At 66.8% G+C, this 57,337-nt stretch carries 51 protein-coding genes and 1 tRNA gene (1 of these 52 cut by a window edge); 23 read left to right on the plus strand and 29 right to left on the minus strand.

Annotated elements, in window-relative coordinates; translation table 11 throughout:
* Positions 1–109: 109 nt before the first annotated feature.
* The 5 genes from dnaA to MU856_RS00025 all read left to right on the plus strand — a co-directional run bounded on the left by dnaA (position 110) and on the right by MU856_RS00025 (position 5,301).
* Positions 110–1,480 carry a chromosomal replication initiator protein DnaA gene (gene dnaA, locus MU856_RS00005; RefSeq protein ID WP_412072835.1) on the plus strand — a complete coding sequence of 457 codons (1,371 nt, stop codon included), beginning with the start codon at positions 110–112 and terminating at the stop codon, positions 1,478–1,480.
* A gap of 194 nt (positions 1,481–1,674) precedes the next feature.
* On the plus strand, positions 1,675–3,198 hold the full coding sequence (locus MU856_RS00010; protein WP_186401258.1) for an acyl-CoA synthetase: 1,524 nt from the start codon (positions 1,675–1,677) through the stop codon (positions 3,196–3,198).
* Positions 3,195–3,845 (plus strand): TetR/AcrR family transcriptional regulator, encoded by a 651-nt coding sequence (locus MU856_RS00015; RefSeq protein ID WP_263588160.1) that lies wholly within the window; start codon positions 3,195–3,197, stop codon positions 3,843–3,845. Before MU856_RS00010 ends, MU856_RS00015 begins: the two co-directional genes overlap by 4 nt.
* A gap of 29 nt (positions 3,846–3,874) precedes the next feature.
* Positions 3,875–4,486, plus strand: a complete 612-nt coding sequence (locus MU856_RS00020) for a 2-hydroxychromene-2-carboxylate isomerase (protein WP_062901153.1) — start codon at positions 3,875–3,877, stop codon at positions 4,484–4,486.
* Positions 4,487–4,497: 11 nt separating this feature from the next.
* Positions 4,498–5,301 carry a crotonase/enoyl-CoA hydratase family protein gene (locus MU856_RS00025; RefSeq protein ID WP_186401256.1) on the plus strand — a complete coding sequence of 268 codons (804 nt, stop codon included), beginning with the start codon at positions 4,498–4,500 and terminating at the stop codon, positions 5,299–5,301.
* Between the two features lie 26 nt (positions 5,302–5,327).
* On the opposite strand, the gene MU856_RS00030 is transcribed toward MU856_RS00025, so the two are convergent.
* The 8 genes from MU856_RS00030 to MU856_RS00065 all read right to left on the minus strand — a co-directional run bounded on the left by MU856_RS00030 (position 5,328) and on the right by MU856_RS00065 (position 11,646).
* On the minus strand, positions 5,328–6,017 hold the full coding sequence (locus MU856_RS00030; protein WP_062901151.1) for an ATP12 family chaperone protein: 690 nt from the start codon (positions 6,015–6,017) through the stop codon (positions 5,328–5,330).
* A complete protein-coding gene (locus MU856_RS00035; protein WP_003048754.1) occupies positions 6,014–6,250 on the minus strand; it encodes a hypothetical protein in 237 nt (78 codons plus the stop codon). Before MU856_RS00035 ends, MU856_RS00030 begins: the two co-directional genes overlap by 4 nt.
* Complete coding sequence (locus tag MU856_RS00040) at positions 6,247–6,870, minus strand: FMN-binding negative transcriptional regulator (protein ID WP_062901150.1); 624 nt, start codon at positions 6,868–6,870, stop codon at positions 6,247–6,249. Before MU856_RS00040 ends, MU856_RS00035 begins: the two co-directional genes overlap by 4 nt.
* Entirely contained in the window at positions 6,870–8,108 is a 1,239-nt protein-coding gene (locus MU856_RS00045; RefSeq protein WP_234179240.1) for an RluA family pseudouridine synthase, read from the minus strand. The genes MU856_RS00040 and MU856_RS00045 overlap by 1 nt, the downstream gene beginning before the upstream one ends.
* Positions 8,105–8,482, minus strand: a complete 378-nt coding sequence (crcB, locus tag MU856_RS00050; protein WP_062901148.1) for a fluoride efflux transporter CrcB — start codon at positions 8,480–8,482, stop codon at positions 8,105–8,107. The genes MU856_RS00045 and crcB overlap by 4 nt, the downstream gene beginning before the upstream one ends.
* A gap of 276 nt (positions 8,483–8,758) precedes the next feature.
* Positions 8,759–10,162, minus strand: coding sequence for an SPOR domain-containing protein (locus MU856_RS00055; protein ID WP_234179239.1), 1,404 nt, complete (start codon positions 10,160–10,162; stop codon positions 8,759–8,761).
* A 27-nt stretch (positions 10,163–10,189) separates the two neighbouring features.
* Entirely contained in the window at positions 10,190–10,906 is a 717-nt protein-coding gene (locus MU856_RS00060) for a hypothetical protein (protein ID WP_062901146.1), read from the minus strand.
* A gap of 17 nt (positions 10,907–10,923) precedes the next feature.
* The gene (locus MU856_RS00065; protein WP_003048766.1) at positions 10,924–11,646 is read right to left on the minus strand and encodes a ParA family protein; all 723 of its coding nucleotides are present in this window, start codon (positions 11,644–11,646) and stop codon (positions 10,924–10,926) included.
* Between the two features lie 258 nt (positions 11,647–11,904).
* Here MU856_RS00065 and MU856_RS00070 point away from each other — a divergent pair, with 258 nt between their 5' ends.
* Positions 11,905–13,089, plus strand: a complete 1,185-nt coding sequence (locus tag MU856_RS00070) for an SPOR domain-containing protein (protein ID WP_234179237.1) — start codon at positions 11,905–11,907, stop codon at positions 13,087–13,089.
* 42 nt (positions 13,090–13,131) lie between these two features.
* Here MU856_RS00070 and MU856_RS00075 read toward each other — a convergent pair whose 3' ends face one another.
* Complete coding sequence (locus MU856_RS00075; protein ID WP_062901144.1) at positions 13,132–14,523, minus strand: DUF1254 domain-containing protein; 1,392 nt, start codon at positions 14,521–14,523, stop codon at positions 13,132–13,134.
* A gap of 132 nt (positions 14,524–14,655) precedes the next feature.
* Here MU856_RS00075 and MU856_RS00080 point away from each other — a divergent pair, with 132 nt between their 5' ends.
* Complete coding sequence (locus tag MU856_RS00080; protein ID WP_263588161.1) at positions 14,656–15,396, plus strand: Crp/Fnr family transcriptional regulator; 741 nt, start codon at positions 14,656–14,658, stop codon at positions 15,394–15,396.
* A 75-nt stretch (positions 15,397–15,471) separates the two neighbouring features.
* On the opposite strand, the gene MU856_RS00085 is transcribed toward MU856_RS00080, so the two are convergent.
* The 5 genes from MU856_RS00085 to MU856_RS00105 are packed head-to-tail and all read right to left on the minus strand — an operon-like array spanning position 15,472 to position 20,407.
* Positions 15,472–15,729: an ATP synthase F1 subunit epsilon gene (locus MU856_RS00085; RefSeq protein ID WP_003043394.1), complete on the minus strand. Its 258-nt coding sequence runs from the start codon at positions 15,727–15,729 to the stop codon at positions 15,472–15,474.
* 47 nt (positions 15,730–15,776) lie between these two features.
* Positions 15,777–17,315: a F0F1 ATP synthase subunit beta gene (atpD, locus tag MU856_RS00090; RefSeq protein WP_082819839.1), complete on the minus strand. Its 1,539-nt coding sequence runs from the start codon at positions 17,313–17,315 to the stop codon at positions 15,777–15,779.
* Between the two features lie 24 nt (positions 17,316–17,339).
* A complete protein-coding gene (locus tag MU856_RS00095) occupies positions 17,340–18,215 on the minus strand; it encodes a F0F1 ATP synthase subunit gamma (protein WP_062901142.1) in 876 nt (291 codons plus the stop codon).
* Between the two features lie 57 nt (positions 18,216–18,272).
* A complete protein-coding gene (gene atpA / locus MU856_RS00100) occupies positions 18,273–19,802 on the minus strand; it encodes a F0F1 ATP synthase subunit alpha (RefSeq protein WP_003043389.1) in 1,530 nt (509 codons plus the stop codon).
* A 38-nt stretch (positions 19,803–19,840) separates the two neighbouring features.
* Entirely contained in the window at positions 19,841–20,407 is a 567-nt protein-coding gene (locus MU856_RS00105) for a F0F1 ATP synthase subunit delta (protein WP_058811089.1), read from the minus strand.
* A 269-nt stretch (positions 20,408–20,676) separates the two neighbouring features.
* Between MU856_RS00105 and MU856_RS00110 the strand changes: the two genes are divergently transcribed.
* Positions 20,677–21,345 (plus strand): dienelactone hydrolase family protein, encoded by a 669-nt coding sequence (locus tag MU856_RS00110; protein ID WP_409372280.1) that lies wholly within the window; start codon positions 20,677–20,679, stop codon positions 21,343–21,345.
* A 27-nt stretch (positions 21,346–21,372) separates the two neighbouring features.
* On the opposite strand, the gene MU856_RS00115 is transcribed toward MU856_RS00110, so the two are convergent.
* Complete coding sequence (locus tag MU856_RS00115) at positions 21,373–22,932, minus strand: S1C family serine protease (protein WP_062901139.1); 1,560 nt, start codon at positions 22,930–22,932, stop codon at positions 21,373–21,375.
* Positions 22,933–22,968: 36 nt separating this feature from the next.
* Positions 22,969–23,790: a DUF2306 domain-containing protein gene (locus MU856_RS00120; protein WP_263588162.1), complete on the minus strand. Its 822-nt coding sequence runs from the start codon at positions 23,788–23,790 to the stop codon at positions 22,969–22,971.
* Between the two features lie 159 nt (positions 23,791–23,949).
* Here MU856_RS00120 and MU856_RS00125 point away from each other — a divergent pair, with 159 nt between their 5' ends.
* From MU856_RS00125 to MU856_RS00135, 3 genes are read left to right on the plus strand one after another with little or no spacing between them, the layout of a single operon-like run.
* Positions 23,950–24,447, plus strand: coding sequence for a DUF1203 domain-containing protein (locus MU856_RS00125; protein ID WP_082819838.1), 498 nt, complete (start codon positions 23,950–23,952; stop codon positions 24,445–24,447).
* The gene (locus MU856_RS00130; protein ID WP_082819837.1) at positions 24,444–25,478 is read left to right on the plus strand and encodes a bifunctional transcriptional activator/DNA repair enzyme AdaA; all 1,035 of its coding nucleotides are present in this window, start codon (positions 24,444–24,446) and stop codon (positions 25,476–25,478) included. The genes MU856_RS00125 and MU856_RS00130 overlap by 4 nt, the downstream gene beginning before the upstream one ends.
* Positions 25,475–26,233: an isocitrate lyase/PEP mutase family protein gene (locus MU856_RS00135; protein WP_263588163.1), complete on the plus strand. Its 759-nt coding sequence runs from the start codon at positions 25,475–25,477 to the stop codon at positions 26,231–26,233. The genes MU856_RS00130 and MU856_RS00135 overlap by 4 nt, the downstream gene beginning before the upstream one ends.
* Here MU856_RS00135 and MU856_RS00140 read toward each other — a convergent pair.
* The 8 genes from MU856_RS00140 to MU856_RS00175 form a co-directional block, all read right to left on the minus strand.
* A complete protein-coding gene (locus MU856_RS00140; protein ID WP_263588164.1) occupies positions 26,227–27,807 on the minus strand; it encodes an alpha/beta hydrolase in 1,581 nt (526 codons plus the stop codon). The genes MU856_RS00135 and MU856_RS00140 overlap by 7 nt on opposite strands.
* Positions 27,808–27,853: 46 nt before the next feature.
* The gene (locus tag MU856_RS00145) at positions 27,854–30,022 is read right to left on the minus strand and encodes a primosomal protein N' (RefSeq protein WP_062901133.1); all 2,169 of its coding nucleotides are present in this window, start codon (positions 30,020–30,022) and stop codon (positions 27,854–27,856) included.
* 98 nt (positions 30,023–30,120) lie between these two features.
* Positions 30,121–30,600: an SRPBCC family protein gene (locus MU856_RS00150; RefSeq protein ID WP_062764366.1), complete on the minus strand. Its 480-nt coding sequence runs from the start codon at positions 30,598–30,600 to the stop codon at positions 30,121–30,123.
* Positions 30,597–30,971 carry an ArsR/SmtB family transcription factor gene (locus tag MU856_RS00155; protein WP_062901132.1) on the minus strand — a complete coding sequence of 125 codons (375 nt, stop codon included), beginning with the start codon at positions 30,969–30,971 and terminating at the stop codon, positions 30,597–30,599. The genes MU856_RS00150 and MU856_RS00155 overlap by 4 nt, the downstream gene beginning before the upstream one ends.
* A gap of 106 nt (positions 30,972–31,077) precedes the next feature.
* Positions 31,078–32,157, minus strand: a complete 1,080-nt coding sequence (locus MU856_RS00160; RefSeq protein WP_062901131.1) for a PepSY-associated TM helix domain-containing protein — start codon at positions 32,155–32,157, stop codon at positions 31,078–31,080.
* A complete protein-coding gene (locus MU856_RS00165) occupies positions 32,157–34,292 on the minus strand; it encodes a TonB-dependent receptor (RefSeq protein ID WP_186401247.1) in 2,136 nt (711 codons plus the stop codon). Before MU856_RS00165 ends, MU856_RS00160 begins: the two co-directional genes overlap by 1 nt.
* A gap of 170 nt (positions 34,293–34,462) precedes the next feature.
* Positions 34,463–35,104 (minus strand): energy transducer TonB, encoded by a 642-nt coding sequence (locus MU856_RS00170; RefSeq protein WP_062901129.1) that lies wholly within the window; start codon positions 35,102–35,104, stop codon positions 34,463–34,465.
* Positions 35,101–35,754 (minus strand): glutathione S-transferase family protein, encoded by a 654-nt coding sequence (locus tag MU856_RS00175; protein ID WP_409574522.1) that lies wholly within the window; start codon positions 35,752–35,754, stop codon positions 35,101–35,103. The genes MU856_RS00170 and MU856_RS00175 overlap by 4 nt, the downstream gene beginning before the upstream one ends.
* Before the next feature lie 168 nt (positions 35,755–35,922).
* Between MU856_RS00175 and MU856_RS00180 the strand changes: the two genes are divergently transcribed.
* From MU856_RS00180 to MU856_RS00215, 8 genes are all read left to right on the plus strand, one after another.
* Positions 35,923–37,548 carry a CHASE domain-containing protein gene (locus tag MU856_RS00180; protein WP_186401246.1) on the plus strand — a complete coding sequence of 542 codons (1,626 nt, stop codon included), beginning with the start codon at positions 35,923–35,925 and terminating at the stop codon, positions 37,546–37,548.
* On the plus strand, positions 37,532–41,161 hold the full coding sequence (locus MU856_RS00185) for a hydantoinase B/oxoprolinase family protein (protein WP_263588165.1): 3,630 nt from the start codon (positions 37,532–37,534) through the stop codon (positions 41,159–41,161). Before MU856_RS00180 ends, MU856_RS00185 begins: the two co-directional genes overlap by 17 nt.
* The gene (locus tag MU856_RS00190; protein ID WP_062901126.1) at positions 41,162–41,842 is read left to right on the plus strand and encodes a DUF969 domain-containing protein; all 681 of its coding nucleotides are present in this window, start codon (positions 41,162–41,164) and stop codon (positions 41,840–41,842) included. It abuts the gene before it with no gap.
* Complete coding sequence (locus MU856_RS00195; protein WP_062901125.1) at positions 41,839–42,777, plus strand: DUF979 domain-containing protein; 939 nt, start codon at positions 41,839–41,841, stop codon at positions 42,775–42,777. Before MU856_RS00190 ends, MU856_RS00195 begins: the two co-directional genes overlap by 4 nt.
* A 122-nt stretch (positions 42,778–42,899) precedes the next feature.
* On the plus strand, positions 42,900–43,898 hold the full coding sequence (locus tag MU856_RS00200; protein ID WP_186401244.1) for a DUF2891 domain-containing protein: 999 nt from the start codon (positions 42,900–42,902) through the stop codon (positions 43,896–43,898).
* A gap of 52 nt (positions 43,899–43,950) precedes the next feature.
* Entirely contained in the window at positions 43,951–44,961 is a 1,011-nt protein-coding gene (locus tag MU856_RS00205; RefSeq protein ID WP_062901123.1) for a LacI family DNA-binding transcriptional regulator, read from the plus strand.
* A 270-nt stretch (positions 44,962–45,231) separates the two neighbouring features.
* A complete protein-coding gene (gene acnA / locus MU856_RS00210) occupies positions 45,232–47,904 on the plus strand; it encodes an aconitate hydratase AcnA (RefSeq protein ID WP_263588166.1) in 2,673 nt (890 codons plus the stop codon).
* A gap of 71 nt (positions 47,905–47,975) precedes the next feature.
* The gene (locus tag MU856_RS00215) at positions 47,976–48,242 is read left to right on the plus strand and encodes a CBU_0592 family membrane protein (RefSeq protein ID WP_003043326.1); all 267 of its coding nucleotides are present in this window, start codon (positions 47,976–47,978) and stop codon (positions 48,240–48,242) included.
* On the opposite strand, the gene MU856_RS00220 is transcribed toward MU856_RS00215, so the two are convergent.
* The 5 genes from MU856_RS00220 to MU856_RS00240 form a co-directional block, all read right to left on the minus strand.
* A complete protein-coding gene (locus tag MU856_RS00220) occupies positions 48,220–48,411 on the minus strand; it encodes a DUF2892 domain-containing protein (RefSeq protein ID WP_062903031.1) in 192 nt (63 codons plus the stop codon). The genes MU856_RS00215 and MU856_RS00220 overlap by 23 nt on opposite strands.
* Before the next feature lie 111 nt (positions 48,412–48,522).
* Positions 48,523–48,598, minus strand: a tRNA-Val gene (locus tag MU856_RS00225).
* 59 nt (positions 48,599–48,657) lie between these two features.
* A complete protein-coding gene (locus tag MU856_RS00230; RefSeq protein WP_062901121.1) occupies positions 48,658–50,262 on the minus strand; it encodes an ABC-F family ATP-binding cassette domain-containing protein in 1,605 nt (534 codons plus the stop codon).
* Between the two features lie 130 nt (positions 50,263–50,392).
* Positions 50,393–51,364 (minus strand): magnesium and cobalt transport protein CorA, encoded by a 972-nt coding sequence (locus MU856_RS00235; protein ID WP_062901120.1) that lies wholly within the window; start codon positions 51,362–51,364, stop codon positions 50,393–50,395.
* Positions 51,365–51,423: 59 nt separating this feature from the next.
* Positions 51,424–53,238, minus strand: coding sequence for a DUF885 domain-containing protein (locus tag MU856_RS00240; RefSeq protein WP_062901119.1), 1,815 nt, complete (start codon positions 53,236–53,238; stop codon positions 51,424–51,426).
* 138 nt (positions 53,239–53,376) lie between these two features.
* On the opposite strand from MU856_RS00240, the gene MU856_RS00245 reads away from it, so the two are divergent.
* The 4 genes from MU856_RS00245 to MU856_RS00260 form a co-directional block, all read left to right on the plus strand.
* Positions 53,377–53,754 carry a BlaI/MecI/CopY family transcriptional regulator gene (locus tag MU856_RS00245; RefSeq protein ID WP_003043189.1) on the plus strand — a complete coding sequence of 126 codons (378 nt, stop codon included), beginning with the start codon at positions 53,377–53,379 and terminating at the stop codon, positions 53,752–53,754.
* The gene (locus tag MU856_RS00250; protein WP_062901118.1) at positions 53,751–55,451 is read left to right on the plus strand and encodes a M56 family metallopeptidase; all 1,701 of its coding nucleotides are present in this window, start codon (positions 53,751–53,753) and stop codon (positions 55,449–55,451) included. Before MU856_RS00245 ends, MU856_RS00250 begins: the two co-directional genes overlap by 4 nt.
* Positions 55,452–55,564: 113 nt before the next feature.
* A complete protein-coding gene (locus tag MU856_RS00255) occupies positions 55,565–56,320 on the plus strand; it encodes a hypothetical protein (protein WP_186401242.1) in 756 nt (251 codons plus the stop codon).
* Positions 56,320–57,337 carry the start of a TonB-dependent receptor plug domain-containing protein gene (locus MU856_RS00260; protein WP_263589004.1) on the plus strand. Its footprint extends 1,091 nt past the window's final position, so 1,018 of the gene's 2,109 nt are visible here — the first part of the coding sequence; the start codon lies at positions 56,320–56,322; its stop codon lies beyond the right edge, outside the window. The genes MU856_RS00255 and MU856_RS00260 overlap by 1 nt, the downstream gene beginning before the upstream one ends.

A 57,337-nucleotide genomic window follows, 5' to 3' on the forward strand; every position in this document is an offset into this window, starting at 1 on the left:
CGGCATGTGGTGGGCTGCGGGGCGATCGGGCCGCCGTGGGGGCATATTGGGGGCATGGATTGTGGTGCAAAGCGGGGACAGGCGTGACGACAAGGCAGGCATGGAAACGATGAACGCCGATGCCGCGACGCTTTGGCCGCGCGTGGCCGAAGGGCTGCGCCGCGATCTGGGTGCGCGCACCTTCGATCATTGGCTGAAGCCCGTCCGTTTCGCCGAATATTGCACCCTGTCGGGCGTCGTGACGCTGGAAACCGCGAGCCGCTTTTCGGCCAACTGGATCAACGAACGATTCGGCGAGCGCCTCGAACTGGCGTGGCGCCAGCTGCTGCCCGCGGTGCGCAGCGTGTCGGTGCGCGGCGGAGTTGCCGCTGCCGAGCGGGCGAGCGTGCTCGCCTCGGCGCCGCTTCCCAGCTTCGAAGTGCCGGTGCAAGTCGCCGCGCCCGCCGCCAATCCCGCGCTGCTCGGCTTCGATCCGCGGCTCTGTTTCGACCGCTTCGTCGTTGCGCGCTCGAACATTCTCGCTGCCAATGCGGCGCGCCGCATGGCGATGGTGGAAACGCCGCAGTTCAACCCGCTTTATCTCTGCTCGGGCACCGGGCAGGGCAAGACGCATCTCCTGCAGGCGATCGCGCAGGACTATGCTGCCGCGCACCCGACCGCGACCATCATCCTGATGTCGGCGGAAAAATTCATGCTCGAATTCGTCGGCGCGATGCGCGGCGGCGACATGATGGCGTTCAAGGCGCGGCTCCGCGCCGCCGACCTCCTGCTCCTCGACGATCTGCAGTTCGTGATCGGCAAGAATTCGACGCAGGAAGAGCTGCTCCATACGATCGACGACCTGATGACCGCGGGCAAGCGGCTCGTCGTCACCGCCGACCGGCCGCCCACGATGCTCGACGGGGTCGAGGCGCGGCTGCTGTCGCGCCTGTCGGGCGGGCTTGTCGCCGATATCGAGGCGCCCGAGGACGATCTGCGCGAACGCATCATCCGCCAGCGCCTTGCCGCCATGCCGATGGTCGACGTGCCCGACGACGTCGTCGCCTATCTCGTCCGCCATTTCACGCGCAACATCCGCGAACTCGAAGGCGCGCTCAACAAGCTGCTCGCCTATGCAGCGCTGACGGGCGCCAAGGTCGATCTGGCGCTCGCCGAAGATCGGCTTGCCGAAAATGTCCGCAGCGCGCGCCCGCGGATCACGATCGAGGAAATCCAGCGTGCGGTCTGTGCCCATTACCGGCTCGACAAGGCCGAAATGGCGTCGAAACGCCGCGTCCGCGCGGTTGCGCGCCCGCGCCAGGTCGCGATGTATCTCGCCAAGGAACTGACGCCGCGCTCCTATCCCGAGATCGGCCGCCGCTTTGGCGGGCGCGACCATTCGACGGTGATCCACGCGGTCCGCACGGTCGAGGCGCTGCGCGTGACCGACAGCGAACTCGACGGCGAAATCGCCGCGATCCGGCGCAGCCTCAACAACTGATCCACAGACTTATACCGGGCTTATCCCCGGACTTTTGCCGGGATCGGCGGGCGCTTCGGCCGTAGCGAAACTGCGCCCATTTTGACATCGGCATATCCTAGGGTCTTCACCCTACGGCGGCTTGACCGAAAGTTTCAGCTTGCTACTGATCGCGGGACATAAAGAAACCAAAAGTCTCTTGGAGAAGATGCCCGATGCACCCGTCTGTTCATGCTGCCAGCTCGCCCGACAAACCCGCAGTAATCGTCGCCGAAACCGGTGAGACGATCAGCTATGCCGAACTCGACGCAGCGTCGAACCGCGCCGCGCAGCTGTTTCGCAGCCACGGGCTGAAGCATGACGATGTCGTTGCTTTTATGCTGGAAAACACGCCGCATTATTATGGGCTGACCTGGGGGGCACAGCGCGCGGGGCTGCGCTATGTCTGCATTTCGTCGCGGCTGACGCAGGACGAGACCGACTATATCCTTGAAAATTCGGGCGCGAAGATGCTCGTCGTCTCGGCCAGCCTCGCATCCGCGGCACTCCAGCTCGAAACTCGGATCGAACGCTATTCGATGGGTGGCGCGATTGACGGATGGCCCCGAATCGAGGACGCGCTGGCCGCGATGCCCGCGACGCGTATCGCCGACGAACGCGCCGGGGTCGACATGCTCTATTCGTCGGGGACGACCGGCCGGCCCAAGGGGGTCAAGGTGCCGCTCCCCGAAGAGGAGGAGATCGACGCGCCGAACAGTCTGGTGATGCTCGCTTCGGCGGCGTTCGGCATCAACGCCGACAGCATCTATCTTTCGCCCGCGCCGCTCTATCACGCGGCGCCACTCCGCTGGTCGATGACGATCCACCGGCTTGGCGGCACCGTCGTACTGATGAAGAAATTCGACCCCGAAGCCGCGCTGGCGGCGATCCAGCATTATCGCTGCAATGCGGCGCAGTTCGTGCCCACCCATTTCGTCCGCATGCTCAAATTGCCCGCGGAGGTGCGCGCGCAATATGATGTGTCGTCGATGAAGAGCGCGATCCACGCTGCGGCGCCGTGCCCGGTTCCGGTCAAGCAGGCGATGATCGACTGGTGGGGGCCGGTGCTTCTCGAATATTATGCGGGGTCGGAGGGCAATGGCATGACCTTTGCGACCAGCCAGGACTGGCTGGCGCACAAGGGCACCGTCGGCCGCGCGATCCTGGGGACCGTCCACATCGTCGGCGAGGATAATGAAACCGAAGTGCCGGTCGGCGAGGAGGGCGCGGTCTTTTTCGAAAGCGACAATGTCTTCGAATATCACGACGACCCCGAAAAGACCGCGTCGAGCCGCAATTCGAAGGGCTGGTCGACACTCGGCGACGTCGGCAAGCTCGATGCCGACGGCTTCCTTTATCTCACCGACCGCAAGAGCTTCATGATCATTTCGGGCGGGGTAAACATCTATCCGCAGGAGATCGAAAACCATCTCGTCACCCATCCCAGGGTTGCCGATGTCGCGGTCGTCGGCGGCCCGCACGAGGAAATGGGCGAGGAGGTGATCGCGGTGATTCAGCCCGCCGACATGGCCGACGCGACCGATGAATTCCGCGACGAGCTCGGCGCCTATGCGCGCCAGAAACTGTCGGGCGTGAAGGTGCCGCGCCGGATCGATTTCATGGAGGCGCTGCCGCGCCACGATACGGGCAAACTCTACAAGCGGCTGCTGCGCGACCAATATTGGGAAAAAAAGGCGTGAGCGCACCCCGCGTCAAGACGCGCGACCGCATTCTCGCTGCCGCGCTGCGCCTGTTCAACGAACAGCGCTTCGGCAGCGTATCCACCGCGGCTATCGCCGCCGATGTCGGCATCGCCGAGGGCAATCTCTGGTATCATTTCCGCAGCAAGCGCGCACTCCTCGACGCGATCAGCGCCGATTTCGCCGAGGCGATCGAAGAGCGGCTACAACTGCAGCCGTCCGATGATGGCGATCTGATCGAAGAATATGTCGCACTGCTCGCCTGCATGCAGCGCGAACTCCATACCTTCCGCTTTCTCTATCGCGACCGCGCCGATTATGGCGAATCGAGCCCGATCATTCTCGACCACATCGACGGCTGGTACGAACGCGTGCACGGCCAGCTGATGCTCTATCTCGGCGCGATGATCGATCGCGGCCACCTCGACTGGTCGCGCGCGCGGCTCGGCGATCTTTGCACCAATGCGCTGGTGATCCTGCGCTTCGGTCTCGAATATCAGCGCGAGATGGATCCGGCGGCGGTCGGCGACCTCGATAGCGCGCGCTGGACCGTCGAACGGCATCTGACCTTGTTCGAGGACCGGCTCGATCCCGCTGCGGCGCGCCGCTTCCACCGCGCGATCGAACAGGCCGACCTGCAGGGCTGACGCGCCCCTCCATTTCCGAAGGATCGATCATGCCGCGCCAGCTGGAATTCTTTTTCGACCTATCGTCGCCCTGGACTTATCTGGCGTTCACCAACGTCCAGCCGCTGATCGCGCGCACCGGCGCCAGCGCGACCTTTCGGCCGATCCTGGTCGGCGGGGTGTTCAACGCTGTGAACCAATCGGTCTACGCGGCGCGCGAACAGAGCGGCAATCGCAAGCTGCAACATAGCTGGAAGGTGCTGGGGGACTGGGCGCGGCTTGCGGGGGTGGAGATGAATTTCCCCTCCCGCTGGCATCCGGCAAAGAGCGTCGCGGCGATGCGCTTCGCCACCGCGCTCGAGCCCGATCAGCCGGCGCTGATCGCCTTCGCCCGGGCGGCGTTCGAATCCTATTTCGGCGCGCAGGACAATCTCGACGACCCCGCGGTGCTCGAAGCGGCAGCAACGCGCGCGGGCCTCGACGGCGCGGCGATCCGCGACGCGGCGGCGAGCGATTCGGTCAAGGCGCGGCTGCGCGCCAATACCGACGAGGTGATCGCGCGCGGCGGCTATGGTTCGCCGTCGATGTTCGTCGACGGCGATGATATGTATTTCGGCAACGACCAACTGCCGCTCGTCGAAGCGGCGCTTTTGAAAGCCTGAGAGGATTCTCCATGCAGGACCGTATTTCGATCACCATGCTCGACGACGGCATCGCCGACGTCCGCCTGATCCGCACCGACAAGATGAACGCGCTCGACGGCGCGATGTGGGAGGCGCTTGCAGCGGCGGTCGACCAGCTCAAGGCGACCGCGGGGCTGCGCGTCGTCGTCCTGTCGGGCGAGGGGCGCGCCTTTTGCGCCGGGCTCGATCTCTCCAGCCTCGGCGGCGAGCGCGATCCGGGCGCGAGCAGCGCCGGCGGCGGGCTCGCCGAACGGACGCGCGGCCTTGCCAACAACGCGCAATATGCCGCCTGGGGCTGGCGCGAACTGCCGGTGCCGGTGATCGCGGCGGTGCACGGCGTCGCCTTTGGCGCGGGCAGCCAGATCATGGCCGCAGCCGATATCCGCATCGTTCATCCCGATACGCGGATCGCGATCATGGAAATGCGCTGGGGCCTTGTCCCCGATGTCGCCGGCATGGCGCTGTGGCGCACCCAGGTCGCCGACGACGTGCTGCGCGAGATGATCTACACCAACCGCGAATTCAACGGCGTCGAGGCAAAGGCGCTGGGCTTTGCGACGCATGTCGCCGAAGAACCGCTCGCCAAGGCGATGGAACTTGCGGGGGTGATCGCGGGCAAGAATCCACATGCGATCCGCGGCGCCAAGCGGCTGTGCAACATGCTCGCCGACGCGAGCGATGCCGAAATCCTGCAGGCCGAAAGCGACGAACAGATAAAGGTCATCCGCACCCCCAATCAGATGGAGGCGGTGATGGCCCATATGCAGAAGCGCAAGCCCGACTTCGCCGATTGAGCGGAGGCGTCAGAGCATCGGATTCGTCAGAGTAAGCGCAAGAACCGCGCCGCGTTGCCCCAGTCGGCGGCGCGGCGGTCGCGCGCCTTTTGCGCTTCACTGTCGGCGCCCCAGCGGCGTTCCTGATACAGTTCGTCGAGGCTGACCGCCTCCCACAGCATGTCGGCGGCGAAGGCATCCTCGACGAGCGCGAGCCCGGCGACGAGCGACCCGCCGATGGTGACGAGAGGCGACAGCGGCGCGAGGCGAAAGGGATCGAGCGCGTGCACCGCCTCGCGCAGCGCCGCGACCGTCGCGGCGGGCTGGTCGATCGGCAGCACGCCTTGTGCCAGCGCGAATTCGATGCCGTGCCGCGCCTCCGCCCAGGCGAGCAGCGGATTCCACGCCGAAGCCTGTTCGCCTTGCAGCGCGGCATCGCGGTCGTCGCGGTAGCAGAGTAGATCCGTCTGGGCATAGGCGGCGATAGTCTCGGCAAAGGCCGCGCGGTCGCCCGTCGCCAGATCGATCGCGGCGTTGGCGATACCGGTCATCGGCATCGCCGCCGGGTCGATGTCGCTGCCCTGCGCATTCCATTCGGCGGCGATCGCTTCGGCGAGCCTCTCGCTCGGCACCACCAGCGGCGCGCGCGCGGGGGTGCGCACCGGGCGCCCGTCGAGCGCGATGCCTCGGCCGCCGTCCTGGGGGACGGTCGCGGCATTCTTCCAGAAGCGTTTCATGGCGCGGGCGGTGTCCGCCAGCGGCGCGCCAGGATGCGCGGCATGATTGCGAAATCGAACACGCCGGTCAGGACAACGATCACACCGATCCAGCGATCGGTGGGCTGACCGGCGATTGCCCAGCCGCCCCGTATGAGCACGAAGCCCGCCATGATGAAAAGCGCGCCGACGATTCGCATCGCCGACAGCGCGAAAAAGCGCTTCTTGGCCAGCCGGTCCTGTTCGTTGCTCATGCCCCCGCCTTATCGCCTGCGAGCTGGCGCATCAAATGCGCCAAGGCGCCGTGGCCCGTCCGCTCGATTCCCGCTGCCACGCGCTCGCGCTCGGCGGCAACCTTGTTCTGCGACAGTTTCACCGTCGGCCGCCATGCGCTGATCCGCATCTCGAAGCCGGTGATTGCGCTGGTCAACCGCGCGAAATAGCTGGCGTCCAACTTGGCGCGCGTCCACGGCGGATTTTCGCCAACGCGTGCCTCGTGCAGCATCGACAGCGTGTCGAGCTGCGCGACCAGTTCGGCATCGCCGAGCTTGCGCGGCACGCCTTCCATCTCGACCGCGACATAATTCCATGTCGGCACCGCGGTTGCGGCGTCGGTGTACCAGTTGGCGCTGACATAGGCATCGGGGCCCTGCACCACCGCGAGCGCCGGCGCGCCGGCAAGATGCTTCGTCAGCCCGTTACCGCGCGCGAGGTGGAATTGCAGCGTCGTCGCGTCGGCGCTGAGCACGACGGGCGCGTGGGCGACGCGCGGACCGTCGGGCGTCGCCGCGAAAATGGCGGCAAAGCCGATCTCGCGCACCAGCAGCGCGGCGAGATCGTCCTGCCGGGGCCGGAACGCCGGATTGGGGTGCATCAGCGCGGCTTCCGCGGCGCCGGACCACGGGCGCCCGTCTTGGCGGCGCCGGGCTTCGCCGGGCCGCGCTTTGCGGACGGTTTGCCGCCCGGCTTCGGTGCGCCGGATTTCGCCGTCCCCGGTCTCGACTTCGCTGCTTTCGCCGTCCCCGGTTTCGATTGGACCTTCGCCTCGGCACGGCCGCGCCGTTCGCCGCGTCGTGCCTTGCGCACCTGCTTCGCATGCGCCTTGGCCTTCGCCTTCTGCACCGTCTTGGTCGATACGCGCGGCGCCTCTTCGGTCAGCAGGTCGCCGAGCAGCGGGTCGAAGCCCAGCGCCTCCAGACTTTCGGCGAAATGCGGCGGCAGCGGCGCGCTGATGTCGATCGCGCCGCCGTCGGGATGGTCGATGCGCAGCCGGCGGCTGTGCAGGTGCAGTTTGCGGCTGATGGTTCCGGTCAGGAACGCGCCCTTGCCGCCATATTTGCCGTCGCCGACGATCGGATGGCCGATCGCCGCCATATGGACGCGCAATTGATGCGTGCGGCCGGTCAGCGGCTGCAGTTCGACCCACGCCGCACTGTTCCCCGCGCGTTCGATGACGCGATAGCGCGATTTCGACGGCAGGCCTTTCTCGTCGACGTGCATCTTCTCGCCGCCCGATCCGGGTTGCTTGGCGAGCGGCAGGTCGATCTCGCCCTGCGCGATGTCGGGGACGCCGACAACGATCGCCCAATAGGTCTTGCGAGCGCTGCGGTTCGAAAAGGCCTTGGCGAACCAGGCGGCGGCGCGCGGAGTGCGCGCGACGAGCAGCGCGCCCGACGTATCCTTGTCGAGCCGGTGGACCAGCTTGGGACGCACGGCGGCATCGCCCTGCAGGGCGCCGAGCAGGCCGTCGACATGGCTGTCGGTCTTGGTTCCGCCTTGCGTCGCGAGGCCCGGCGGCTTGTCGAGCACCAGCGCGCTCTTGTCGCGGTGCATGACCATCGCTTCGGCGAGCGCGATATCGGCGGGCGACAGCGCCTTTTCCTTGCGCGGCCGGGGGCCGGTTGGCGCCGTGGGCGGTACCGGCATCGCGATTGTCTGCCCCGCCTCGATCCGGTCCGAGACATCGGCCTTGCGCCCGTCGATGGTCAGTTCACCCGACCGGGCCCAGCGCGCGATCAGCGCGTGGGGCGTGCCCGGCCGGTGCCTTTTGAACCAGCGGTCGAGGCGGATGCCGTCATCCTCCTCGGCGACAATGGCGCTGTCGCCGCTCATGCGGGAAGCTGCCGCATCATGGCCATTCCGACGCCGCACGCCGCAATACCGATGATGACCGACGCGCCGACATAGGCCGCCGCCTGCGCCATCTGGCCCCGTTCGAACAGCGTCCAAAACTCCATGCTGAACGACGAGAAGGTGGTGAAGCCGCCCAGCACCCCGACGCCCAGGAACAGTCGGGCCTGATCGCTGCCGCCGCTACGCGCGAGCCAGCCGATCAGCAGCCCCATCATCAGGCTGCCGGCGATATTGACCGACAAGGTCCACCAGGGAAAGCCGGGGCCAAGCCGCGCGAGCAGGATCTGGCCGACCAGGTGCCGCGCACCCGCGCCGATCGCACCGCCGACCATGACAGGGAAAAGTCCGTTCATCCGCTCGCCCTAGCCGTAAAAGCGCGTGGCGCAAAGCCGGCGATCGCCCGTTGTTGATCGCATCGCTGCCTGTCGGCGACAGGGATCGTCGCCAAGGGGGCACGGCGATGAGAACAAAACAAGTTCCGATCGGACCTTCTTACCGCCTGTCGGCGCTCGGCGAATAGGCGCTGGCGCGCCAGGGAGAGCGCCTGCAGACGCGAAAGGGGCGCGGCCCCCCGGCTACGCCCCTTTCCCCCCTCAACCCCTTCCTCTGGTGGAAGGGGATAACTTTGTTCAGCGCGCGGCCATGCGCACCGGCTTGCCCGCCGATGCCCACTGGATCGCCTCGCTGCCGCCCATTTCGCGGACGAAGCAGCTCTGGCCCTGGGCCTTGAGGCTGCGGCACAGCTTCACGGCGTCGGCGCGCGAGCCGAGACCGTTGACGGTCAAGCGGAAGAAGGTGCGGCCATCGACGACCGCTGAATGGCTCGAAGCCGGATAAGCGGCCAGCACGCCGTTGCGCTTTTTCAACACGCCCCACTTTTCCTTGGCGATGCCCAGGCTGTCATAGGCGCCGAGCTGGACGGCCCAGCCCTGCGGCCTGGCGGCATCGAAGGCGGCGACGCGCGGCATGACCTTCGCGGCCAGTTCCTTCGCTTCGGGCGACGGCTTGCGAACAAAATCGCCCGCGACGCGCGGCGCGGCGCGATAGGGCTTGGCGTCGGCCATGATGACGGGCGCGGCCTTGGGCTGCGGCAGATCGGTGACCGGCACGACGCCATTGGCGTCGCGCTGCGGCATCGGCAGTTCGACCGTGCGGATCGCGCTGTCGGCACTGGCGAGCAGCGGCGGCGGCGGCGCAAACTGACCGACCGGCGCGGGATCGGCGCTCGCCAGAACCGGGGCGTCGGCGGCCGGCGCGGTATCGGCGGCGGCCATCTGCGTACCGGCGAAGTTGCTGAGCGCAAGGCGCACCGGCATACCGGCATCCTGTTGCGGCGTCGTGCCGATCAGGCTCGCGACGCGAAGCTGCGAATTGGGTTGTTCGGCCAGTTTCGACCATTCGGCCATGCGCGTTTCCACCTTCGCGAGCGACAGATCCTGCGACGCGACGATGCGCGCCTGCGCCCAGCGGCCCGACAGGGCAAGCGCCAGCGCCAAATTCTGCCGCGTGCGCGCGGTCGCACCTTCGGCGCGCGCGGCTTCGGTCAGGATATAGATTGCCGATTCGGTGTCTCCGGCCAGCGCGAGCGCGAGGCCGAGGTCGGGGGCCGGAACGGTATCGAAATTTTCCTTGAGCAGCGACACCGCCTGCGATGTCTTGCCCTGCGCGATATGCGCCAGCGTCATTGCGAGCACCGTGTTGCTGTCCTTGACGCCCAGCTCCATCGCTTCCGACAGGGCGTCGGTCGCCGAGGCGAAGCGTCCGTCGTTCAGATAGGCCTGACCGAGCAGCGCGCGGTAATGGCCGTCGCGTGGGCTCGCCGCGACCGCGGCTTCGGCAAGACCGACCGCCTTGCTGACCTTGCCATCCTCAAGGGCGGCGCGCGCCTTCTCGGCCGACGCGGCGGCAACCTCGGGCTTGCCCGCGGCGTCGTTCGGCCCCGCGGCGACCTTGCCCGGTGCGGCGCACCCGGTCGTGGTAACGCCCAGGACAAAGCCCGAAACGGCCAGCTTCATCAGCATGTTGCGGTTCATGTCAGGTCCCCCTTTATCTGGTCCGGATCAGGCCGACTTGCGCAGCGGGCGCGCGGCGGGCAGGCGGCTCGCCATCGCGTCGATTTCGGGCAAGGCCGACAGATAATCGTCGAGCAGTTCGGTCAGGATCGTCTGCGCCGACCGGTTGGTCACCGCACTCGCAAGGCGCAGGCGCAAATGGCGTTCGGCATCGAGGCGGAGCGTGAACGCCGCTTTTTCGCGAGCGCGCTGCGTTCGCGGCGCCTTGTCCTTCTTCGCCTTGGGCTCGGGCCGCGCCTCGACCTTGCGGGCGACGGCCGCGACGCGCTCGATCAGCGATTCCTGCTGGCGAACGATTTCGGGAACTTCGACTGCTTCGGGAGCAAAGTCGGCCGCCGGCGCGCCAGTCAGATCGACCGGCGTCGGATCGAGCGGCGCCATGTCGGCGGGCGTCAGGTCGGCCGTTTCTTCGGCGATCAGCTCGTGGCCGGTGCTGGCGTCGACCGCATGTTCGGCAGCGGCATTGTGATCGAGCACCGATCCGGCGAGCAGCGGCTTCAGATCGACCATACGTGCCGGTTCCGTCGACTGCTGCGGATCGACATCATAGCCCATGTCGTTCCAGCCCAGATCGTCATAGCCCTGCTGGCCGAAGGTCGCGGCGGGGCCGCTGCCGAGTGGCTGGCGGCGCATGGCAGGCCGTGCAGCGCCCTTGCGGGCCAGCAGTCCGGCGCTCAGCGATGCGAGGGGTTTGGGTTCGCCCATTTTTTCTACTCCCCCGTTCACTGGCCGGCCATGCGGCGGCCGAAACCGCCGCCCATCGGGCGGACGGTGCCGTAGCCGGGCTGTGCCGGCATCGGGGCGGAGAAGACGGTGCGGCGGAAATTCTTTTCCAGCCGGTCGTTTATATAGGTCCAAAGCTGGCGGATCTCGTCGGCCGAACGGCTGTTCGGATCGACCTCCATCACCGTGCGGCCATCGATCATCGAAGCCGCATAATCGGTGCGATGGTGCAGCGTTACCGGCGCGACGGTGCCGTGCTGCGACAGCGCAACCGCCGCTTCGCTTGTGATCTTGGCTTTCGGGGTTGCCGCGTTGACGACGAACACCAGCGGCTTGCCCGCTCGTTCGCACAGGTCGACGGTGGCGCCGACGGCGCGCAGGTCGTGCGGGCTCGGACGCGTCGGGACGACGATCAGCTCGGCGACCGAAATCACGCTCTGGATCGCCATGGTGATCGCGGGCGGTGTGTCGATGACCGCGAGCTTGAAGCCCTGCTGGCGCAATATCTCGAGGTCGGACGCCAGCCGCGCGACGGTCGTCTGCGCAAAGGCCGGCAGATCGGTCTCGCGTTCATTCCACCAGTCGGCAAGCGAACCCTGCGGATCGATGTCGATCAGGACGACCGGACCGGCGCCTGCAAGCTGGGCCTGCACCGCCAGATGCCCCGACAGGGTCGTCTTGCCCGACCCGCCCTTTTGTGAAGCCAATGCCAGAACGCGCACTGCTGTCCCCCTGAAAAAATCAACGAATTGGCGGGGGAATGCCATGCAGGGAGCTAAAATTGGGTTAACGATGATAAAAAGAAGGTGAACGAATTGCGCAGAAATCTGGTTAACAAGGCGTCAGTAACGACATGTGCCGAAGCGGGGCAACTTCGCTGCGCCCGGCCTCTATGCTAAGGGGCTGTTAGCCATTTGGGGTTAGGACCGGCTGCCGCGACGGCCGCCCGCCCGGTGCGGCGCAAGTCATTGGAGAATAAGATGCGTTCATTTCGCACCGCGCTGCGCCTCGCGCTCCCGATCGCTTCGGCCCTCGCTTTCGCGCTGCCCGCTCACGCGGACGTCAAGGATGGCGTCGACGCGTGGCAGGCCGGCGATTTTGCGAAGGCGGTGGCCGAATGGCGGCCGCTGGCGCTCGCCGGCGATGCCGATGCGCAGTTCAATCTGGGCCAGGCGTACAAGCTCGGGCGCGGTGTGGCGGTCGATCTGGTGCAGGCCGAAAGCTGGTATCGCCGCGCCGCAAAACAGGGCCATCTCCAGGCTGAGGATAATCTTGGCCTCGTCATCTTCACCGCCGGGCGGCAGAAGGAGGCGATGCCCTATATCATCCGCTCGGCCGAACGCGGCGAGCCGCGCGCGCAATATGTACTCGGCACCGCGCTGTTCAACGGCGACCTCATCGCCAAGGACTGGCCGCGCAGCTATGCGCTGACGAAACGCGCCAGCGATGCCGGGCTGACTGTCGCCTCGGCGCGGCTGGTCCAGCTCGACCAGCTCGTGCCGCTCGACCAGCGTCAGCGCGGGCTCGCCATGCTGCCGCAGATGGAAAAGGACGAAGCGCGTGCGCGTCTCGCGGCGGTCAGTGCGGGCGCCCCGGCGCCCGACGCAGCGCCCGCGCCGACGATCCGCACGGCCAGCCTGCCGGCCTCCCAACCGGGCGCGAGCTATACGCCGCCGCCGCTGATCGAACCGCAGCCCTCCGCCGCGAAGCCCGCCAAGTCGCGCGACGCCGCCACCGCCGCGAGCGAAGCGAGAGCCGATGGCGTCGCCGCGACGGCCGCCGCCAAGCCAGGGACCAGCTATGCTGCGCCGCCGCTGGCGGGCCCGCTGCCGGCAACCCCGGCCGCGGCTCCGGCGCCCAAGCGTATCCGCGTCGAACCGGCGGCGACGCCCGATGCCGCGGCCAAGCCCGCGCCGGTGCGCGTCGCAACCTCCGGCCCGTGGCGCGCACAGCTCGGCGCCTTTGCGGTCGATGGCAATGCGAAGAAATTGTGGGCGACGCTGGCGCGCAAATATCCCGCCGTCGCGGCCCAGACCCCCGCCTATGTCAAGGCGGGGTCGGTCACGCGGCTTCACGCCACTGGCTTTGCCACCCGCGCCGATGCCCAGGGCTTTTGCGCTACGCTCCAGAAGAGCGGACAGGCCTGCCTCGTCGTCGACAAATAGCCGTCGGCGCGGCAGGCCCGCTTCGCCTTACCTCAATCCGCTTCAGGGCAGCCGCTTGATTGCGGGCGGCGTCCAGCGGCCTTCGCGCGCCGCGCGCTCGGGCAGGTAGAGGCGCAGGTTCATCGAAAAGGACCCGGCGGGGGCGGGCAGCCAGTTGGCCTGTTTGTCGGCGCCGGGGTCGTCCTTCTGGATATAGAGGTCGAGCGATCCGTCGGCATTGAACGCCAGCTTGTCGCGATCGCCGATCGCATAGCGGCCGATCGGATTGTCGACGAAGAACTGATCTTCGCCATACATGGTCAGCGACCAGAAGGCGTCGGCGGGCGGAAGCTGGTCCTTGTCGAAATGCAGCACATAGCGTGCGGCACCGGTCAGCGGCTTGCCCTCGCTGTCGAGCGGCGCCATCGGGTAGATGGCTTCCTCGGGCGGCAGCGCACCCAGCCCGGCATAGGCAACGAAGGCGCGTTGCAGATAGTCATTGCCATAGACGCCCAGCGCATTGCCCAGCGCAACCCAATTGTTGCGCGTCAGCGCCAGCCGTTTACGGCGATCGAGCATCCGCTGATAGGCGTCGGCCGCGGCGCGCGTCAGGCCGCGCTGGACCGCCGGATCGGCCTTTGCGAGGTCGAAATCCTGTCCCGGAACCAGACCCACGCGCTCCATGCGCAGCAGGATCGCGTAATCGGTCGCGTGCGGCGGATTGCGCTTCATCACCTCAGCGAAGCGCGCGAAAAAGGCGCCGGGCGTCATCTGTGCGACCTGGATCACCGGCGGGGTCTTCATGTCGACGCTGCTGTCGACCTTCGGCATTGTGACGGCGCGCGGTTTGCCCCATTGCGACAGCGGCGCAGCATCATAGCCTGCCTGCAGGCTGTGGACATGGTCGTAATCGGCGGGGCCGTTGGTCTGGATGCGCCCGATGATCCACCCCATGTCGGTCGGGCTGCGCACCATCCGCATCCCCTGGGGCAGCCTGCCCTGCCAATGCGGACCGACCAGCGCGACGGTACCACCGTCGTTGCCCGTGGTGCGCGTGCCCAGTGTCGCGAACACCTCGGTCCACATGTCCATGATCGGCACCACATGATAGCGGCCGGCGGTCTTCGGCAGCGTCAGGACGAGCGGGTCCTTGCCGACGTCATACCATAGCGAGGAATAAAGCGTGTCGGCGTTGGGGCGCACGACATCCTTGAAGGTCGCGTCGGGATAGGTTCGCATATGCGAGAAATCGTTCATCGGCGCGCGCAGCCGTCCGGGCGCACCGGCATTGGTCGATACGAGCCGGGTCGTGTCCATCAGCACCATCGGATAGCCATAGGTATAGGCGTCGAGGCCGATCTCATAGGCCTCCTCCTCGCTCGCGGGGGCCGCCTGCACGGCCGGGCCCGACAGCGTGCCCGCGAGCATCGCCAGCAGCGCCAACAGATATTTCATAGGACCTCACTCCTCTTTCCACCTTTGCATTGGCGCCGTAGCGGGGCAGGCGGGCGCAGTCTGTCATCGGGCCGACAATCTCGTTGGGAAAATTGCCGCCGCATCCTACTATGGGCGCCGGGAGGACGGGTGATGGCGTCGCGGTCGCGGGAAAGCGTGGGGGAAGACACAGCGCCGACGCACGGCGACCGGCTGGCCGTGCTGCGCCGCTGTCCGCTCTTCGCTGCCTGGCCGGAGGCGCGGCTTGCCGACCTCGCCCGCATCGCGCGCACCGCCGACTATCCGCGCGGCGCCGAAATCTTCGCGCGCGATCCCGAACAACGCGACATTTTCGTGATCGCGGCAGGCGGGGTCGAGGTCAGCCGGGGCAGCGCCGCCGGACGCAAGTTCGTGCTCAGCCTGTCGGGACCGTTCGAAGTGCTCGCGCTCGTTCGTCTGCTCGACAATCCGCCGATCCGTTTCGCCTACCGCGCGCATAAGGATACGACGCTGGTGCATCTGCCGGTGGCCGGGCTGCGCGCGATCCTCGACACCGATCCGATCCTGTGGCGTGACATCGCGCTGCTCATGTGCGCGCGGCAGGGTGACAGCCTGCGGCTGCTCAACGACCAGCAGCTCGGATCGCTCGACCAGCGCATGGCGTGGACGCTCGCTGACCTCGCGCGCATCCACGGCATCGCGGGCGAACAGGGGACCGACTTGGGTTTGCGATTGCCTCAGGAGCAATTGGGCGCGATGCTCGGCGTCACGCGCCAGAGCGTGAACAAGCTGTTGCGCGGGTTCGAGGAGGCGGGGCTGATCGCCATCGATTACAACCGCATTACCATCCGCGACCCTGCGGCGCTCGATCGCCTCGCGGCGCAGCGCGATTAGGCGACCCGCCCCGGCACCGCCGACAAAAAAAGGGACCGCAAGGCCCCTTTTCGATCCGGCAAGCGACGCGCGGCGTCAGCCGGCGATATGTTCGGCGAGGACGGTGAGGCCGGCTTCGTTCACTTCGGCAAAGCCGCCTTCGACCTCGATCGTTTCGGGCTGGGCGCCGTTCGTCGCATAGATGGTCAGCGGGCCGTTGCGCAGCGTCGCCATGAAGGGCGCATGGCCTTCGAGCACCGAGAAATCGCCTTCGCTGCCCGGCACGGTGACCATATAGACGTCGCTCGACCGCTCGAGGCGGGCGGGGGTAACGAGTTCGAACTTCAGAGCCATATCTCTATTCCTACAACCCCTCCCCCGAAAGGGAGGGGCCGTTATCCTCAGGCCGCGTCTTCGGCGAGCTTCGCGGCCTTGGCGACCGCTTCGTCGATGCCGCCGACCATATAGAAGGCTGCTTCGGGCAGATGGTCATATTCGCCGTCGACGACGGCCTTGAACGACTTCACCGTTTCCTCGATCGGCACGAACTTGCCGGGGATGCCGGTGAAGACTTCGGCGACGTGGAACGGCTGCGACAGGAAGCGCTGGATCTTGCGCGCGCGGGCGACGACCAGCTTATCTTCTTCCGAAAGCTCGTCCATGCCCAGGATCGCGATGATGTCCTGCAGCGACTTGTACTTCTGCAGCGTTTCCTGAACGCGGCGGGCGGTTTCGTAATGCTCCTGGCCGACCGTCGCGGCGGTCAGCACGCGGCTGGTCGAATCGAGCGGGTCGACCGCGGGATAGATGCCGAGTTCCGAAATCGCGCGGCTCAGCGTCGTGGTCGCGTCCAAGTGAGCGAAGGAGGTGGCGGGAGCCGGGTCGGTCAAGTCGTCCGCGGGGACGTAAATGGCCTGCACCGACGTGATCGAGCCCTTGGTGGTCGAGGTGATGCGTTCCTGAAGCGCGCCCATGTCGGTCGACAGGGTCGGCTGGTAACCCACGGCGGAAGGAATACGGCCGAGCAGCGCCGACACTTCCGAACCCGCCTGCGTGAAGCGGAAGATGTTGTCGACGAAGAACAGAACGTCCTGGCCTTCCTGGTCGCGGAAATATTCGGCCATGGTCAGGCCCGAGAGCGCGACGCGAGCACGCGCACCCGGGGGTTCGTTCATCTGGCCGAACACCAGCGCCACCTTCGACCCCTCGGGGGTCGGGTTGCCGTCGGCGTCCTTGGCGATAACGCCGGCGTCGAGGAATTCGTGATAGAGGTCGTTGCCTTCGCGGGTGCGTTCACCGACGCCCGCGAACACCGACACGCCGCCGTGGCCCTTGGCGATGTTGTTGATCAGTTCCTGAATGAGAACGGTTTTGCCGACGCCGGCGCCGCCGAACAGGCCGATCTTGCCGCCCTTAGCGTAGGGCGCGATCAGGTCGATGACCTTGATGCCGGTGACCAGGATCGCCGCTTCGGTTGACTGGTCGACGAATTCGGGAGCCTTGGCATGGATCGGTGCGGTCATGTCGCTGTTCACCGGGCCGCGCTCGTCGATCGGGTCACCGATGACGTTGAGGATGCGGCCGAGCGTCTGCGGGCCGACGGGAACCGAAATCTGCGCACCGGTGTCGGTGACGGGCTGGCCGCGGGTCAGGCCGTCGGTCGCATCCATCGCGATCGTGCGGACGGTGTTCTCGCCAAGGTGCTGCGCAACTTCGAGGACGAGGCGGTTGCCATTGTTGTCGGTTTCGAGCGCGTTCAGAATGGCGGGCAGCGGGCCGGTGAACTGGACGTCGACGACGGCGCCGATGACCTGTGCAACGCGGCCGGTCGCGGTGCCGGTCGCAGCAGCCTTCGGCGCTGCGGCCTTCTTCGGCGCAGCAGCCTTGGGCGCGGCGGCCTTCTTGGCGGGAGCCTTCTTTTCAGCGGGAGCGGTAGCCATGGTCTTCTTCCTTGGGTTGATCGGTTAGAGCGCTTCGGCGCCCGCGATAATCTCGATAAGTTCGGTGGTGATCGCCGCCTGACGCGTGCGGTTGTAAACGATGGTCAGCTTGTTGATCAGCTCGCCCGCATTGCGCGTCGCATTGTCCATCGCAGTCATCGACGCGCCCTGTTCGGACGCGGCGTTTTCAAGGAGGCCCTTGAAGATCTGGATGGTGACGTTGCGCGGCAAGAGGTCAGCAAGGATTTCTTCCTCGCCCGGTTCATATTCGACCGCAGCGCCGCTCGACGCCGGAACGTCAGCGGGCGGCGGAACCGGGATCATCTGCTGGCCGGTTGCGATCTGAAGCAGTGCCGAGCGGAACTTCGAATAGAAGAGGTGCGCGACGTCGAAGGCGCCGGCTTCGTAAAGCTCCATCACCTTCGCTGAAATCTCGTTCGCCTGATCGAAGCCGATATCGCGGATGCCGGTCGTTTCGTAATTCTCGATGATCTGGCCGGGGAAGAGGCGGGCGATCACCGGCCGGCCCTTGCGGCCGACGAGGAAGAAGCGAACCGTCTTGCCTTCGGCCTGCAGCGCCAGAGCCTTGTCGCGTGCCGCCTTGACGATGTTCGAGTTGAACGCGCCGGCAAGGCCGCGGTCGCTGTTGAGCACGACCAGCAGGTGGGTGTCGCTCTTGCCGGTACCCGACAGCAGCTTGGGCGCCGAATCCGACGCGCCGACCTTGGAGGCGAGGCTGGCGACGACGCCTTCGAGCCGCTCGGCATAGGGCCGCGCAGCTTCGGCCGCGGCCTGCGCCTTGCGCAGCTTGGCGGCGGCAACCATCTTCTTGGCCTTGGTGATCTTCTGGGTCGATTTGACCGAGACGATCCGCCCTTTGAGTTCCTTAAGCGATGCCATTACGGCCCCTCTTGTTCGTCAGCCCGGCGCAGGAGGCCGGGCTCACGGTAACTTGGCTTACGCGAAAATCTTGGCGAAGGCGTCGAGCGCCGCGACCAGGCTCTTCTTGGTGTCGTCGCCAAGATCCTTGGTGTCGCGGATCGCCTTCAGCACATCGGCATGGTCGCTGCGCAGATAGGCGAGCATCGCCGCTTCGTAGCGCGACACGTCGGTCGTCGCGACAGCGTCGAGATAACCGTTGGTGCCGGCAAAGATCGATGCGGTCTGCTCTTCGAACGGCATCGGCTGGAACTGCGGCTGCTTCAAGAGCTGCGTCAGGCGCGCGCCGCGGTTGAGCAGCTTTTGCGTCGAGGCGTCGAGGTCCGAACCGAACTGCGCGAAGGCTTCCATTTCGCGATACTGTGCAAGCTCGAGCTTGATCGAGCCCGACACCTTCTTCATCGCCTTGGTCTGCGCGGCCGAGCCGACGCGGCTCACCGACAGGCCGACGTTGATCGCCGGACGGATACCCGCGTTGAACAGGTTGGTTTCAAGGAAGATCTGGCCGTCGGTGATCGAAATCACGTTGGTCGGGATGTACGCCGAAACGTCACCCGCCTGCGTTTCGATGATCGGCAGCGCGGTGAGCGAGCCCGAACCATTGTCGCTGTTCATCTTCGCAGCGCGCTCGAGCAGGCGGCTGTGCAGATAGAAAACGTCGCCCGGATAGGCTTCGCGGCCCGGCGGGCGGCGGAGCAGCAGCGACATCTGGCGGTAGGCGACGGCCTGCTTCGACAGATCGTCATAGACGATCACGGCGTGCATGCCGTTGTCGCGGAAGAACTCGCCCATCGTCACGCCGGCATAGGGGGCGAGATACTGGAGCGGCGCGGGTTCCGACGCAGTCGCGGCGACGACGATCGAATATTCCATCGCGCCATTTTCTTCGAGCTGGCGAACGATCTGCGCGACGGTCGAACGCTTCTGACCGACGGCGACGTAGATGCAGTAGAGCTTCTTCGATTCGTCGTCGCCCTTGTTGACGTCCTTCTGGTTGATGAATGTGTCGATCGCGACGGCGGTCTTGCCGGTCTGACGGTCACCGATGATCAGTTCGCGCTGGCCGCGGCCGACGGGAACGAGCGCGTCGAGCGCCTTGAGGCCGGTCTGGACCGGTTCGTGAACCGAGGTGCGCGGGATGATGCCCGGCGCCTTGACTTCGACGCGCATGCGCTTGTCGGCCTTGATCGGGCCCTTGCCATCGATCGGGTTGCCGAGGCCATCGACGACGCGGCCGAGCAGACCCTTGCCGACGGGGACGTCGACGATCGTGCCGGTGCGCTTGACGGTGTCGCCTTCCTTGATCTCGCTGTCCGAGCCGAAGATCACGATGCCGACGTTGTCGGCTTCGAGGTTGAGCGCCATGCCCTTCACGCCATTGGCGAATTCGACCATTTCGCCGGCCTGGACATTGTCGAGGCCATAGACGCGGGCGATGCCGTCACCGACGGAGAGCACCGAACCGATTTCGCTGACCGTGGCGTCGGTCCCGAAATTGGCGATCTGGTCCTTGATGACCTTGCTGATTTCAGCGGCGCGGATTTCCATTATTCAGCCTTTCATCGGGCAATTTGGCGTCGGGCTTTTCAGCCCTTCATCGCCTGGGCGAAACTGTTGAGACGGGTACGGATGCTGCCGTCGATCAGCTGGCTGCCCAGCTGGACGACGAGGCCGCCGAGAATGGCGGGGTCGACGGTGGTCGCGATCTTCACGTCGCGGCCGACACGGGTCTTGAGGTTGGCGGCGAGCGCCTTCAATTGCTCGGCGCTCAGCGGGTGGGCGCTGGTGACCTTGGCGGTCACTTCGCCGCGGTGCGCCGCGACGATCGCATGATAGGCGTCGATCATCGCGGGCAGATCGGCAAGGCGGCGATTTTCGGCGAGCACGCCCAGGAATTTGGCGGTCAGCGAATCGAGCTTCAACGCCTTGGCCACCGCCTCGATTGCCTTTTCGGCATCGCCGCGGGTAACGACGGGGCTCGAGATCAGGGTCGCCAGATCGGCCGAATCGGTCAGCGCGGTCTGCAGCGTTGCAAGGCTCGCCTGAACGCCGTCGATTGCCTTCGATTCGCTCGCCAGATCGAACAGCGCGCTGGCATAGCGGCCCGCGAGGCCCGCCGTGATGTTGCCCTGAATGCCGCCGGAATTCTCCACGCGCGAAAGTCCTTCTCTACGATCCCGTGGGGGATTTGGTCGCGCGGTTTTCGGGGAAATTCGACGAACCACCCCCGCGCGAAGTCGCGGCGCGCCTAGCAACGATTCTGTTGCAATGCAAGGTGGGGGTGGGAGGAATCCGCTTCACCTTCCGCCCCCCTTTGCGTCGCGCTTGTCGAAGCGGCCGACTTTCTCCAAACAGGCGCGAAAGTCGGATCGCGCCACGACTGGCGCGGCAAGCACGGAAGAGGGCAAGGCCGATGGGCGAAATGATCCGTATGACAATGGACGACGGCGCGGAAATCGCGGTCTATCACGCCCAGCCAGTCGGCGAACGCCGCGGCGGGCTCGTCCTGATCCAGGAAATCTTCGGGGTCACCGATCATATTCGCGAGCTGTGCGACGAATATGCGGCCGACGGCTATGAGGTGCTGTCGCCCGCGCTGTTCGACCGCGAGCATCCGGGGTTCGAAAGCGACTATTCGGGGCCGCAGTTCGAGCGCGCGGTGCAGCTGGCGCGCGAACTCCATCCGTTCGAACAGAGTCTAAAGGACGCGCAGACCTGTATCGATGCCCTGAAGGCGAAGGGGCCGGTCTTCATCACCGGCTATTGCTACGGCGGGTCGGTCGCGTGGCGAATGGCGCAGATCAGCCCCGATCTGGCCGCCGCTTCCTCCTATTACGGCAGCCTCGTCCCGACAATGTTCAAGGATGAGGCGCCGGGGTGCGCCGCCATCGCCCATTTCGGCCGCTTCGACGGCGGCATTCCGATGGACGGCGTCGAGACGCTGATCGCGCGCGATCATCCGACCGCGCGAATCTTCGTCTATGAGGCGGGCCACGGCTTCAACAGCGACCGCCGCAAGGATTATCACGAACCGAGCGCCGACCTCGCGAGGGACCGCACACTCATGCTGTTCAAGGCGTGCGGGGGATAGCAGACGCTGCCACGACCCCGCGCAGCATCAGGGCGCTGGCTTTGCTCCCGCCCCTGCCGCCGCCTTCTGGCACTGGTAGACGAGCCGCTCGTTCGGGCTGGCGGGCAGTACGGCGCGAATTGCATCCTGCTGCGTCGCGAGCCCGGCAAGCGCGTCGGGGTCGGTGGTGCAGGCCTTGAGCGTGATCCCCGCCCGCGCCTCGCGCGCCAGCTTCATGGTGTCGGCATCGAGCAGATAGCGGTCGACGCGATAATCCTTCGCCGCCGGATCGATCGACGCGACGGTCACGGTCGCCTCCTCATTGGGCACCAGGATACGCTGCCAACGGCCATCGGCGCCCATCGCATATTGGGTGCGGTCGTTGACGCAGCCGTTCGCGGCGATCGCGACCGGCACGTCGGTGGTCGACGACACGGTAATGCGGCTGCGGTCAGGGCGGATCGTGCAGAGATAATTGCCTTCGGCAAGCTTGGCCCCTTCGGGCTTCGCCGTATCGGCCGTATCGCCTTCGACCGCGTCGAGCGCCGCATGCGCATCGGGCCGCGTCGCAAAGAGCAGCGCCGCGAACAGCATCAGCGCGGCCCCGGCGCTCCCTGCGATCTTGGCGCGGCGCATATTCTTCTGATTGTAGAAGATCAGCGCCGCCCCGGCGCCGAGCGCGCCGATCACGAACAGCACCCCGGCGAGCGCCATGCGGTTCTCACGCGCGGTCATCGCCGCTTCCTCGGCGCGCGCGGCCTTGAGGTCATGGTCGAGCTTCGCCGCTTCGTCGCGCGCGGCATTGGCCTGCGCCAGCGCGCGGGCATCGGCTTCCAGCGCGGCGCGGTCGCGGGCGTCGGCCTCGGCCATCGTCAGGCACGGCGTTCCGACGCTCGCGAAACTCTGTCCGGCGTCGCCAAGGAAGCGCGTCACCTCGCGGCCCGCGATCGCGAAGGCGAAGGGCGAATCGCCGTCGTCGGCGCGGGTGATGAAGGTGTTGATGCCGACGATGCGCCCGCAACTGTCGACGAGCGGTCCGCCCGAATTGCCGCGCGCGATCTTCGCCGTGTGGACATAGGTGGCGATGCCCTCGATCGCTTGGGTGTTCGACAGATTGCCCTCGCTTCGCACCGGGCTGCGCGGGGTGATATAATCGGTCGCGCTCTGCGCGGTCGCAAGGTCGACATTGCCCGGATAGCCGAGCGCGACGACCTCTGCCCCCGCCTCGAACGGCCCCGAATAGATGACCGCGGCGGGCACGTGCCCCTCGGTCATTTCGATGAGCGCCAGGTCGCGCTTGGTATCGATCGCGATCAGCTTGCCGGCATAGCTTTTCTTCCCTTCGGAGGGGACGACGCCGAGCGCGACATTGTTCGGATATTTGGCCGCCGATTCGACGACATGGGCGTTGGTGAGGATGCGGGTCGGCGAAATGGCGATGCCGCTGCCATGCCCGAAGCCGACGACTTCGCCATCGACCATCGCTACGGTGACGACGCGGACGACGCTGCGCGAAACCGCGCTGATATCGTCGGCAGCGCGGGCCGGAACCGCGAAGGCGACGAGGGCAAGCAGGGGGGCGAAGAAGAATGCGAGAAGACGGGTCATGGCCGCGAACCTAGTCGCTGCGCGCGCGAAGGCAAGTTAGAGGTAGGGGCGCCACATGATCAGCCATGCCCCGGCGCTGCCGACCAGAATGGCGATCGCGCTCGTCGCCAGCACTACGGTCACGGCGGATCGCACCGCGGGCCTGCCCCGCGCGCCGGTGCGCAAATAGAGTTCGGTCACGCCGAGCGGCAGCAGCGAGTTGGCGAAAGCCAGGAAGATGTCGAACGGGCCGTCCATCGCCGTGCCGATCCCCGCGCCGCCGGCCGCGATGCCCCAGGTCATATAGCCGACGCGCATGAACCAGACTGCGCTCGCCACCGCGAACAGGCGTAGCGTCCAGCGCCGGTGCGCCGCAAACCGGCGCGCCCGGGCATCCCGCCATGCAAGCGCGCCGAAGAGAAGAATGAGCAGCGCATCGAGGCTGATTCCCACCGCGCCCGCCCAGTGCAGCCAAGTGCCGCGCACCCAGGTCAGCCAGGGCCCGCCGAGCGCGAGCACCAGCGCGCTGAGCAGATAGAGCCGGCCGTTCCAGCGGTGGATGGCGGGCCAGCGTCCCCGGATCGCGGGCACCAACTGCACCAGTCCGCCGAAGGTGATGACCGCCGCCATCAGCACATGTGCCGCAAAGAAGAGATTGCCGCCCACATCGCCGGGCACGAAGCCCTTGATCAGCGGTTTGGCATTCCACGCGGCGAAGTCACCCGACAAGGAGGACGGGTAGTAGAAAAGCAGGATGAAGGCGGTGAAGAGCAACTGGCCCGCCGCGATCGACAGGAAGCAGAGGGTAGCGGAAAGCCGGAGCCAGTCGCGCGGCGCCGCCCGCTTTCCGCCGGTCTGCGATACGTCGATGGTCGTCATTCGATAGTCTCCGATGTCATCCGTCGATGCCGGGCATCGAAACTGTTGGTTTGGTGGAAAAAATCAGAGGCGAGCGCATCGTCCGGCTTTGAGCGCAAGCATCGGGACGCATCGCCGCGCCTGGCATGACAAATCGGCGAGCAGACAAAGGAGCCGCATATGACTGATCGAATGCGCTATCGAATTCAGGGGCTGGACCCCGCGCCCTTCGCCCCGCTTTTCGCGCTCGACGATGAGGCGCTGAGCGCGCGGAACGCCCGCCGCGTCATTGCCACCGCCGACCGCGGCTTTCCCTGCCGGGTCAGCCTGGAGGACGCAAGGGCGGGCGAGGAACTAGTACTGCTGCATCACCTCAGCCACGACGTCGCCACGCCCTATCGCAGCGCCTATGCCATTTATGTCCGGCGCGGCGCGGCGCGCACGATGTGGCGCGACCGGACGCCGCCGGTGTTCGAGGGGCGCCCGCTCGCGATGCGTGCCTTTGGTGCCGACGGCATGCTGCGAACCGCGCGGGTCGCAGGGCCGGGCGAAGCCGATGCCGCAATCCGCGACCTGTTCGCGGACGCCGGCATCGCCTATATCGACGCCCATAATGCCGCGTACGGATGCTTTGCCGCGCGGATCGAGCGGGATGCGAGCGAGGGAGCCGAGCCATGAGCGCCGACAGCATGACCGATGCCGATCGCTGGGCGGCGGTGCAGCGCCGCGACCGTGCGCTCGACGGACGCTTCGTCACCGGTGTGCTGACGACGGGCATCTATTGCAGGCCGAGCTGCGCGGCGCGGCATCCGGCGCGCGCGAATGTCCGCTTCTTCGCCGACGGAGCCGCAGCACGCGCCGCCGGACTGCGCCCGTGCAAGCGTTGCCTGCCAGACGATGTCGCGCGCGACGAAGGCGCCGTGATCGCCGCCATCGCCGCGATCAAGGACAGCGAGGAGCCGCTCGCGCTCGCCGATCTTGCGGCGCGTACCGGCTATTCGGCGACCCATTTTCAGCGCGTCTTCACCCGTCACACCGGCCTTTCGCCAGCTGCCTATGCAAGGGCGCTGCGCGAGGAGCGCGCCCGGGCGGCGTTGAGCGAGGCGGGGCGCGTGACCGACGCCATCTATGACGCGGGCTTTTCGGGGCCGTCGCGCTTTTACGACACGATGGAGGGACGCATGGGAATGACCGCTTCGGCATGGGTGAATGGCGGCAAGGGCGCGACGATTCACTGGGCGGTGGTATCGACGAGCCTTGGCGACATGCTCGTCGCGGCGACCGCAAAGGGCGTGTGCCGCCTCAGCTTTGCGGAAGGGCGCGATGCGCTTGAGGCGCGCTTCCCGGCCGCCGAACTGGTCGAGGGCGGCGCCGATTTCACCGCGCTGCTGCAGCAGGTGGTCGATGCGGTAGAGGCGCCGGCGGCCGGTTTTGACCATATTCCGCTCGATGTGAAGGGCACCGCCTTTCAGGAAGCGGTCTGGCGCGAACTGCGCAAGATACCGGCGGGCGAGACGCGCAGCTACGCCGACATCGCGGCCGCGGTCGGCAAGCCCAAGGCGGTGCGCGCCGCGGGCAGCGCCAATGGTGCGAACAACGTCGCGGTCCTCATCCCGTGCCACCGCGTCGTGCGCAGCGACGGCTCGCTCGGCGGCTATGCCTATGGCCTGCCGATCAAGCGCGAACTTCTGAAAAGGGAAATTAAATGACCGACAAAATCGCGACCTTCCGTGCGCTTCACATTCCCGGTGACCCGCTGATTCTGGTCAATATCTGGGATGCCGGCAGCGCGAAGGCGGTCGCCGCCGCGGGGGTCAAGGCGATCGCGACCGGAAGCTATGGCGTCGCCGGCGCGCAGGGCCGCGCCGATGGCGAGGATTTTCCGCTCGCCGATGTGTTCGAGAATCTCGCGCGCATCCTGTCGGTCACCGACTTGCCGGTCACGATCGACATGGAATCGGGCTATGGCGCCGATCCCGCCAGCGTTGGCGCCTCGGTCGAGCGGGCAAGGGCGGCGGGAGCGGCGGGGATCAATATGGAGGACCGGATGCCCGGCCGGAACGATCTGTTGCCGATCGCGGAGGCGCAGGCGCGCTACCGTGCCGCGGCCGATACCGGAATTTTCGTCAACGCCCGCTGCGATGTCTTTCGCGGCGCCGATGCGGCGAAGGAGGGCGACCGGCTCGTCGCCGCCGTGCTCGAGCGCGCCCGCGCCTATGCCGATGCCGGCGCAGGCTCGCTGTTCGTCCCCTTCCTCGGCGATGCGCGCTGCATTGGCGCGATTTGCGCGGCGTCGCCGCTACCGGTCAATATCCTGCGCGCCAAGGCGGGGCCGACCCATGCCGAACTGGCGGCGCTCGGCGTCGCGCGGATCAGTCATGGGCATCAGCCGTGGGCGGCGGCGATGGCGTGGCTGACCGGTCAGGCGCAGCAGGTGCTGGGCGGCGGCGAACCCGATTATTGAGTGGCCGTTGCGGGCCGCGCCACGGCGTACATTTCCTTTGCCATCGTCTTGGTGAGCGCCCAGCGATCGTCGCCTTCCTTGTAGAGATCGAAGTGGGTGCGGCCGGGAACGAAGCGGAAGCTCGCCTTTGCGCCGAGGCCGTCGAGGACGGCCTTCAGCCGCTCGGCTGACTGGTTGAGATAAAAAGTGTCCGCGGTGCCGACGGTAAGATGGATCTTGCCGTCGAGATCGGGTTTGAGCCGTGCCCAGTCACGCGCGATGATATGCGCTATGTCATAATGATCGCGCCAATAGGTGACGACGGCGGGATAGATCTTGCCGGTCACGCGATTGAACATCGGGCAGGGACGTCCATCGGGGCATTTGGGCGAAAAGACCCAGTCGAAGCTTGCAAGCTGGCCGCCATAGGGACCGAGTACCGCCTCGAGTTGGGCGAACTGGCGAAAGGTCGCGACGACCTTGCCGTCCTCGCGAACGAGCGGCCGGTCGTTTCCGTCGCTGCCTGCATAGGCGTTGGCGGCAGGCGCATAGAGGTCGATATTCGTGAAATCGTGAAAATCGCTCGGGTCGGGCGCGGTCGGCCAGCTTCCGCCGAACAGCTTCGGATAGGCGACCTGCAACCACAACGTCGACCAGCCGCCCGAACTGTGCCCGGTCAGGAAGCGGCCCGACGGACGGGCGTCCATGCGATATTTCATTTCCAGCGCGGGGATCGCCTCGGTCGTCAGTGCCGTTCCCCACGGGCCGTTGTTGGCCGAATCGGCAAATTCGTGCGTTCCGGTCGCGATATGATGGTCGAGGAAGACCCAGATCATCGGAGGAAGGTCGCCCTTCGCCATCATCGCCGCTGTGCGCGCAGCGCTTGCGTGCGCGCTGTCGCTCGTGCTGCCGAAGCCGCCGTCCGAATAGACGGTGGGGTAGGTGTCGCCGCCCTTGGCATAGCCCGGCGGCAAGGCGACCCATCCCTCGATCGCTGTGTCGCGACCCCAGAAGCGCGACAGGGCGGCGCTGTGGACGGACAGCGGCTCGACCGACGTCAGCCCGGGTTCGATACCCGCCCGCGCCTCGGGCGATAGCGCGGCAAGCCAGGCTGCAAAATCCTGGCCCGCGATCTCGCGATCGAGGGACAAGGTCGGCACCGGCCCTGGCAGACGGGCTTCGACGACGGGCGAAACCAGATCGCCGGCGCCGCGCCCGCCATAATTATAATCATGGTTGCGGTCGAACACCGCCTGGATGCGATACGCGCCCGGCGCCAGTGTCGACCAGGCGGCCGGAAAGGCATCGACGTCGGTGCCGACGATTGCGGTCCGGCCCGGCTTGAGGCTGCTCACTTCGATCGCCGCGATCGCGGTGCCGGTCGGCTCGAACGGCGACGTGTCGACCGCGTCCTGGGGCTTTGCGCCGGGTTCGACCTTTTGAGCGAAGACGATCAGGCGCCCGCTGCCCTCATCGCCGAGATCCTTTGGCGTGACGACCGGAACCGCGATTGGCTCGGCAAGAAGCGGCGTGGCGCTGACGGCAACGAGGCCGGTGGCGAGGGCGAGCGCAAGGCGCAGGGTCAAGCGGGACATGACAAAGGTCTAGCCCCAATGTCGGCCCTGTAAATGCCGATTCGCCTTAAACGAAACTATAGGGATCGACGTCGATCGCGAGGCGCACCTTTGCCGGCCAATCTATCCGACCGATCCAGTCGCGGATCGCGCCCTGCAGGTCGAAACTGCGCGGCGCGTGGAGGAGGAGGCGGAAGCGGTGGCGGCCGCGCAGCATCGCAAGCGGCGCGGGCGCGGGGCCATAGATAGCGAGACCATCGGCGACAGGCGCCTTTTCGCCCAGCCGCTGCGCGACGCCGCGCGCGACTTCGATATCCTCGGACGAAATGACGAGCGCGGCGAAGCGGCCATAGGGCGGCGCCCCGGCGAACTTTCTCGCCGCCGTTTCGGCGGCATAAAAGCCTTCGCGGTCGTTGGCGACCAGCGCCGCCATCACCGGCGCGTCGGGCACGCGTGTCTGGATCAGCACCTCGCCGGGCTTCACCCCGCGCCCCGCGCGTCCCGCAACCTGTGCGATCTGCTGGAAGGTCCGCTCCGCGGCGCGCAGATCGCCGCCGTCGAGGCCGAGATCGGCGTCGACCACCCCGACGAGCGTAAGATTGGGGAAATGATAGCCCTTGGTCACGAGCTGGGTGCCGATGATGATGTCGACGAGTCCGCCCTCGACCGCCTCGACAAACTCGGCCGCCTTCGCGGGCGACCATAAGGTGTCGCTGGTGACAATCGCGGTGCGCGCCTCGGGAAAACGTAAGCTCACCTCGTCGGCGACGCGCTCGACGCCGGGGCCGCAGGCGACGAGGCTGTCCTCGTCCTCGCATTCGGGGCATAGGCGCGGCGGCGGCATCACATGGCCGCAATGGTGGCAGGCGAGGCGATGGACTAGCCGGTGCTCGACCATCCACGCGGTGCAGTTAGGGCATTGGATGCGGTGGCCGCAGGTACGGCACAGCGTCAGCGGCGCGAAGCCGCGGCGGTTGAGGAAAAGCAGGCTCTGCTCGCCCTTTTGCAACCGGTCGGCGAGTGCCTCAACGAGCGGCGGGGCGAGCCAGCGGCCGCGATCTGGCGGATCCTGCCGCATGTCGATTGCTGCCAGGTCGGGTAGTGTCGCGCCGCCATATCGGGCGGGCAGCACGATATGGCGGTAACGCCCTGCCTCGACCTGCGCGAGGCTTTCGAGCGCCGGAGTCGCGCTCGCAAGGATCACCGGCAGCCCCTCGAAATGGCCGCGCATCACCGCGACGTCGCGCGCGTGATAATGGACGCCATCCTCCTGCTTGAAGCTGGTTTCATGCGCCTCGTCGACGACGATCACGCCCAGATCGGCATAGGGCAGGAACAGCGCCGAGCGCGCGCCGACGACGATCTTCGCCTCGCCGCTTGCGATCGCGTGCCAGGCGCGCCGCCGCTCGACCGACCGCAGCCCGCTGTGCCATGCCACCGGCTCGCAGCCGAAGCGCGCCGCGAAGCGCGTCAGCATCGGTTCGGTAAGCGCGATTTCTGGGAGCAGGACCAGCGCCTGCCTGCCCGCTTCGATGGCGGCGGCAATCGCCTCCATATACACTTCGGTCTTGCCCGATCCCGTGACGCCGTCGAGCAGCAGCGTCTCGAACCCGCGGGCGGCGACGGCGTCGCGCAATTGCCCGGCGGCGGCCGCTTGCTCGTCCGAGAGGTCGGGCGGCGCGAAGCCGGGGTTGGGCTCCGGGTAGGGCTGATCGGCCGACACGCTCACGGCCTCGAGCGCGCCCGTCTGGACGAGGCCGCGGATCACCGCCTCGCTGACTTCGCCCAGCGCCGCGAGTTCGCGCACAATGCCTTGGCGCGCGCCGATCTTTTCGAGCGCCACGGTGCGCTGCGGCGTCATCCGTGCCGGCAGCTCTCCCGTGGCGCGATATTCGACGATGGGGCGCCGCGCGTCGGCAAAGGCGGCGCCGGGCAGAACCATGCGCAGCACCGATCCCGGGGGTGCGAGATAATAGTCGCTCGTCCATTCGACGAGGCGGCGCAGCGGGGCGCGGATCGGCGGCACCGGCACGACCTCGAACAGATTGCGCAGGCGGTTGTCGCCGACGGGTTCGGGGGCGCCGAAGCTTTCATCCTCCCACACCACGCCGCCCAGCCGCCGCGGGCCGAGCGGCGCGACGACGACGCTGCCGAGCGGCGCGTCGCTGCCGTGCGGGACGCGATAGTCGAGCGGGCCGAGGGCGGCGGTCAGAAGGAGGACGCGGGCGCGGGTCATGGAAGCGATGACGATATAGGAGCGCGGCGAAAATAGGAAAGCGCGCTATGCCTCGCCGAGCCGATACCCGATGTCCGCTGCCGACGTGCGCCGGCGGATCACATCGCCTTGATATAGTCGACCATCTGGCCGACCACGGTTCCCCAGCCGTCGTGGAAGCCCATTTCCTCATGCTTCTGGCGCGCGGCGCTGTCGCCGTGGACCGCGACGGCGCGATAGAGGGTGCTGTCGCCCTGCGGGGTCAGGAACAGGCCGGCGGTGAAGAAGGGCGCCGGCGCCGGCCGGAAGCCGGGGAGCAGCGTGTCGGTGAAGATCAGCCGTTCGCCCGGCACGACTTCCAGATAACAGCCGCTGTTGGGAAACTCCTCACCCTCGGGCGAGCGCATCGTCGTGCTGAAGACGCCGCCGGGGCGCAGGTCCATCTCGCAAGCGGTGACCGTCCAGGGCTTGGGCACGAACCAGTGCACCAGATGCTCGGGCGTGGTCCAGACCTTCCATACAAGGTCGGCGGGCACGTCGATCACGCGTTCGAGGACAAGGTCGAGGTCGGGGTCGACCGGGCTGAGCGGAAAGGTCATTCGAAGGTCTCCTTCTTGTTCTTGAGCGAGAGCAGATAGGCATCCATGCGGTCGAGCCGGCCTTCCCACAGGCGGCGCTGGGTCGCGAGCCAGTCCTCGGCCAGCCGCAGCCGGTCGGGGGCAAGGCTGTAGGTGCGGACCCGGCCAAGCTTGCGCGAATGGACGAGGCCGCAGCCTTCGAGCACCTTGAGGTGCGCGAGAAAGGAGGGGAGCGCCATGGGGTGGTGCGCCGCAAGTTCACTGACCGAGGCCGGTCGTTCGCCCAGCCGTTCGAGGACCTGCCGCCGTGTCGGGTCGGCGAGGGCGCGGAAGATGCCGTCGATCATCGCCGGTTCGGGCGCAATCGGGGCGTCGGGCCGGATGGTCGACATGGCGCATTCCTTTCGCCCGCCCTCCTAGCTCGGTCCAATACTTAGGTCAATGACTAACTATTGAGACAGGCACCGCGCGGTGCGATTTCGCTGGCGGATCGGGAGATCAGGCGGTGACGGTGCGGCGCGGACGGGAGCGGACGGGCTTCGGTCGCCGGAACCAGAAGGTCCACACTGCAAAGCTGCCGAGCATCGCCATCGTCAGCCCCGACAGGGTCATGACGATGCGATAGCCGAGTCCGCCGACCTTGGCGGCGTGCAGCGGATAGGCCTTGTTGAACGCCTGTGCGGCGGGCGCCATGGCGAGCGCGTCGCGCGCGCCGAGCAACTCGCCCGTCTGCGCATCGAACCAAAGCGTCGACCGGCCGTTGGGAAGCCATTCGGCCTGCTGGCGCATCCGCAGCATGATCGGGTCGCCCGCCTTGCGCGGCAGGCTGAGGATGCGGAACTCGCCGTCCGGAAAGCGGCGGCGCGCCTCGGCGAGCATCGCCGCATAGTCGGGCTTCGCAGCCAGCGGGCCGCCCTTATATTGGGGCGGCGCCATCGACTTCTCTGCCGCGGCAATCGAACCGAAGGGCGCGACGACAGCCATCGCGAAGGGGCGAAAGATCATCATCGTCCCGGTGACGACCGAAAGCAGCAACAGCGGTGCCATCACGATCCCCAGGTCGCGGTGATGCGTGACGATCGCCGGCCGGCTCATCCGCTTGGGCCACAGGCGCAGGCGGAAGGTCCGGCGCGTCCGCCACCACAGGATGACGCCCGACACAATGAAGAACAGCCCGCACAGGCCGGCGATGCCGATCACCCACTCGCCGCTGTCACCGGCGAAGAGATGATGATGAAAATCGAAGATCCACAGCTCGGGCCGCTCCCACTGGCTCGCCCAGCGGGTGACGATCTGTCCGGTCTGGTCGGCATAGGCGCCGGCGCCTTCGTCGAAGCGGGTCTGGTGGAGACCGAAGCCGTCGCGGGCATAGATGATGCCCTGCGCGCCCGGCTGCGCCATGATCGCCTCGGTCGCCCGCGTCACGCTGCCAAGGTCGCTGCGCAGCGGATCGCCGCTATGCGGCAGCCCGATCCACGCATCCTTGTGCACGAGGATCGCGCCGGTGAGGCCGAGCAGGCCAAGCACCAGTCCGATCAGCCCGCCGGTCCAGCGGTGCAGCGTGTCGAGCAACTGCATCAGAAGCGATAATCCCAGCCCAGCGTGAAGGTGCGTCCGCGCCCGGCGAAGTTGAAGAAATTGTCGGTCGGGCGCTGGGTGTCGCTCGCATAGGCGATATATTGCCGGTCGAACAGATTCTGCACCGCCAGGCTGATGCCGCCGATCCGCGTCTGGTAGCGCAGGAAGGCGTCGGTCAGATTATAGCCCTCGAAATCGTTGCGCGGGTCGCGCGTCGGGCCAGTGAAACTGCGCGCCAGATAGAATTGCGTCTGGACGCGCGCCGACAGCGGCCCCTTGCCGTAGCTGGCGGCGAGGTTCAGCCGGTCGGGCGAGATATTCGCACCGTCAAGGTCGGTTTCGACCACATCGTCGCCGTCGGCATCATATTTGCCGTCGAGATGGGCATAGCCGGCCGAGACGGTCAGACCGTCGATCGGCAATTTGACCGCCAGATTGATTTCCAGTCCCTCGATCGCGACGCGCTGGCGCAGCACGTCGAAAATGCCGTCGGGCCGGGCGACGAGCAATTGCCCCTCCTTGCTCGACGACCAGAAATAGGTCGCGCTCGCATCGAGCGGGCCGCGCTTCACCTCGACACCGATCTCGCGGTTGTTCGAAACGATCGGACGGATGTTGAGGAAATTGTCGATCTCGACCCCCGGCGTGCTCACCGCGCGGGTGATGCGGCCGACGTCGGGGGCGGTATAGCCCTCGGCATAGCTCGCATAGGCGCGGATGCCGGGGATCGGCTCGACGATAACCCCGCCGTTCAGCAGCACGTCGTCGAAACTCGGGCTGCCACCCTTGACGAAGGTGCGGCCGGCGCTCGCGAGCGTGGTATAATCGTCGATGCTGATCTTCACATTCTCGTAGCGCGCGCCGCCGGCGACGCGGACGAGCCCGTCGAACAATTTGAGATTGGCCTGTCCGAACGGCGCGAAGCTGCGGAAATCGGTCGGCGGCACCCAGACGCGGTCGGTGGCGATCAGCCGCTGCTCGGTCGAATCCCACAGCGCGTCGAAACCGGCGATCAGCGTCAGTGCCTCGAAACCGGGCACCGCACGCTCATAGCTCAGCTTGGCGCCATATTTGCGGCTGCGGTTCTGCGATTGATCGAACAGCGTTCCGACCGGCGCGATCTGGACGTCCTGGAAGGTCGCGATCGGATTGGGTTCGCCGCCGAAGGTGTCGCGGGTACGGTTCCAGAAAATCTGGCCGACGAAATTCCCGCCGCCAAGGTTGCTGTCGGTCAACGACAGCGCCAGGCTTTCGGTGCGGCTCGCGGCGGGATCGCCGGGCGGGGTGCCGCGCGCTGCGCTGGTCGGCAGGCCGGTCGCACGATTGCCTGCCACCGCGACATAATCGCCGTCGCCCTTCAACTCGTAACGGCTGGCGATCAGGTCGAGCCGCATCGTGTCCGTGACCTCGTAGCCAAAGCGTCCGAACAGCGAGAGCGTCTTGGAATCCTGCGTCTCGCCCTGCGTCAGATTGATCCCGACCGGGCGGCCCTCGCCGTCACGAAAGATCCCGCGCACCTCATAGGCGGCGCCGACCGACGCGTCGAAGCGACCGGCCCGATACTGGATCAGCCCCGCCGCCTTGCCGCCCATGCCGGCTTCGGAAAATTCGTCGTCGGCGGTGCCCTGCAGCAGCAGCCGGCCGCTGACGCCTTCGGTCTTCGGCGCGCCGACCGTCACCTGATTGACGATGCCGCCGGTGCCGCCGATCCCCTGCAGCGCGTTCGAACCATAAATGACCTCGACGCGGTCGATGAAGAAGCCGTCGATGGTGAAGCCGTCGCGGCTGCCGTCGCGCAGCGGGGTCGATTGGGGAATGCCGTTGATGGCATAGAGCGGCGAGCGCCCGCGCAGCGTCTCGCCCGCGCCCGACAATTTCTGCCGCGTCGGCGAAAAGCTGGGGGTCAGCGTTGCGACCGCGTCGGTGACCGATCCCGAAATCAGCACCTGCTGATCGAGCGCGTCCTTGCCGATGACATCGACCGTCAGCGGCAGGGCGTTGGGCGGTAGGATCGTGCGCGCCGCGGTGACGACGATATGTTCCTCGGCGTTCGTGTCAGGCGCCGCGGACTGCGCGAGCGCGGGGGAGGAAAGTGCGGTGCAGGCAAGCGCCGCAGTGACAATTTTGCGAATCATTCTCAACTCCTGTTGAGGAGGCCGCTAGTGCGACTGATTCGCAAATGCAAGGGATTTCAAGGCGAAGTTTGGCCGAACGCAATTCCTTTGCCGCTTCGCTTTCCTGGATAGCGCATGGGATGACGAGAGCGGCACACGCTGCGTCTCGCTGGCCGCCCCCCCCCCCCCCGCTATTCGATGGCCCAACTCAGCCGCGAGCGGAACTGCGCGGGGCGCGGCTTTCCCTGCGCGTCGAGGGCGGGCAGGAACAGCCCGCTTCGCATCAGGACCTCGCAGGTCTTGCGATCAAGGATGTCGCTGCCGGCCGATTTTGTGATGTGGCAAGCGGTCGGGCGGCCCGAAGGTGCAACATCCAGTATGAACTCGCTGGCACCTTGCGCCCGTGTACCGGGATAATCGGCAGGCAGGACCCAGCGCTCGGGGCTTATTGGCGTCAGGCCATCGTCGTCGGTGGCGTCGGGCTCGGCGCCTGCCTTGTCGGGCTTGGTCCAGGCGATGCGTAGGCGCGGCAATGCTTGCCGTTTACCGTTGCGATCGACCCCCGCCGCTGCCCAGCCGAGCTTTTTGAGCGCGAGCGCGCAGGACGCATCGGCGATCGCCGGCCCGCCTCGCACGCTGCCAGCCTTGCACGTCGGCGCGTTGCTCGCTTCGTCATGGCGCAGCGTTACGATCGCTTCGCCCGCCGCTTCGTCCGCGAGGCCGACGAGCAACCGGTCGGCGTCGGTGGCACGAGCCACCGGCATCGACGGTTGCGCGGCCGCCGGGGATGCGAGCGCCAGCGCGCCCGCGATCGCCGCGCCGGTCCGGATCAACCCGCCAGCACCTTCGCCATCATCCGCTCTTCCTTGGCGATCCAGGGCGCCATGCTCGGGCGCGACAGGATCGCCTCGCTCCACGCGGCGATTTTGGGATAGGTTGCGGCATCGATCGTTACGCCGCAGTGACGGACGTTGACCAGCGGTGACACCGCCGCCAGATCGGCGAGGGTCAGCCGGTCGCCGACCAGATAACCTGACGCCGGGATCGCGCTTTCCAGATAGGCGAGCAATTTTGGCAGTTCGTCGGCTTCGGCTTCGGCGGCGGCGGCGAGGTCGCCTTCGCGGCCCAGGAATTTGGGGGCGACGATGCGATTGAAGAACATCTTGCCGCCGCAGGCCGCGAACACGGTGTCGCCGAACTCGTCCCACCACACGGTGCGGCCGCGCGCTTCGGGGTCGGCGGGGATCAGCGCCGGTTCGGGATATTTCGCTTCGAGATAGTGGATGATCGCGCTCGAATCGGCGAGCAGGAAGCCGTCGTCGTCGATCGCCGGCATCTTGCCGAGCGGCGAAGCGGCACGAAAGCCGGGATCAGGATCGCCGATGCCGACGCCCTTGAGCTCGAAATCGAGGCCCTTTTCGCCCAGAAACCCCAGCAATTTTCGTACGAACGGCGATACGATCGACCCATAGACTATCATCATGACATCCTCCTGATTCCAGCCCGAGCATAGGCGGTCGGTTGCTCACTGCAACCTGTTCGATGATTGCAGCGATGCGCAAGAAATGCTGCTTGCTATCGGTCGCTTGGCATGCTCCTATTTGTGACAGAGGGGGGCGCTGCTACGGCAGCAATCATCAGGATATGTGTAATGCGCCCTTCGCTCTGGGCAGATCGGCTGATGGCCCTTTCGGTCCGCTTCGTCGGGCTCGGCATCCTGGCAGCGGCCCTAGCCGCGGCGGTCGCCAGCTTCTTCTACAACAAGGCGCAGGAGGATGAGCAGGCGACCCGCGTCGCGATGCAGGTCAACGTCCGGCTGCGCGATCAGCTCGCGGTGCTCGAAGGGGTGCGCGCGCTCTATCAGTCCGACACGGCGGCGAGCGGGCCGGGAGTTCGCGCCTTCCTCGCGGCGCTGCGGCCGCAGGTGCGCGCGCCGGGGATGCAGGGGGTCGGCATCGCCGTCGCGATCCAGCAGGATACTCCCGCCGCGGCCGAAGCGCAGCTGCTCGAAAATTACGGCAGGGAGATCAAGGTCTGGCCGCGGACAAGTGAGCCGATCGGCTTTCCCATCGTCCTTGTCGAACCCGACAATGCTCGCAACCGCGGGGCGCTCGGCTACGACATGTACAGCGAATCGATCCGGCGCGAGGCGATGCGCCGCGCCTGGCAGACCGGTCAGCCGGCAGCGAGCGGGATCGTCGAACTGATCCAGGAACGTAGTGCGCAGCATAAGCAGCCGGGCTTCCTGATCTATGTGCCCGTCTACGCCAACCCGCCCGTGGCTGCAGACGCCGCGCCTTCGGCGGTGCCGCCGCCCTCGGCCGGGCAACCGATCGAGGCCTTTGTCTACGCGCCGTTCCGCATCGAGAATCTGATGCGCGCGGTGCTGGGAAACCAGCTCGATACGGTCGACGGGATCGAAGTTTATGCCGGCGAAGGCCCGTCGGCGCCGCTCGTCTTCCGTCATGGCAAGGTTGGCTGGGACGCGCATGAGGAGACGCTGCGCGTCGCCGATCGCCGCTGGACGATGCGGCTGTCCTACGGCCGCTTCATCGACCGGCTGGGCCGTCCGCTCGCGATCCTGCTGTTCGGCGCTGCGCTCGCCTGGCTCGCGGTGCAGTTGCACCGCTTGCAGCATCGCCGCCTCGGCGCGGCGCAGGCGCTGGCGGAGGAGAAGGAGCGTCATGCCGAAGATCGTGAGTTGATGATCGGCGAAATGGCGCACCGCATGAAAAACGCCTTCGCCCGCATCGGCGCGCTCGCGCGGATCACGCTGCGCGAGGTCGACAGCCTCGAGGCGTTCGAGACGAAATTCGACGGGCGACTGCGCGCATTGTCCGATTCGAAGCAGATGCTGGTTACCGGCGCGGTCGATACGGTCGACCTAGGCCGTATCGTCCGCCGCGAGCTCGACATTGCGGGCTGGGACGCACAGCGGCTTGCCGCGGTCGAAGGCCCGGACGTGCGGCTTGACGAAGAGGGCGCGCAGGCTATTGCGCTTGCCGTGCACGAACTGGTGACCAACAGCGTCAAATATGGCGCGCTCGGCGGGAAGGGCGATCTTGCGGTCGGCTGGCGCCGCGACGGCGGCGATGTCGAGCTGTCGTGGATCGAAAGCGGCCTGCCCGAAACCCCGCACATCGAAAGCGAAAGCTTTGGCACCCAGTTCATCCGCTCGCTGATCGAACGCCAGCTCAAGGGGCAATGGACCCGCGCCGCCGCCGATCACGGCCTGTCCATCGTCATTCGCTGGCCCGATCGTGTCGCCACCGCCTGATCCGCGCTGGCATATCTGGATCGATCGCGGCGGCACCTTCACCGATGTCGTCGCGCGCTCGCCGGCGGGCGCGGTCGTCACTGCCAAATATCTCTCCGAAGACCCGGCGCGCCCTGGCGACGCGGCGGTGGGTGCGATCCGCGACCTGACCGGCGCCGGGACAGGCGCGCTGCCGCCGCTCGCGGTGCGCATGGGGTCGACCGTCGCGACCAACGCGCTGCTCGAACGCAAGGGCGCGCCGACCCTCCTCGCGATCACGCGCGGCTTCGGCGATGCGCTGACCATCGGCTATCAGGATCGCCCCGACCTGTTCGCGCGCCGGCTCGACCGCACACCTCCGCCGCACGCCCAAGTTGCCGAAATCGCCGAGCGCGTCGGTCCCGACGGCGAATTGCTGATCCCGCTCGACGAAGACGCCGCGCGCACCGCGCTGCAAAAGGCGCGTGCGGCGGGAATCGACAGCATCGCGATCATATTGATGCACGGCTATCGCTATCCCGCGCACGAACGGCGCCTGGCAGAGATTGCCGCCGAACTCGGCTTCGCGCAGATTTCGGTCAGCCATGAGGTGAGCGCCCTGATCAAGTTGGTCGGGCGCGGCGACACGACGCTTGCCGACGCCTATCTGTCGCCGGTGCTGCGGCACTATGTCGGCCAGTTCTGCGCCCAGCTTGGCGACGATAGCCGTCCGCAGTTCATGAAAAGCTCGGGCGGGCTCGCATCGGCCGCGGCGTTCCATGGCCGCGATGCGATTCTCTCGGGTCCGGCGGGCGGCATCGTCGGCATGGTCGGCAGCGCCGCGCCGCTGGGCGAGGATCGCCTCATCGGCTTCGACATGGGCGGCACCTCGACCGACGTCAGCCATTATGCCGGGCGGCTCGAACGCGATAACGAAAGCATCGTCGCGGGCACGCGCATCCGGGCGCCGATGCTGCGTATCCACACCGTCGCCGCCGGGGGCGGTTCGATTTGCCGCTGGGACGGTGCGCGCCTGCTCGTCGGACCCGAAAGCGCGGGCGCCAATCCCGGCCCCGCCGCCTATGGCCGCGGCGGGCCGCTGACCGTCACCGACTGCAACGTGCTGCTCGGCAAGATTCAGCCCGAACATTTCCCCAGGCTCTTCGGACCGGCCGGCGACCAGCCGCTCGATCGCGCCATCGTCGCCGAAAAATTCGCTGCGCTGGCGGCCGAAGTCGACGACATCACGCCCGAGGCGCTTGCGGAGGGGCTGCTAGCGATTGCGGTTCAGCAGATGGCGAACGCGATCAAACGTATCACCATCGCGCGCGGACATGATGTGACACAGGGCTACCATCTCGTCGGCTTCGGGGGCGCCGCGGGGCAGCATGTGTGCCTCGTGGCCGACGCATTGGGGATCGACCGGATCCTGCTCCACCCGCTCGCCGGGGTGTTGTCAGCCTATGGTATGGGCCTCGCACGGCCCTCGGCGATCCGCGAGCGCACGCTTGCGCTGCCGCTCGGCGCGAGCTGCGTCGAACCGCTGCACCGCGCGGAGGCCGAACTCGTCGCTCAGGCGCGCGGCGATCTTGCACCCGACGTAACGGTGACGCACGAAACCCTGCTGTTCGTGCGTCTTGCCGACAGCGACAATGCGATCGAGCTGCCGACCGGAGATCCCGCCACGGTGCGCGCTGCCTTCATCGACGCCTTCCGCGGGCGTTTCGGCTATGCGCCGCATGACGATCTGGTCGTCGATCGCATCCGTGTCGAACTGACCGAAGCGGGCGGCGCGCCCGCGGCTCTTCCCGCGCCCGCGCCAGCGGCCGAGGTCGAGGCGGAAACCGTCACCGCCTGGCTCGCGGGCGGACCCTGCGCCGTCCCACTTCATCAGCGCAGCGCGCTTGCTCCCGGCCGCAGCATCACTGGCCCGGCGATCATCGTCGATCCGCTGTCGACGACCGTCGTCGAACCCGGCTGGACGGCAACGGTCGAGCCCGAGGGGACGCTGCGGCTCGCAAAGCCATCGGCCATTCGTCCCGTCGCCTTGCCATCGCAAGGAGGCAGTGACGATCCTGCAGCACCCGATCCCGTGCGCCTCGAAATCTTCAACAGCCTGTTCATGGCGATTGCCGAGGAAATGGGCGGCGCGCTTCAGCACAGCGCTTCGTCGATCAATATTCGCGAACGGCTCGATTTCTCCTGCGCGCTGTTCGACGGCGAAGGGCGGCTCGTCGCCAATGCGCCGCACATGCCGGTGCATCTGGGGTCGATGGGCGAAAGCGTGCGGACCATATTGCGCCAGCGCGGTCCGGGCGCCGACGGTCGCCCGCGCGACGGACGCGGCATCCGGCGCGGCGATGCCTATGCGCTCAACGCCCCCTATGACGGCGGCACCCATTTGCCCGACATCACCGTCATCATGCCGGTGTTCGTCGATACGGGTGCCGATACCCCCGCCTTTTTCGTCGCGGCGCGCGGCCACCACGCCGATCTCGGCGGGATAGCGCCCGGATCGATGCCGCCGGGCAGCCGCAATATCGCAGAAGAAGGCATCATCTTCGACAATATGCTGATCGTCGATGACGGCCATTTCCGCGACGCCGCCGTGCAGGAGCATCTGACCGCAGGCGACCTGCCGGCGCGCAACCCGGCGCTCAACATCGCCGATCTGAAGGCGCAGGTCGCCGCCTGCCAGCGCGGCGCCAGCGGCCTTGCCGACCTCGCCGCCGCGCACGGAAGCGCGACCGTCGCCGCCTATATGGCACATGGTCAGCGTCAGGCGGAGGCGGCGGTGCGTCAGCTCGTCGCGCGGCTGGGCGATGGTCATTTCCGCTATGCGATGGACAATGGCGCCGAAGTCGTCGTCACCGTGTCAGTCGATCGCGCGGCGCGCCACGTCACCATCGACTTTACCGGCTCGTCGGCGACGCTCCCCGATAATTTCAACGCGCCGCTGCCGGTCGTGCGCGCGGCGGTGCTCTATGTGCTGCGCACGATGCTCGACGACCCGATACCGATGAACGAGGGCTGCCTGGCGCCGGTGACATTGATTGTTCCCGACGATTCAATGCTCTCGCCGCGCTTTCCAGCCGCGGTTGTCGCGGGCAATGTCGAGACCAGCCAGGTCATCACCGACGCGCTGTTCGCCGCCTTCGGCGCGATGGCGGGAGCGCAGGGGACGATGAACAATTTCACCTTCGGCAACGAGGCCTACCAATATTATGAAACGATCGCCGGCGGATCGGGCGCTGGCCTCGGCTTCGACGGCACCGCGGTGATCCAGACGCACATGACCAACAGCCGGATGACCGATCCCGAAGTGATGGAGGCGCGCTTCCCGGTGATCGTCGAGGAATTCTCGATCCGCAAAGGTTCGGGCGGTGCGGGCCGCTGGCACGGCGGCGACGGCGCTACGCGCCGCATCCGGTTTCGCGAACCGATGGCTGCGAATATTCTCGCTAATCGTCGTCGGATCGCGCCGTGCGGCCTTGCGGGCGGGGCCGACGGCGCACCGGGCCGCAACTGGATCGAGCGCGCGGACGGGACGACCGAAGAACTGGGCGCGACTGCCAGCGCGGACCTGAGCGCGGGCGACGCCTTCGTCATCGAAACCCCCGGCGGCGGCGGTTATGGCGAAGCGGAGGGGGATTAGATGCTTGTCCTGATCGGGATTGCCATCATCATCGCGGGCTTCCTGCTCCGCTTCAATCCGCTGCTCGTCATCATGGCGTCGGCGCTCGCGACGGGTCTGGCCGCCGGGCTTGACGTCACCGCGATCATCGCCGCCTTCGGCAAGGCGTTTAACGACACACGCTATGTCAGCATCGTCTGGATCGTGCTCCCCGTCATCGGCCTGCTCGAAGCCTATGGGCTTCAGCAGCATGCGCGCTCGCTGATCGGGCGGATCAAGGGCGCGACGCTCGCCCGGCTGCTCGCCTCCTATCTGCTGCTGCGCCAGGCGATGTCGGCGGTCGGGCTGACGTCGGTGGCCGGGCATCCGCAGACGGTGCGTCCGCTCGTCGCGCCGATGGCCGAAGCCGCCGCGGAGGCGCAGGGCGTCGCGCTGAGCGATGCCCAGCGCGACGAGATCCGGGCCTATGCGGCCGCGACCGACAATGTCGGACTGTTTTTCGGCGAAGATATCTTCCTCGCCATCGGGTCGATCCTGCTGATGAAGGGGCTGCTCGAAGGCTATGGCTATGTCATCGAACCGCTGCATTTCTCGGTCTGGGCGATCCCGACCGCGATCGCGGCCTTCCTGATCCACGGCTTCCGGCTGCGGCTGCTCGAAAAGCGGATGCTGCGCGCGCCGGGGCAAGGGATCGGCGCATGATCACGCTCGGTTTCGTCTATGTCCTCGCCGGACTGACCTTCGCGATCTTCGCCGCGCTCGGCCTCGGTGATCGCAGCAATCCCAAACGCTTTGGCAACGCCGCCTTCTGGGGGCTGCTCGCACTGTCGATGCTCGCGGGCGACCGGCTCGGCGATTTCGGCAACGGGCTGCTCGTGCTTGCACTCGTCGCGATCGCCGGGGCGGGCCAGATCGGCCGCGCGCCGGGCGGCGACGTGGCGGCGGGCGTGCAGGCCGAACGCGCAGCGAAATACGGCAATTTCCTGCTTGTCGTCGCGCTCATCATCCCGGCGGTCGCACTCGCCGGCACCTTCCTCTTCAAATGGGTGCCGGGGCTCGCCGATCCGAAGCAGGCGACGCTGATCTCGCTCGGCATCGGCGTGGTGATCGCGCTCGCCGTAGGCATGGCGCAGCTGCGGCCCGCGCTCTTGCTCCCGGCGCAGCAGGGGCGGCGGCTGCTCGACGCGGTCGGCTGGGCGGCGATCCTGCCGCAGATGCTCGCCAGCCTCGGCGCGGTGTTCGCGCTCGCCGGGGTCGGCGAAGTCGTCGGCGACCTGATCGGCGCCGCGATCCCGCAAGGCAGCCTGTTCGGCGCCGTCGTCGCCTTCGGGCTCGGCATGGCGCTCTTCACCATGGTGATGGGCAACGCCTTCGCCGCCTTTCCGGTGATGATCGCGGCGGTCGGCATGCCGCTGCTCATCAAGCAATATGACGGCAACCCCGCGGTCGTCGCCGCGATCGGCATGCTTGCGGGCTTCTGCGGCACGCTGATGACCCCGATGGCGGCGAACTTCAACCTGGTCCCCGCCGCGCTGCTCGAGCTGAAAAACCCCTATGGCGTCATCAAGGTGCAGATCGGCACCGCGATCCCGCTGCTCGCGGTCAATATCCTCTTCATCTGGCTGTTTGCGTTTTAGCGCCGCTTTCAAATTTCCGTTCGCCCTGAGCTCGTCGAAGGGCCATTCTTCATTCTGCAGCGTCGAAAGAGAAGAACGGTGCTTCGACAAGCTCAGCACAAACGGATAGAGAAATTCCGGTAATGACCGACCTCACCCCCGACCACGCCGTCCGCTTTGCCACCGCGACCCTGTCGCATCTCGGCCGCGAATATCCCTACAAGATGGACCTGGTGCTGAACGGGCCGGAGGACGCACGGCCCCCGCGCGAGCATCACCCGATCTTTCACGGCAGTTTCGACTGGCATAGCTGCGTCCATGGCTGGTGGCAGATCCTTCGCCTTGCGCGCCTCTATCCCGATCTTCCCGTTGCGGCCGAGATCCGCGCGCGCGCCGATGCGATGCTCGTGCCGGGCAAGGTCGCGGGCGAGCTTGCCTTTCTGGACCGGCCGATGTCGGCGGGTTTCGAACGTCCCTATGGCTGGGCGTGGCTCCTCGCGCTCCATGCAGAGGCCGAACAGCACAACGCCCCCTGGGCCGTCGCGCTCGAACCGCTCGCGCTCGCCTTTGCGGCGCGTTTCCACGCCTTCCTGCCCAAGCTCACCTATCCCTTGCGCGTCGGCACCCATTTCAACATCGCTTTCGCGCTGCTCCTCGCGCGCCACTGGGCCGCGCTCCGCGACCCCGCGCTCGTCGCGCTTATCGATGCCCGCGCGCGCGACTGGTTCGCCGGCGACCGCGATTGTCAGGCATGGGAACCCGGCGGCGACGAATTTCTCTCCTCGGCGTTGACCGAGGCGCATCTGATGGCGGTCGTGCTCGGCGACGCCTTCCCGGTGTGGTTCGAGGTCTTCCTGCCCCGCGCCGCTGCGCATCAACCCGCAACGCTTTTCACCCCCGCCACCGTGTCGGACCGCAGCGACGGCAAGATCGCGCATCTCGACGGCCTCAATCTCAGCCGCGCCTGGTGCTGGCGTGCGATCGCCGCCAAGCTCGGCGCGGCGCACCCCGTTGCCCCCGTCGCCGAAGCTGCCGCCGAGCAGCACCTCGCCGCCGCGCTCCCGCACGTCACCGGCGACTATATGGGCGAACATTGGCTCGCGAGCTTCGCGCTCCTGGCATTGGACGGCCTCGCCGATTGACAAGCCCCGGCGTGGACGCAAGAGACGGCGTAAGAGGGGAGACGGACTGCACATGAAAACCCTGCGCCCGACATCGTTCGACGTCGCCGAGCGCGCGGGCGTGTCGCAGTCGACCGTCTCGCGCGCGCTGCGCAGCAGCCCCGGCGTCAACGCCGAAACGCGCGCCCGCGTCGCGCAGGCGGCGGCCGAGCTTGGCTATGTTGTCGATCGCCACGCCTCGTCGCTCCGCCTCAAAAGCAGCGAGACGATCGCGCTCGTTACTATCTGCCGCCCAGGCGAAGACCGCAGCGCGATCAACCCTTTCTACTTTGCGCTCCTCGGCAGCATCGCCGCCGCCACCTCGGCACGCGGCTTCAACCTGCTCGTTTCCTTTCAGGAGAGCGAAGCCAATTTCCGCGCCGATTTCGTTCGCTCGGGGCTCGCCGACGCGATGATCGTCATCGGCACGACCAGCAACCGCGCCGCGTGGGATTATTTCGCCGCGGCGCAGGCATCGGGGCATGATTTCACCTGCTGGGGCAGCCCCGGCGGGGACTTCCACTGGATGCGCAGCGATAATGAGGTGGGCGGGCGCCTCGCCGCCGATCATCTCGTCGCCTCAGGCCGTCGCCGCCTCGCCTTCGTCGGCCCGCAGCGCTCGCCGCAGCGCCAGTTCGACGAGCGCCGCGACGGCTTCACCGCAGCGCTCGCCGCGCAAGGCCTCGCCCCCATCCTCGCCGAGCCGCCGCCGGCGGAAGATCGCCATGCAGAGGGCATCGCCGCCGCGCGTGCTCTGCTCGCCGCGCATCCCGACATCGACGGTATTTTCGCTGCCAGCGACATGCTCGCGCTGGGGGTGCTACAGGGGATCAAGGATATGGGGCGCAGCGTGCCCGGCGACGTCGCGCTGATCGGCTTCGACGGCATTCGCGCCGGCACGCTCGCCGACCCAGCGCTCACCACGATCGAGCCCGATCTCGACGCCGCGGGTGAGGCGCTCGTCGCCATGGCGCTGGAGGATGATGCCCACGCCCGCGACGGCACCCGCATACCCGTCCGCCTCGCGGTGCGCGGTACTGCCTGACGCGATTGTTCGGGCGGGATCGTCATCCCGAATAACAAAGCTTCGGGACCGCGGCGCTTTGTGTCCTGGTCCGGGGAAATTTCGGGCGCCGCCCGTGGACGAAAGGCCGGGTTCGCGTGCATCGTCCACCGCCACCCCCTTGCAATTCCTGCCTTCCGGCGTAAGGCGGCGCGGACATAAACCCGCGCGTGCGACTCCGCTTGCCCCGCTCTCCTGGCTTGGGCGGCCGGCCGTCATTCCCCGCCGCGCCAACATGGGGACTGCTGACCTATGACCACCACCGGCCACGACACGCTCGGAACCCGCTCGACGCTGAATGTCGGCGGCAAGAGTTACGCCTATTATTCGCTCGAAAAGGCGGCAGCAAAGCTGGGCGATGTTTCGCGCCTGCCGTTCAGCATGAAGGTGCTGCTCGAAAATCTGCTGCGCTTCGAGGACGGCGGCTTCACCGTTTCGACCGATGACGTCCAGGCGCTGGTCAACTGGCAGAAGGATCCCCATTCGAACCGCGAAATCCAGTATCGCCCGGCGCGCGTGCTGCTGCAGGATTTCACCGGCGTTCCCTGCGTCGTTGACCTTGCCGCGATGCGCGATGCGATTGCCAAGCTCGGCGGCGACACGACCAAGATCAACCCGCTCGTCCCCGTCCACCTCGTCATCGACCACTCGGTCATGGTGGACGAATTCGGCACGCCCAAGGCGTTCGAGCAGAATGTCGAGATCGAATATTATCGCAACGGCGAACGCTATGACTTCCTGAAATGGGGGTCGAAGTCGCTGTCGAACTTCAAGGCGGTGCCTCCCGGCACCGGCATCTGCCACCAGGTCAACCTCGAGCATATCGCGCAGGCGGTGTGGTCGAGCGAGGATGCCGACGGCACCACCGTCGCCTATCCCGACACCTGCGTCGGCACCGACAGCCACACGACGATGATCAACGGCCTCGGCGTCCTCGGCTGGGGCGTCGGCGGGATTGAAGCGGAAGCCGCGATGCTCGGCCAGCCCGTGTCGATGCTGATCCCCGAAGTCGTTGGCTTCAAATTCACCGGCAAGCTGAAGGAAGGCGTCACCGCGACCGACCTCGTGCTCACCGCGACGCAGATGCTGCGCGCCAAGGGCGTCGTCGGCCGCTTCGTCGAATATTTCGGCCCCGGCCTCGCTTCGCTGAGCCTCGCCGACCGCGCGACGCTCGCCAATATGGCGCCCGAATATGGCGCGACGTGCGGCTTCTTCGGCATCGACGACAAGACGATCGATTACATGCGCCTGACCGGCCGCAGCGAAGAAAATATCGCGCTGGTCGAAGCCTATGCGAAGGCGCAGGGGCTGTGGATCGTCGACGGCGCGGCGGACCCTGTATTCACAGACACGCTCGAACTCGACCTGTCGACCGTCGTCCCGTCGCTCGCCGGGCCGAAGCGGCCGCAGGACCGGGTCTCGCTTCCCGATGTCGACGATGTGTTCAATGCCGACATGGCAAAGGTCTATAACAAGGCGCAGACGCGCGTGCCGGTCGAGGGCAAGGATTTCGACATCGGCGACGGCGACGTCACCATCGCCGCGATCACCAGCTGCACCAACACCTCGAACCCCGGCGTTCTCGTTGCCGCGGGGCTCGTCGCCAAAAAGGCCGACGAGCTGGGCCTGAAGCCCAAGCCGTGGGTCAAGACCAGCCTCGCGCCGGGATCGCAGGTCGTAACCGACTATCTCGAAAAGGCCGGGCTGCAGAAGCATCTCGACAATATCGGCTTCAACCTCGTGGGCTATGGCTGCACGACGTGCATCGGCAACTCGGGTCCGCTTGCCGAGCCGATTTCGAAGGCGATCAACGAGAACGGCCTCGTCGCCGCGGCGGTCATTTCGGGCAACCGCAACTTCGAAGGCCGCGTGTCGCCTGACGTGCGCGCCAACTTCCTCGCCTCTCCGCCGCTCGTTGTCGCCTATGCGCTCAAGGGCACGGTGATCGAGGATTTCACCACCACCCCGATCGGCACCGGCAAGGACGGGCAGGACGTTTTCCTCAAGGACATCTGGCCGACCAACCAGGAAGTCGCCGACATGGTCGCCGGCGCGGTCGACCGCGACATGTTCGAGGCGCGCTACGCGCACGTCTACAAGGGCGACGCGCACTGGCAGAAGATCGAGGTCGAGGGCAGCGACACCTATCAGTGGCGCGCTGGCTCGACCTATGTCGCCAACCCGCCCTATTTCGAGGGCATGTCGATGACGCCGGCACCGGTCAGCGACATCGTCGGCGCAAAGCCGCTTGCGATCCTCGGCGACAGCATCACCACCGACCATATTTCTCCGGCGGGCAGCATCAAGGCGGACTCGCCGGCCGGAAAATGGCTGATGGAACATCAGGTCAGCAAGGCCGACTTCAACAGCTATGGCGCACGCCGCGGCCACCACGAAGTGATGATGCGCGGCACCTTCGCCAACATCCGCATCAAGAATGAAATGGTCCCGGGCATCGAAGGCGGCATGTCGCGTTATGGCCAGGAAGTCATGCCGATCTACGACGCCGCGATGCGCCACAAGGCCGATGGCACCCCGCTCGTGGTGATCGCCGGCAAGGAATATGGCACCGGCTCGTCGCGCGACTGGGCGGCGAAGGGCACTAACCTGCTCGGCGTCCGCGCCGTCATCGTCGAAAGCTTCGAGCGCATCCACCGCTCGAACCTTGTCGGCATGGGCGTGCTGCCGCTCCAGTTCCTCGAGGGGCAGACCCGCGAGACGCTGGGCCTGACCGGCGACGACAGCTTCACCATCACGGGTATCGCCGACATCAAGCCGCGCCAGACGGTGACGGTCGAGGTCACGCGCCCCGACGGCTCGACCTTCAGCTTCGATACGCTGTGCCGCATCGACACCGCGAACGAGGTCGAATATTATATGAACGGCGGCATCCTGCACTATGTGCTGCGCAAGCTCGCGGCCTGATTGCCGCAGGATAATCGGCAACACGCGCCCGCCCCCTTACCGGGGCGGGCGTTTTCTTTGGGAATAGGGCGATGAACCTGCTTCAGATCATGATCGAGGTGATCGGCTGGACCGCGGCCGCGATCATTCTGGCAAGCTATGTGCTGCTCTCGCTCGGCAAGCTCGAACCGCGCGGCGCGGCCTATCAATGGATGAACGTCGTCGGCGCCACCGGCTTCGTCATCAATTCGGGCTATAACGGTGCCCTGCCGTCCGCCGGCCTCAACATCATCTGGGCCGCGATCGGCCTTTTCACGCTGTGGAACGTGCGCCGCCTCAGCCGCGCGGACAGGTGCTGACCCCGAGCAGCGAATAGGCGGGACAGCGGCTCGACAGGCCGGTGAGCAGCGGCACCACCCCGATATAGCCCCACGGGCCGATACGCTCGTACGCGGCGAGAACGATCAGCATTACGCCAATGACGATCCGCAGCAGGCGGTCGATTGTGCCAACATTGCGTGCAAACATCTCCAGACTCCCGATTGCATGTGCGACACCGAAGTTCTGACGCGCGCGCGGCGCGCGGTCATTGCGCTGGATCAAGAGACGCGGCCCGCCCCATTCGGGTCCGGCCGGGGATGGTGGGCGCTGACGGGCTCGAACCGCCGACCCTCTCGGTGTAAACGAGATGCTCTACCAACTGAGCTAAGCGCCCCACGCCGTGGGAGCGGCGCCCCTGCCACAGCCAGACGTCGCTGGCAAGTCGCTGGCGTGTCAGCCGGGTGAGGGCAGGCCGCAGTCGTCGCCCAGCGCCAGCTCGCGGTTCACCCCGATCGCATCCAGAAAGGCCGGATCGTGGCTGACGACGATGAGCGCGCCGTCATAGGCCGCGAGCCCGGTTTCGATCGCGGCGAGCGAATCGAGATCGAGATGATTGCCGGGTTCATCGAGGATCAGCATCTGCGGTGGCTGCGGCGCGCCGAGGACGCAGGCGAGCCCGGCGCGAAGCACCTGCCCGCCGCTGAGCGTGCCGACGATGCGATCGGCGGCGTCGGCGCGAAAGCGGAAGCGTGCGAGCGCGGCGCGGCAGGCATTGTTGCCGACCCCGGGGTTGCGCCGCAGGAAATTGTCGGCGATCGAAAGTAGCGGATCGAGCAGCGCGACGCGCTGATCGAACAGCGCGAACGGCACACCGACGCGCACGCTCCCCGACCAGGGCGTCAGTGTTCCGGCGATCAGCGCGAGCAGCGTCGATTTGCCCGATCCGTTCGGGCCGGTGATTGCCAATCGCTCGGGTCCCGTGATCGTGAACGACAAATCATCGATGACGGGTGCGCCGCCGTCATAGCCCGCGCGGACATGCTCCAACGCAACGACCGTCCGCGAAGCCGGGAGACCCGTCGACGGCAGCGCGATCGCCAGCGGATCGACGATCTCGATCCGGCTGCGCGCCGCGGCGAGCGCCTGCTCGGCCTGTCCCTGCTGGCGTTCGGCCAGCCGCCCGGCGGCAGCGCGTGATTCTTCGGCGCGGCGCTGCATTGCCCCCATCACAATGCGCGGCATGTCGCCGCGCGCCGCATTTTTCCGGCCCCGCGAATCGCGGCGATCCTGCCGCTCGGCGGCGGCCTGCGCTTGGCGCTGGGCCTGATCGACGCGCTTCTCTGCGGTGGCAAGCTCGGCCTCAAGGGCCGCCTGTTCGACCGCCTTGCGCGCGGAATAGGCGCTCCAGCCGCCGCCATAGCGCGCGGCGCCCGTCGCGGTCAGTTCGACGATCGCATCCATCTCCTCGAGCAGTTGGCGGTCGTGACTGACGACGATCGCGCCGCCCTGCCAGTCGCGCAGGATCGCGCGCACCGCCTCCCGGCCCTGCCGGTCGAGATTGTTGGTCGGTTCGTCAAGCAGCAGAAAATCGGGCTGCTCGAATATCGCGCCGGCGAGCGCGGCGCGCGTGCGTTGTCCACCCGAAAGATGCACAAGCGGCGTCGCGACATCGAGCGGCAGGTCGACACCGGCCAGCGCCTCGTCGATCCGCGAAGCCAGCGTCCAGTCGGCCTCTGCGATGTCGTCGAGCGACGCCGTCCCCGCTTCGGCGCGCGCGAGCAGGGCCAGCGCCGGGCGCGCGCCGAACAGGTCGGCAATTGTCGCATCGGCGGCAACCTGCACCGTCTGGTGCAGCATGGCGATGCGCGCGCCGCGGCTGATCGCGCCGTTTGTCGGCGTTGCCTCACCCGCGATCAGGCGCAACAGGGTCGACTTGCCGACGCCATTGCGACCGACGATACCCGTGCGTTCCGGGCGAAACTGAAGGTCGAGATCGGAAAATATGCGGCGACCGTCGGGGGTCGACCAGCCGAGGCGGGAGAGGGTGATCGTAGACATGGAAAAGGCTTTCCTGAAGGCAAGGCTAGGGGCGATGCGTTCAGTTGCGGTCCATGATCCTCCGACTCCTTAAAAAGATGACGGATGACAGATAACGTCCCGGTGGCGACCGGGCAAGAGCGGGCCGACGTTAGAGCCAGCCGATCCGCTTGAAGCGCCAATAGAGGAGCGCGCACACGCTGCCCATCAAGGCAAGCGCGAAGGGGTAGCCGAAGGTCCAGCCGAGTTCGGGCATATGCTCGAAATTCATGCCGTAAATGCCGGCGATCGCGGTGGGTACGGCCAGAATGGCGGCCCAGGCCGCAAGCTGGCGCGTGATCGCGCCCTGCCGCTGCTGTTCGAGCAGATTGTTGGTGTCGACGACCGACGCCGCGACATCACGCAATCCGACGAGGCGGAATTCGGCGCGCTGCACATGGTCCCAGATGTCGCGGAAAAAGGGGCGCACGGCATCGTCGATGCACGGCAGGTCGGCATCGCTGGTCAGGCGTGATGCGACATCCTTCATCAATCCGACCAGGCGTTGAAAGCGGATGATCTCGTGCCGCTGGCCGTAAAGATGCCGGATGTCGTCGGCGTCGAGCGGCGTGTCCATGACGCTTTCCTCGACCGTAAGCAGCCGGTCCTCGATCGCGTCGATCACCGGGAAATAGCCGTCGACGATGAAATCGAGAATCGCATAAAGTACATAATCGGGGCCGTGCGCCAGTTTCGCCGGCAAGGATTCGAGCCGCGCGCGCACCTCGCTGTGCGTCCGCGCCGACCCGTGACGGACACTTACGATGAAATGGCGACCAAGGAAGAAGGCGGTTTCGCCCGACTGGATCGTGTCGCCATCGCGATTGCCGGTGCTGGCGACGACGAACAATTGCTCGCCATAGGCTTCGACCTTTGGCAGCTGGTTGGCCTTCAGCGCGTCCTCGACCGCCAGCGGATGCAGGCCGAAGCGCCTGGCGATCCCCTCCAGCTCGCCGGGGGTCGGCTCGAACAGGCCGAGCCAGAAAAAGTCGCCCGGATCGCAATGATCGGGAATGGCCTCGTTCGGGCCCAGCTCACGCACGAGCTTGCCATCATTATAGAGACGGGCGGCCTTGATCGGCATCGTCAAACTCCCTCGACTGCCCGCTGCAGATAGCGGCACGGGCGGCCGAGGGAAATAACTCAGGCCGGAAAGGCGTCGCGTACGCGGCGTTCGAGCACCGCAAGCGGGATGCGTCCGGCCCCGAGCACGACGTCGTGGAAGCGCTTGATGTCATAATCCCGGTGCGACGAAACCTCATCACGCAGCCGGCTGATCGCGGTCTGACCGACCTTGTATGAACAGGCTTGCCCCGGATAGACGATGTAGCGGTCGATCTCGGTTCGCGCCGAACTTGGCGTTTCGGACGAGTTTTCGACCATGAATTCGATCGCCTGCTGGCGATTCCAGCCCTTGGCGTGCAGCCCGGTATCGACGACGAGGCGTGAGGCGCGAAACGCATAGGACGCCAGATAGCCGATCTCGCCGAGCGGATCGTCGCCGTACATCCCGAGCTCGGCGGCAACCTGCTCGGCATACAGCCCCCAGCCTTCGCCATAGGCCGTGACGTAAGAGGATTGGCGGTAAAGCGGCAATGCCGCGTCCTCGAACTTCAGGGCATTTTCGAACAGATGCCCCGGCGCTCCCTCGTGAAAGGCGAGCGTCGGCAGCGTGTAGCGCGGCCACTCGTGCGTATCGCGCAGGTTGATGAAGAAAATGCCCGGGCGCGACCCGTCGGGGGTGCCGGCCTGCGCCGAACCGCCAGGAGCGCCGATCTCGATCTCGGGCGGGACGCGGCGGATTTCATAGGGCGCGCGCGGCATCCGGCTGAACACTTGCGGCAGGCGGGCGCGAATGGTGGTGAGCCGATCGTTGAGATAGGCGAGCAGCGCCGCGCGCCCCGTATCGTCATTGGCGAACAACTGGCCGTCGGTTGCGGTCAGCGCGTCGAGCCGCTGGCGTAGGCTGCCCTCTTTGAAGCCCTGCGCGGTGAGCAGCTTGTCCATGCGCGCGTGCAGATCGGCAAGCTGGTCGAGCCCCAATTGATGGATCTGCTCGGCGGTCATGTCGGTGGTCGTGTGCTGCGCCAGCGTCGCCGCATAATAGGCGGGACCGTCCGGAAGGCGCGATACGCCCGCCTCGTCACCGGCCTTAGGCAGCAGCGCCGTCAGCACCTCGATCTGACGCGTCAGAGCAGCGCGGATCGGACCTTCGAATATCACCTGCGCGCGCGCATCATAGCCGGTGAGGCCGATGGCGTTGGCGCGGCGGGCGAGCGAGGCGACGATCGTCTTCGACGCCGCATCGCCGTCACGCAAACGGCCGAGCTGCTGCAGGGCCTGTTCGATGATGAAGCGCGGCGCGACGACGCCCATCGCGGCATTGGCGCGCACGATCGCGCTATCATCGTCGAGGAGCGCCGGCGTTGCCTCCATTCGCGCGATATAGGCATCGGCGTCGGCCTTGGTCTTCACCGGATGCTGGCTGTCGAGAAAGGTGCTGACGCCGGTATAGAAGCCGCCGAGCTGCGTGACTGCATAGGGACCGGCGCGGTGCGCAAAGCCGCCGGTGTGATAGGGGAAGCGGGCCAGTCGCTGGCGGGCCACAAGATCGAATTCGGCGCTGTCATAGGCCACCCGCGCATTATCGCCGAGCGCACCGCGATCGATCGCGCGTAGTGCGGCAAGGTCGGTGTCGATCCGGCGGTCGCGTGCGGTCCGCGCGGCGGCCGACCAGTCGGGAAATCGCGCTCGCAGCCCGGCGCGCGCACCGATATCGAGGCCCAGGCTCGCGGCGCGGGTCGGGTCATCGATCAGCGCCTGATCGAACTGGCGGGTGAGCAGTGCATCGAGGCGCGCGTCGGCGCTGTCCGCACCCCATGCCGGCATCGCAAGCCCCGCCGATGCCATGCCCATGCCCGCCAGCAGCGTCCGGCGATCCAGTGCGAAATCGATCATGGTTGTTCTCCTATCATGCCGCGACCCTATGGTTTCGGGGGCTTTGCCGCAAGCATGTGTGTTGGTCGAATAAAACCCCTTGCCAAGCATGCGCTACAAATGTAGCACGCTACAAATGTAGCGCGAAAGGTGATTCGCATGTTGTCGAGCTTGCCCCCGCGGGAACGCGAAATTGTCGATATTCTTTACGAACGTGGCGCGTCGACCGTGACCGAAATCGGCGAGGCTTTGCCCGCCGAACTGTCCGGATCGGCGATCCGCGCGATGCTCAAGCGGCTCGAGGCCAAAGGCTTCGTTGTGCGCGAGGCATCGGATCGCGGCTTTCTCTATGCGCCGAGCGTCGAGGAGAAGACGGCGAGCAAATCGGCGCTGACCCAGGTGGTGCGCGTCTTTTTCAACGGATCGGCGACCAGCGCCGCCGCGGCGCTGCTCGGCATGCAGGACAAGATGAGTGCGGGCGATCTCGATGAGCTGGAAAAGCTGATCGCCGAAGCGCGCGAAGGGAGGACGAAATGATGATCACCGCCGCGACCCTGCTGGGTCTTGCCTGGAAATCGGCGATCATCGCCGGGCTGACGCTGCTGTTGCTGCGCCTCGCGCGGTCGCGTTCGGCAGGCGAGCGTTCGCTTATCGCGCATGCCGGGCTGGCGGCGCTGCTGCTGCTGCCCGTGGCGACGCTGGCGCTTCCCGAATGGGCCCCGCTGCCCGCCGACTGGGTCGAAGCATCTGCGCCTGCAATGTCGGCGCCACCGGCGGTCGTCGAGGCGCCTCCCGCGGCGGCGGCTCAGCCCGGCGCTGCGGCGCCGGCCATGGCTGCGGATAGCAAAGCCGATGCCGGTTGGACGCTGCCCGCGATGGCCGACCTCGCCATCTGGGTGTACAGCTTTCCCCTGTTCCTGCTTGCCCTTTTGATGACGGTTGCCGTGGTGCGGCTGTTCGCGATGCGCGGCCGAGCCGATGTGCTGGTTCAGCCTTCGTGGCTGTCGGCGCTCGCCGAAGCGCAGCGGCGGATGGGCTTCAAGCATGGGACAGCGCTGCTGGTCAGCAACGAACTGCGCTCGCCGATCAGTTGGGGCGTGGTCCGCCCGACGATCGTGCTTAACCCGGCCGCCGTCGATGCCGTGGCCGAGGCCGAGGCGATCATCGCGCACGAACTGGCGCATGTCGCGCGGCTCGACTGGGCGAAACTGCTCGCGGCGCGCCTTGCCTGCGCGCTGTTCTGGTTCAATCCGCTCGTCTGGATGCTGGCGCGCGAGAGCCATCAATTGCGCGAGGAAGCGGCCGATGATGCCGTGCTGCTCGCCGACATCGACGGTCCCGACTATGCCTCGCTGCTCGTCGGCGCGGCGCGTCACGACAATCAGGGCGCGCTGCTTGCCGCCCACGGGGTCGCGCCGGCGCAGAACAGCCTGAAGCGCCGGATCACCCGCGTCCTCGACGGCAGCCTGAAGCGCGGACCCGCCAGCGCGAGCTGGGTTCTGATGAGCCTGGTGCTGCTCGCCGGCGTATCGGCGCCGCTCGCCGCCTTTTCCGCGACTGCCACACCGTCCGCGTCGGGGCCTGTCCACACCCCTGTCGCAACCGCCCCGGCCGCGGCATTGCAGTCCGCCGCGGCCGTGGGTTCGGCGGGCGAGCGGACCGACAAGCCGGCCCCTGCTACTGCCCGCAAGCCGCTGTCGCCCGACGATCTTGTCGGCATGCGCGCGGTCGGCGTGACACCCGACGATGTCCGCAAGATGCGCGAAAGCGGCCATGCTGATGCCGACGACATTATCGCGGCCAAGGCGACCGGCGTCGACCCGGCCTATATCAACGCGATGCGCCGTGTCTTTCCGAACGCCGACGTCGGCGATCTGGTTGGCGCGAAAGCGGTGGGCATCGACCCGGCCTATGCCCGCGACATGCGCCGCTATTTCCCCGATGTGAATCTCGACGATCTGACGGCGATGCGGGCCATGGGCGTCACCGGCGACTATGTCCGCCAGATGCGTGCCGCGGGCCGCGCGATGCGCGACCCCGACGACGCGATCGAGGCGCGCGCGCTGGGCAATTGGGGCGGGGCCTATAGCGAAGTCCGGTCCAGTTCGGGCGCGACCGCGCGCATCGGCTCGGACGGAACGCTCGAGGCGCGCAGCGCCGACGGCAAGGTCACGCGGATAAGTCCGCCGCGCCCGCCAGCGCCGCCCGAAAATCCCGCGGCGCCGCAGGACTGACCCTTCGGCCACTGGCCGAAGCCAAGCCGCCGCTCATCGAAGCCTGATTTTGAAACGCCGCTGCGGCGGCGAGCGATGATGCTCGCCCGGCGCACGGAGGAGGAGTGCCCCCAATGAAACCGCAATCGAAGACATTGTTCGTCGCCGCCGGCAGCGTGCTGTTGACCTTGATCGCCTGCGCCGCCCCTGCGCAGCCGACCGCGGCCTCGGCCCAGGAGAGCAGCGCGATCCGCTGGGATGTCTCGCAGCCCGACGACGGCGACGGCGATCCGCGCCTGCAGCTTCGCGCCAAGCAATCAACCAGCAGTGTCGCTCTCGACGGTGCCCGCGCGGAATTTTCCGCGGCGCGGGACACGCTGGGCGGCGGGCGCGGCCCGGTCAGCTTCAGCGTGGTGCACGCGGCGGGCCGCCTCGATTGCACGGGCAGTCTGCACGCAGCCTATGAGGGCGAGGGACAATGCCGCTTTGCGCCCGATGCCGGCTTCGCGACCGCGCTGGAGAGCCGCGGTGTCGGCACGCCGACGCGCAAGGAACAACTCGCCATGTTGATGGTCGATGCGACGGTGGAACTGGCCGACGGCCTGATCGACGCGGGGCTTCGTCCGCACACCGGCGAACTTGTCGCGGCGGCAGCGTTGAAGGTGACGCCCGCCTATGTCCGCGACCTCCAATCGGGCGCGCTTCGGCTCACCTCGATCAACGATGCGATCGCGTGCAAGGCGCTGGGCGTCGACCGCGACTATGTGCGCGGGCTGGCAGCGGCCGGATATGCAAAGCTGACCTCCGACCAGGTGATCAGCATGAAGGCGTTGGGAATTACCCCCGACTATGCGCGCTCGATGAATGCGGCAGCCGGAGGCACGCAGTGATGCGGATGACGAGCGCAATGGCGCTGGCGGCCGCCCTTGCCGCATCGATGTCGGCGACGACTGCGTGCGCGCAGGATGCGGCGGTCGACAGCGCAGCCCCGCCGCCGGTCCCGGCTCCGGCCGCCGCTCCGGCGAGTGGCGGCAGCGCGCGGCAGGTCTTCACCCCCGCCGACTTCGTCCGCTACGCGCCCAAGAACGCCTATGACATGCTCAATCAGGTTCCGGGCTTTTCGATCCGCGACAATGAACAGCTCCGCGGGCTCGGGCAGGCGACAGGCAATGTCCTGTTCAACGGCGAGCGTCCCTCGACGAAGTCGGACGATATGGTGACATTGCTGTCGCGCATTCCCGCCGGGAATGTCGAACGCATCGAAATCGTCGACGGCGCCTCGCTCGATATCCCGGGTCTATCGGGTCAGGTGGCCAATATCGTTTATCGCGCCGACAATTTTTCGGGTCAATTTGCGTGGAAGCCCGAGTTTCGCGCTCATTATGCGCATCCGCTCTACACGCGCGGCGACATTTCGGTCCGCGGCCGCAAGGGAGCGATCGAATATGAACTGGGTCTCTATAACAATGATTCGGCGCGCAGTTCCGCGGGTGGGCCGACGATCATCACCGACGGCGACGGCAACATCATCGAGCGCCGCCACGATGTCTGGCGCAGTCCCTATGACACGCCCAAGCTTTCAGGGCGGCTGACCTGGGACGGCCCCGCCGATACGGTAGGCCATCTGGGCGCCCATTATCAGCGCATCTATAATCCCTATGTCGAATTCGGACGTCGGACGCGCGATGGCGCCCCCGACGAATATCGCACCGTTCGCGAAAATCCGAACAGCTGGAATTACGAAGTCAACGGCGATTACCAGTTCGGGGTCGGCCCCGGAAAGCTGAAGCTGATCGGGCTGCGCCGCTTCAGCCACGAACCCTATTCGCAGGAAGTAATCACCAGCTTTTCGGACGGATCGCCCGCAGTCGGCGATCGTTTCACCCAGACGGGCGATATCGGCGAGA

It is taken from the genome of Sphingopyxis sp. GC21, from assembly GCF_025727575.1.
Taxonomy (GTDB): domain Bacteria; phylum Pseudomonadota; class Alphaproteobacteria; order Sphingomonadales; family Sphingomonadaceae; genus Sphingopyxis; species Sphingopyxis terrae_A.

Coding starts and splice junctions, on each gene's coding strand:
- dnaA (WP_412072835.1), top strand. CDS start 110: ATGAACGCCGATGCCGCGACGCTTTGGCCGCGCGTGGCCGAAGGGCTG.
- MU856_RS00010 (WP_186401258.1), top strand. CDS start 1,675: ATGCACCCGTCTGTTCATGCTGCCAGCTCGCCCGACAAACCCGCAGTA.
- MU856_RS00020 (WP_062901153.1), top strand. CDS start 3,875: ATGCCGCGCCAGCTGGAATTCTTTTTCGACCTATCGTCGCCCTGGACT.
- MU856_RS00025 (WP_186401256.1), top strand. CDS start 4,498: ATGCAGGACCGTATTTCGATCACCATGCTCGACGACGGCATCGCCGAC.
- MU856_RS00030 (WP_062901151.1), bottom strand. CDS start 6,017: ATGAAACGCTTCTGGAAGAATGCCGCGACCGTCCCCCAGGACGGCGGC.
- MU856_RS00035 (WP_003048754.1), bottom strand. CDS start 6,250: ATGAGCAACGAACAGGACCGGCTGGCCAAGAAGCGCTTTTTCGCGCTG.
- MU856_RS00040 (WP_062901150.1), bottom strand. CDS start 6,870: ATGCACCCCAATCCGGCGTTCCGGCCCCGGCAGGACGATCTCGCCGCG.
- MU856_RS00045 (WP_234179240.1), bottom strand. CDS start 8,108: ATGAGCGGCGACAGCGCCATTGTCGCCGAGGAGGATGACGGCATCCGC.
- crcB (WP_062901148.1), bottom strand. CDS start 8,482: ATGAACGGACTTTTCCCTGTCATGGTCGGCGGTGCGATCGGCGCGGGT.
- MU856_RS00055 (WP_234179239.1), bottom strand. CDS start 10,162: ATGAACCGCAACATGCTGATGAAGCTGGCCGTTTCGGGCTTTGTCCTG.
- MU856_RS00060 (WP_062901146.1), bottom strand. CDS start 10,906: ATGGGCGAACCCAAACCCCTCGCATCGCTGAGCGCCGGACTGCTGGCC.
- MU856_RS00070 (WP_234179237.1), top strand. CDS start 11,905: ATGCGTTCATTTCGCACCGCGCTGCGCCTCGCGCTCCCGATCGCTTCG.
- MU856_RS00075 (WP_062901144.1), bottom strand. CDS start 14,523: ATGAAATATCTGTTGGCGCTGCTGGCGATGCTCGCGGGCACGCTGTCG.
- MU856_RS00080 (WP_263588161.1), top strand. CDS start 14,656: ATGGCGTCGCGGTCGCGGGAAAGCGTGGGGGAAGACACAGCGCCGACG.
- MU856_RS00085 (WP_003043394.1), bottom strand. CDS start 15,729: ATGGCTCTGAAGTTCGAACTCGTTACCCCCGCCCGCCTCGAGCGGTCG.
- atpD (WP_082819839.1), bottom strand. CDS start 17,315: ATGGCTACCGCTCCCGCTGAAAAGAAGGCTCCCGCCAAGAAGGCCGCC.
- MU856_RS00095 (WP_062901142.1), bottom strand. CDS start 18,215: ATGGCATCGCTTAAGGAACTCAAAGGGCGGATCGTCTCGGTCAAATCG.
- atpA (WP_003043389.1), bottom strand. CDS start 19,802: ATGGAAATCCGCGCCGCTGAAATCAGCAAGGTCATCAAGGACCAGATC.
- MU856_RS00110 (WP_409372280.1), top strand. CDS start 20,677: ATGATCCGTATGACAATGGACGACGGCGCGGAAATCGCGGTCTATCAC.
- MU856_RS00115 (WP_062901139.1), bottom strand. CDS start 22,932: ATGACCCGTCTTCTCGCATTCTTCTTCGCCCCCCTGCTTGCCCTCGTC.
- MU856_RS00120 (WP_263588162.1), bottom strand. CDS start 23,790: ATGACGACCATCGACGTATCGCAGACCGGCGGAAAGCGGGCGGCGCCG.
- MU856_RS00125 (WP_082819838.1), top strand. CDS start 23,950: ATGACTGATCGAATGCGCTATCGAATTCAGGGGCTGGACCCCGCGCCC.
- MU856_RS00130 (WP_082819837.1), top strand. CDS start 24,444: ATGAGCGCCGACAGCATGACCGATGCCGATCGCTGGGCGGCGGTGCAG.
- MU856_RS00135 (WP_263588163.1), top strand. CDS start 25,475: ATGACCGACAAAATCGCGACCTTCCGTGCGCTTCACATTCCCGGTGAC.
- MU856_RS00140 (WP_263588164.1), bottom strand. CDS start 27,807: ATGTCCCGCTTGACCCTGCGCCTTGCGCTCGCCCTCGCCACCGGCCTC.
- MU856_RS00145 (WP_062901133.1), bottom strand. CDS start 30,022: ATGACCCGCGCCCGCGTCCTCCTTCTGACCGCCGCCCTCGGCCCGCTC.
- MU856_RS00150 (WP_062764366.1), bottom strand. CDS start 30,600: ATGACCTTTCCGCTCAGCCCGGTCGACCCCGACCTCGACCTTGTCCTC.
- MU856_RS00155 (WP_062901132.1), bottom strand. CDS start 30,971: ATGTCGACCATCCGGCCCGACGCCCCGATTGCGCCCGAACCGGCGATG.
- MU856_RS00160 (WP_062901131.1), bottom strand. CDS start 32,157: ATGCAGTTGCTCGACACGCTGCACCGCTGGACCGGCGGGCTGATCGGA.
- MU856_RS00165 (WP_186401247.1), bottom strand. CDS start 34,292: ATGATTCGCAAAATTGTCACTGCGGCGCTTGCCTGCACCGCACTTTCC.
- MU856_RS00175 (WP_409574522.1), bottom strand. CDS start 35,754: ATGATGATAGTCTATGGGTCGATCGTATCGCCGTTCGTACGAAAATTG.
- MU856_RS00180 (WP_186401246.1), top strand. CDS start 35,923: ATGCGCCCTTCGCTCTGGGCAGATCGGCTGATGGCCCTTTCGGTCCGC.
- MU856_RS00190 (WP_062901126.1), top strand. CDS start 41,162: ATGCTTGTCCTGATCGGGATTGCCATCATCATCGCGGGCTTCCTGCTC.
- MU856_RS00195 (WP_062901125.1), top strand. CDS start 41,839: ATGATCACGCTCGGTTTCGTCTATGTCCTCGCCGGACTGACCTTCGCG.
- MU856_RS00200 (WP_186401244.1), top strand. CDS start 42,900: ATGACCGACCTCACCCCCGACCACGCCGTCCGCTTTGCCACCGCGACC.
- MU856_RS00205 (WP_062901123.1), top strand. CDS start 43,951: ATGAAAACCCTGCGCCCGACATCGTTCGACGTCGCCGAGCGCGCGGGC.
- acnA (WP_263588166.1), top strand. CDS start 45,232: ATGACCACCACCGGCCACGACACGCTCGGAACCCGCTCGACGCTGAAT.
- MU856_RS00215 (WP_003043326.1), top strand. CDS start 47,976: ATGAACCTGCTTCAGATCATGATCGAGGTGATCGGCTGGACCGCGGCC.
- MU856_RS00220 (WP_062903031.1), bottom strand. CDS start 48,411: ATGTTTGCACGCAATGTTGGCACAATCGACCGCCTGCTGCGGATCGTC.
- MU856_RS00230 (WP_062901121.1), bottom strand. CDS start 50,262: ATGTCTACGATCACCCTCTCCCGCCTCGGCTGGTCGACCCCCGACGGT.
- MU856_RS00235 (WP_062901120.1), bottom strand. CDS start 51,364: ATGCCGATCAAGGCCGCCCGTCTCTATAATGATGGCAAGCTCGTGCGT.
- MU856_RS00240 (WP_062901119.1), bottom strand. CDS start 53,238: ATGATCGATTTCGCACTGGATCGCCGGACGCTGCTGGCGGGCATGGGC.
- MU856_RS00245 (WP_003043189.1), top strand. CDS start 53,377: ATGTTGTCGAGCTTGCCCCCGCGGGAACGCGAAATTGTCGATATTCTT.
- MU856_RS00250 (WP_062901118.1), top strand. CDS start 53,751: ATGATGATCACCGCCGCGACCCTGCTGGGTCTTGCCTGGAAATCGGCG.
- MU856_RS00255 (WP_186401242.1), top strand. CDS start 55,565: ATGAAACCGCAATCGAAGACATTGTTCGTCGCCGCCGGCAGCGTGCTG.